Raw genomic sequence first — 57,671 nt, forward strand, 5'->3', positions numbered from 1 at the left:
TTCTTGACACACCGATTCCGTAACAGCCCATCAGCATTGGCTGCGCGCGTCCGTTTTCATCTAAATATGTCGCATTCATCGCTTCTGAATAGCGTGTTCCGAGCTTAAAGACTTGTCCGACTTCGATTCCCTCAGCAAAACGGATCGTTCCCTTGCCGTCTGGTGAAGGATCACCTTCTTTAATAAAACGAAGATCAGCAAATTCTTTAATTTGCGCGTCACGATTCACATTGACATTTTTATAATGATGATCTCCTTCATTTGCCCCGGCAACAGCATTAACCATTGCTTTCACAGCTTGATCGGCATATACTTCCACATCCTGATGAATACCGACAGGGCCTACAAAGCCTGGCTCTGTTCCGAGCTGCTGAATGACCTCTTCATGTGTAGCAAGCTCTACAACTTCTGCATGAAGCAAGTTTTTCACTTTAATATCGTTAACTTCATGATCCCCTCTTACAAGCACTAAGACAAAACGGTCATCAGCTTTAAACAATACTGACTTAATGCACGCTTCAGCCGAAACCTGTAAGAACGCAGTCAGTTCTTCGATTGTTTTCACGTTAGGCGTATGAACCTTCTCTAGAGCTTTAGGCTCTTCATCTGAAGGAACTTCCTGGTGAAGAACTTCAGCCATCTCGATATTAGCCGCGTACTGTGATTCATCAGAATACGCAATCGTATCCTCTCCGATCGCAGAAAGTGCCATAAATTCGTGCGTATCCTTTCCTCCCATTGCGCCTGAATCAGCGATAACAGGTCTTACATTAATGCCGCAGCGGGCAAAAATATTAGAATAGGCCTCGTACATTTTTTGATACGTTTCATCCAGGCTCTCTGCAGATGCATGGAAAGAGTACGCATCCTTCATAATAAATTCGCGGCCTCTTAACAAACCGAAGCGAGGACGTTTTTCATCTCTGAACTTAGACTGAATTTGATAAAGAGTCAGAGGGAGACGCTTATAAGATTTAACCTCATCGCGAACAAGCGAAGTGATAACCTCTTCATGCGTTGCCCCTAAAGCAAATTCACGGCCATGACGGTCTTTTAGTCTCATCAGTTCGGGACCATACGTATACCATCTGCCTGATTCCTGCCATGTCTCTGCCTGCTGCAATGCGGGCATGAGCATTTCTACGGCATCAATTTTCTCCATTTCCTCTCGAACAATCTGCTGAATGTTTTGAATCACCTTATACGCAAGAGGCATATAGCTGTATACCCCGCTCGTATTCTGTCTGATAAATCCTGCTCTCAGAAGAAGCTGATGACTTTTTGCTTCGGCATCAGCTGGAACTTCACGGAGCGTAGGAATAAGCGTCAAGCTTTGTCTCATTTCTTCGCACCTCTGATTGATTTACTTTTCGTTTACAAAAACAGCCGCTGGATATCGTTCCATGTGACAACCAGCATAAGAAGCATTAAGAAAGCTACTCCGATAAACACAACAAATGCTTCTTTTTCCCTGTTAATCGGTTTGCCCCGAATCGCTTCAATAAATAGAAACAACAGTCTTCCTCCGTCAAGTGCCGGAATCGGAAGCAGGTTGACAATCCCAAGATTAATGCTTAAAAACGCCGCAAACTGAAATAAATTCACGATCCCTGTTTTCGCCACTTGGTCTGTCATGTCATATATGCCGACAGGACCTGACAGCATATCGAGTTTAAATTGGCCTGTTACTAATTTGCTCAGATTGGTTAAAATGGCTTTGGTGACATCAACTGTTGATGTCGCGCCGTAAGCAACCGCTGAGAGTACGCCTTTTTCAGTCGGCGCATAGGAACCGAAACGTCCGATTGTTTTTTTGTTCTCATCTTTAACAGCTTCCGGAGTCACCGAAATATGAAGCGTTTTGTTATCTCTTTTTACTGCAACGTCCATTTCTTTCTCCGGGTTTTCTTTTACAGCGGAGACAATGTCAGTCCAAGACCTCATTTTCTCTCCGTTAATGCTTTGGATATAATCCCCTTCTTTTAGCCCTGCTTCAGCTGCCCGTCCATTGTCTGTCAGCTGCCCGAGCATAGGTTCATTTGACGGTACGCCTTGAATCAGCCCAAGCATCACTAAAATGACGTAAGCTAAAATAAAGTTCATAATCGGCCCTGCAGCAATTGCTTTAATCCGCTGCCACACAGGTTTGGAACCAAATTGGCGATTATACGGCGCAATCTGCACTTCTTCTCCGTCTACAATAAAAAAGGATGTTTCGCTGACAGTAAAGCTGGAAAGTTCGTCCTCTTTCCCCTGTTCATAACCGGTGATCTTCATGTCATGCTCTAAATCCGCTGTTTCCACTTCAATGACTAAAGCATCCGGATATTTTTCCTTTTGATTGATGATGACTTTCTCAACTTGATCTTCCTTATTAAACAGAAGCCCGACCGTGTATCCGGGTTTCACCTCAATCATTTCCGGATCTTCGCCGGCCATACGAACAAATCCGCCGACCGGAAGCAGCCTGATCGTATAAACTGTTTCATTTTTTTTGAAAGAAAAAATCTTTGGACCGAAGCCGATCGCAAATTCACGGCAGAGAATTCCCGCTCTTTGGGCTAGCAATAAATGGCCCAGTTCATGGAAGAAAACGAGCGTTCCGAAAATAATGATAAACGCTATAACTGTATTCACGAACATACCACCTTATGTGAGTATTGAATTGACGTATCCCCGGGTATCTTTGTCCACTTCTTGAATGTCCGCCAGGCTCGGTTTTTTCAGTAATTGATGGCGGGTTAGTGCCTTTTCGATACAGTCTTCAATAGCCAAAAACGGTATCTTGCCAGCTAAAAAGGCAGCGACAGCTACTTCATTTGCCGCATTTAGCACTGTCGGCATTGTTCCTCCTATTTTACCTGATTCAAAAGCAAATTGTAAGCATCGGAACCTGTCAAAATCAGCTTTCTCAAAATGAAGGCTGCCGATTTCCCATAATTCAAGCCTTTTCGCATCTGGTAATGGCAATCGGTCAGGATAAGTGAGCGCATATTGAATGGGGACTCTCATATCCGGAGTTCCGAGCTGTGCGATCACACTTTTATCATGGAACTCAACCATTGAATGGATGATGCTCTCCTTATGTAAAACCACATCAATTTGTTCATAAGGTACATCGAAAAGCCAGTGTGCCTCGATCACCTCTAATCCCTTATTCATCATTGTAGCCGAATCAATTGTAATTTTTGCACCCATTGACCAGTTTGGATGTTTTAATGCATCTTCAACAGTTACTGATTCGAGCTCCTCCCGCGTCTTGTCCCGAAAACTTCCGCCGGATGCCGTAATGATGAGGCGTTCAATGTTTTTAACCTGTTCGCCTTGAAGAGCTTGAAAAATGGCTGAATGCTCACTGTCAACAGGCAGCAGCGGAACATCATATTTCTTAGCATGTTCTTTTACTATATGCCCTGCAGTGACAAGAGTTTCCTTATTTGCAAGCGCAATTGTTTTTTTCTGTTCAATCGCCTTTAACGTCGGGATAAGACCGACGCTTCCAAGCAAAGCGTTGACAACAATGTCAACCTCCTCCATCACTGCTGCTTCTATCAGTCCTTCTTCTCCCAACCCGATTTGGCATTCAAAAGAAAAAGACATTTGTTTTAATTTATGATATGTATCCAGATCACCGACAGAGACAAACTTCGGCTGAAAGACCTCAATCATTGGAACGGCCTTATCAATATTTCTGCCAAACGACATAGATACCAGCTGAAATTGATCTTGATGTGCACGCAGTACATCAAGAGTCTGTTCGCCGATTGATCCTGTTGCTCCTAAAAGACAAATATTTTTCAAAGTTGCCACTACTCCTATTCTTATTGCTGCATGATCAGTCTCATATTCATATTAGACTTTTTTATGAAAAAAGGGCAAGCAGAAAGTACAAGAAAGGCATGACAAACAAGAAACTGTCAAAACGGTCTAATATACCGCCATGCCCGGGAAGAATTTTCCCAGAATCCTTTACATCGTAATGTCTTTTCAAGGCGGATTCCACTAAATCTCCAAGTTGTCCGAAAACAGACAAAAACAGCGTGATCAACAGCAGATAGATATACGGGATCGGAAGTTGTGCAACAAGCTGAAAAATCGTCGCCAATACAAGTGCGATGACAATTCCGCCTGCAAACCCTTCCACTGTTTTATTCGGACTGATTTCAGGCCACAGTTTCCGCTTCCCAAGCGATTTACCGACAAAATAGGCACCGGAATCGGTGGACCAAATGACAACACACGCATAAAAAATGTATGTTAATCCGTATTGGTCAAGATTTCTGATTTCGATAAAATAATGAAAACACATTCCGATGTAAATTGCTGCAAGCGTAATAAACCCGACTTCATCAAAAGTAAAGGTGTTCTTGACCAACACTGTGTAAGTCAGCAATAGCAGTACCGCAAATAAAGCGATTTCCATTTTGGAAATTCCGTCCGCTTCAAAAAACGAATACTGGCTTGGCAATAAGAACATCCACAATAATAAAAGACCGATCAAACCCGGCAGTGAAACCAGCTTCAGCTTTTTCATCCGTAAAAGTTCAAAAAGCGCCACACTGCCCATAGCATAAATTAATATGGTGAACGGCAATTTCCCGACAATAACCAAAAATAAAAATACAATTGCTGCCAGAACACCTGTCAAAATTCTTTGTTTCATGTCCACCATCCTCTAAATTCCGCCAAACCTCCGGCCTCTCTGCTGAAACTCTCCTAACGCCTGCAAGAAGTGATCTTCTTTAAAGTCAGGCCACAAGACGTCAGTAAAGACAAATTCACTGTAGGCAACCTGCCATAGCATAAAATTACTCAGCCTTATCTCGCCGCTCGTTCGAATTAAAAGTTCAGGATCCTGCAAAGATTCAGTCATCAAATAAGTAGAAAAAAGCGATTCATCAATGTCTTCAATATTCAAAGAGCCTTCCTTCACTTTTTCCGCGAGTGATTTTGCAGCACTGACAATTTCAGTACGGCCTCCATAGTTAAGAGCAAAATTAAGGATCATTCCGTCGTTTTGCGCCGTGTCCTGTACAGCTTTTTCAATCGCACGTAATGTGTGCGCCGGCAAAGCCGTTTCATCCCCAATGATCCGAACCTGTACATTTTCCTCAACAAGCTCTGGAAGATACGTATTCAAAAATTCTTCCGGAAGCTTCATTAAAAAATCGACTTCCATTTTCGGTCTTTTCCAGTTTTCTGTTGAAAATGCATACAATGTCAGTACTTTGACACCTAATTCGTTTGCGAGCTTCGTGGTCCTTTTTACCACCTTCATCCCTTCATGGTGGCCTGCAATTCTGGGAAGAGAGCGTTTTTTAGCCCAACGGCCATTTCCATCCATGATAATGGCGATGTGTTCGGGAATTTCTCCCTTAAGTATGTCTTCTTTTGTATAACGTTCTAAGTTGGAAGCCGCAGTTTGCTGATTCTTCCAATTTTTGAGTATGTTGAGCATGAGATTCCTCCGTCACCCAAAAAGGTTACATTCCCTGCTGATAATCAATGTAATCAACAGTATTAACAAAAAAACCCCCTGTAAACATGAGAGGGTCTTTTCACTATTATCTATTGTACATAGTTTTTCATTAAACTTCCATGATTTCTTTTTCTTTGTCTTTTGTGACACTGTCAATTTTTGACACATATTCATCTGTCAGTTTTTGAACGTCTTCAGTGGAAGCACGCAGTTCATCCTCAGTAATGTCTCCGTTTTTCTCAAGTTTTTTGAGATCATCGTTAGCATCACGGCGAACGTTACGAACAGCTACTTTTGCTTCTTCAGCGTATTTTTTTACAACTTTCACTAATTCTTTCCGTCTCTCTTCTGTTAGTGCCGGAATTGCAATTCGAATCATATTGCCGTCACTTGTTGGTGTAAGACCTAAATCAGCTTTTAAAATCGCTTTTTCGATATCGCCGATTGCTGTTTTGTCGTATGGTGTGATAACGAGCATACGAGCTTCAGGCACGTTAATAGAAGACAACTGATTTAAAGGTGTCTGCGCTCCGTAATATTCAACCGTTACTTTATCTAATAATGATGGATTTGCACGGCCTGCGCGTACAGTAGCCAATTCGCGCTGATAAGCAGCAATTGCTTTTTCCATTTTTTCTTTTGTTTGAGTTAATACTTCTTTTGACACGTTATTTCCCCCTCACGATCGTTCCGATTGATTCACCGATAACGGCACGTTTGATATTTCCTTCTTCCATAATAGAAAAGACGATAAGCGGAATGTCATTGTCCATGCATAAAGAGGAAGCTGTTGAATCCATGACTTCCAGGCCGTCTTTAAGAACGTCAAGATAAGAAAGTGATTCATACTTAACAGCTGATTCATCTTTTCTAGGATCAGCATTATACACACCGTCAACGTTATTTTTAGCCATCAAAATAACGTCTGCCTCAATTTCAGCAGCCCGCAGTGCAGCTGTCGTATCAGTTGAGAAATATGGGTTTCCTGTGCCCGCAGCGAAAATAACGACACGTTTTTTCTCTAAGTGGCGTATCGCTTTTCTTCTTATGTACGGTTCAGCAACTTGTCTCATTTCAATGGATGTTTGCACTCTGGACTGGATTCCGAGTGTTTCCAAGCTGTCTTGAAGAGCAAGCGAATTCATTACTGTCGCCAGCATTCCCATATAGTCAGCAGTCGCGCGGTCCATGCCCAGGTCACTTCCTGTTTTTCCGCGCCATAAGTTGCCGCCGCCTACTACAACAGCCACTTCGACTTCAAGCTCAGCGATTTCCTTCACTTGCTTTGCAATGGATTGAATGACAGTCGGGTTAATTCCATTTCCCTGTTCTCCTGCCAATGCTTCCCCGCTAAGCTTTAATACGATACGTTTGTATTTTGGTTTTTCCATGATAACCTCCAAGTGTAAACATTGCCGTTTTCTATTATGCAAGAGAAAAAAAGGTTTGTAAATATAGTTTTAAAAATAGGGAACACAAAATGTGTCCCCTATACTGCCTGAAAAGACGCGACTTAGCCGCGAAATCTTTTCACCATTATTTTTTCACTTGGTTCATTACTTCTTCAGCAAAGTTTTCTTGACGTTTTTCGATGCCTTCTCCAACTTCATAGCGGACAAAAGTTTGAACAGTAGCGTTTTTCGCTGCAATAACTTGTTTCACTTTTTCATCTGGGTTTTTAACGAACGCTTGGTCTAATAGACAAATTTCTTCGAAGAATTTGTTCAGACGGCCTTCAACCATTTTCGCTACGATGTTTTCAGGTTTGCCTTCTTGGAGGGCTTGCTGAGTTAAGATTTGACGCTCATGATTTGTTTCTTCTTCAGATACTTGATCACGAGAAATGTAACGAGGGTTAACCGCAGCAACGTGCATTGCGATATCTTTCGCAGTTTCTTCATCAGTTGTACCGTTGAGAACAGTTAATACACCGATGCGGCCGCCCATGTGAAGGTAAGCACCGAATGCAGAGCTGTCGTCTTTTGTAAGAACTGTAAAGCGGCGAAGAGTGATTTTCTCACCGATTTTAGCAACTGCGCTTGTGATGTACTCTTCAACAGTTGAGCCATTTTCCATTTTTTGGCCCATTGCTTCTTCAACATCAGCTGGCGTGTTTGCAAGAAGGTGGTCAGCTAAAGTGTTAAGAAGCTCTTTAAAACCTTCGTTTTTCGCAACGAAATCAGTTTCAGAGTTTACTTCTAGGATAACGCCTTTGTTGCCGTCAGTTTTAATAAGAGTAGAACCTTCTGCTGCGATACGGTCAGCTTTTTTCGCTGCTTTTGCAATCCCTTTTTCTCTTAAAAGGTCAATTGCTTTGTCCATATCTCCGTCAGTTTCAGTTAACGCTTTTTTACAATCCATCATGCCCGCGCCAGTTTTTTCACGCAGTTCTTTTACTTGCTGTGCAGTAATTGCCATTTGTATTCCTCCTTATATGTTTAAACAAGAGTATGTATATTACACATTTTTCTTGAAAAAAGGTGATAAAAGGCAGTCCCTCTTATCACCTTTTGAATAGGTTACGCAGTTGTTGTTTCTGTTTCTGGTGCAGTTTCTTCAGCAACTTCCGCTTCTTCTTCGCCTTGCTTCGCTTCTAAGATTGCATCTGCCATTTTAGAAGTTAGAAGTTTAACAGCGCGGATAGCGTCATCGTTCGCTGGGATAACAACATCGATTTCATCTGGATCACAGTTAGTATCTACGATACCGATGATAGGGATGTTTAATTTGCGAGCTTCCGCAACAGCGATGCGCTCTTTGCGAGGATCGATGATGAATAATGCATCAGGAAGATCCTTCATATCTTTAATTCCGCCTAGGAATTTTTCAAGACGCTCTAATTCTTTTTTCAATTGAACAACTTCTTTTTTAGGAAGTACATCAAACGTACCGTTTTCTTGCATTTTTTCAATGTCTTTAAGACGTTTAATACGTTTTTGGATTGTTTCGAAGTTTGTTAATGTACCGCCCAACCAGCGTTGGTTGACATAGTACATGCCAGAGCGTTGAGCTTCTTCTTTAACAGAATCTTGAGCTTGTTTTTTTGTTCCGACGAAAAGGATTTTTCCGCCTTCAGCAGCAAGATTTTTAGTGAAGTTGTAAGCTTCCTCTACTTTTTTGACTGTTTTTTGAAGGTCAATGATGTAGATTCCGTTACGCTCCGTGAAAATGTAACGCTTCATTTTTGGGTTCCAACGGCGTGTTTGGTGACCGAAGTGAACACCAGCTTCAAGCAATTGCTTCATAGAAATGACTGACATGTTATTTCCTCCTAATATAATGGTTTTTTTCCTCCGCTTAGGTCATTTTTGTGCAGAACTGCCGCCTGCAGCACCCTCTGCATAAATCGTTAAGCGTGTGTATTTAACACCAAGACATAATATAACACAGCTTTATCCGACAATCAAGAATCCTTTACACCTTTGGAGCGAAATTTTAAAAATAGCTCGATTTCTGTCTTTCCGCTCTTCATTTTCTGGGCAATTTGACTTGCCGAATATCCCTGTTCATATAATTCTATGACCTGGTCTTCAAATGATTGGACCTCACTGTTTACGAGCTCTTCCCGACGGTCAACCTCTGTAATCAGACCTTCAATATGTTCAGGAAGATTCTCTGCCTCTTGGACTGGATCCCGCTCTTGATATGTTTCAGAGGTCTGAAGGCCTGACTTTTGGGATTCTTCATCTGATTGACTTGCAGATGAAGCTTTATTTTCTATCAGTTTCTCATTTTCTTCTTTTAATTCAAGCAGAAATGCCGCCAAGGTGTTTTCCGTCTCTTCAAGTATCTGTTTTTGCTGTTTTTCTGTTTCTTTCACTGCAGCGAGCCTCGTATACAGGATAATGACAGCGTACAGAAGAACGCCGTGGAGCGTAAAGCTTAAAAGCCATAATAGTGTTGACATGTTTTTCACTCGCTAACCATGAAATTCATTATTGTATCACTTTTTCCAGCAGATTCTTTAATTTAAATAATGCCTTTGAATGGATCTGAGATATGCGGGACGTAGAAAGATTTAATACTTGTCCGATTTCTGTCAGTGTCAACTCCTCTTTGTAGAACAAACTGACAACCAGCTGTTCTTTTTCAGAGAGTTCGTGAATTTTTTCCGCAAGCTGTGCAATCAGTTCATCCTTCATAATCTTTTCTTCAGGCGGAACATTTTTGTCATCTCTGATCATGACTTGAATGTTTTCCCCATCATCTTGATCATGGAGCTTTTCATCAATTGACAGCAGATTTGCAAAAAAACCTTCATTCATTGTTGACACGACATCCTGTACCGTCATTCCGAGTTCCTCTGCAATTTCCGCGGGCGATACATTCCGAAGATACCGCTGTTCAAGCTTTTCAATTGCTGCTTCAACCTTTTTTGTTTTTTCGCGCGAGGTTCTGGGCAGCCAATCTTCTTTACGAAGCCCGTCTATGATTGCGCCGCGAATTCTAAACGAGGCGTAGGTATCAAATTTTAAGTCCCGGCTGGGGTCAAATTTTTCAAGGGCATCATATAAACCAAGCATACCAAGGCTCATAAGATCGTCTTTATGCACTGATTTCGGCAGCCCGACAGAAATTCTGCCTACATGATATGTGACAAGCGGCATGTAACGGCGCATTAAGTCGTCACCGGCTTTAGGATCTTTCCACTCTTTCCAGCGCGTCCAAAGCACCTGATCTTCATAATTCAAGGATTGCATTGTTATCCCCCTAATACCTTAATTAAATCGTTTTTTCACCTTGTTTAACAGTTCGAATATGCAGCATGCAGGACTTCGGTTCAAATTCTATCGTCCGGCCGCTTGAGCCGCCCGTATCTTCACTAATAATAGGAATATTAAATAAAGACAGCTGTTCTTTTATCGCTAATACATTTCTCGGTCCGATCTTCATCAAATCATTTGTCGATTTAAATTTAAACATCTCTGATCCGCCGGCCAGCTTTGCTTTTAATGCAAATTTCCGGCATCCCGCTTCTATCAGCATATCAATCGTGGTCTGTACGGCGGTGTCAGCGTACTTAGCCCGGTTGAGCTCGGCAGTTTTCGATAACGTCGAATCCGGAAGCATGACATGAACAAGACCCGCCGTTTGCTTTTCTTTATCATAAAGCACCAGCCCCACACATGAGCCCAAACCAGAGGTCCGGATGGTATCCGGGAAGCGGGCGATCTTCACGTCAGCAATCCCAACCTTTATAACAACAGCCTCAGTTGTACTCATAATGATGCACCTAAGGCGACAAAGAGCTTTTCAAATGAATCATAGTCCGGCAGCATAAACATATGCGCTTTCAGCTCCTGCTGATGGCTTTGGTCAAAAATTGACGTGTCGACAACAATGGCGTGTTCTCCAACCTGACTGAGCTCCATCAGCCCTTCGCTGATCACTGCTCCGAACATGTCCAAAGAGACTTCAGGAACACTTGGATAGAGCTGGAGTTTCGTCAAATCCGCCAAAGCTGTTAAATATGACCCCGCTAAAATATTGCCCAGTTCATGCAAAGCGGATGAGCTCATGTGGTCTTCACCTAAGTCCTCTATGTCAAAATCGGGGTTTCCAATCAGCTCTCTGATAAACTGCTCCGCCTGAAAAAAAAGGCATTATAAAGAACATTGAACCCGTTAAATCGCCTTCCATTCTTAAAAAGATGCTGGCAACCGGGACATCGGCGCCGCCGAAAAAATCAACAAGCTCATCAAAAGACAGCAGCTTTGCAAATGGGACTTCCATATCTATCTTTCTATTTAACAGCTGGGCCATTGCAGAGGCGGAGTGGCCGGCGCCTATATTGCCGACTTCCCGCAAAATGTCCATCTGCTCTTCTTTGATTCCATTAAAAATACTCATGTCATAACCCCTTTAAGATTAAGCTTGATCGGGCACAGCGGACTGAGATGATTCTTTATCCAAAACCGCGTTCGCATCAATAATATTTAAGAGTCTGTTCTCTTGTTTCACAATCTGTTCGATCGACACATCCGTATCTTTCTGAACGCCTTCTGGAGCAGATTCTATTTCACTTTCGTGTACGGTAATCACATCGTTCGCTTCATCCACAATCCAGCCGACTTCAATATCACGATAAGCAATAATGATAATTCGTGTTTCATCGGTAATTTCATACTCTGGCAAATTCAGGCGTTTTCTTAAATCAATAACCGGAGTCACCACCCCGCGTAAATTGATTACCCCGCAAATATATGGTTCGACGCCAGGTACCCTCGTTGGCTTTTGCCATTTTTCAATTGATTTCACCTGAGTGACGGAAATGGCATATTCTTTGCCATTTACCATAAAGACTATCATTTTTTCGCCTGTTTTAATTTCTGCAGTCATGTGAGACACCTCCTCGAATGGTTAAATAATCAGTGCATTACAATCAATAATGAGCGCTACTTCTCCGTCTCCTAAAATAGTAGCTCCGGAAATTGCAAAGACGTTTGTTAAATAATCTCCGAGTGATTTCAGCACAACTTCCTGCTGGCCAATAAAGGAGTCCACCACAAATGCAGTAGGTTTGTCGCCTTTTTTCACGACAATGATATGGAGCTGTTCCGCATCTTTTCTTGTATCTTCTATTTTAAACTCTTCTTTTAAATAAACGACAGGGACAATATGCCCTCTAAAGTCAATCACTTCACGGTCATGCGTTTGCAAAATGTCTTTTCTGTCAATAACTGCTGTCTCAATGATTGAAGAAATCGGAATGGCAAATATCTCTTCTTCCAACTTAATCAGCAGAACTGAAATAATAGACAAGGTAAGCGGCAGCTGGATGCTGAATAGAGAGCCTTGACCCTCGGCTGATTTCACACTGACTGAACCGCCAAGAGACTCCAGTTTGTTTTTTACAACGTCAAGTCCTACACCGCGGCCGGAAATATCAGAAATTTGGTCAGCAGTTGAGAACCCCGGAGCAAAAATCAATTCGTAAATTTGGTTGTCTTCTAAGGTTTCAGCTTCTTTTTCCGTTATGACCCCGCGCTCAAGCGCTTTTTCCAGAATTTTTTTGCGATTAAGGCCTGCGCCGTCATCCTCTACTTCGATAAAGACATGGTTGCCGCTGTGATAAGCTTTAAGCACAACTTTTCCTGATTCCGGTTTTCCCTTTTGCAAACGTGTTTCCGGCGCCTCGATACCATGGTCAATACTGTTTCTGATCAAGTGAACGAGTGGATCTCCGATTTCATCAATTACTGTACGATCCAGTTCAGTTTCCGCACCGATGATCGAGAGTTCAATTTTTTTATTCAGCTCTTTCTGAAGCTGGCGAATCATTCTCGGGAATCTGTTAAAAACAGTTTCAACCGGGACCATTCTCATATTCAGAATAATCGATTGCAAATCTCCGGAAATTCTCGTCATTCGTTCAACCGTTTCAGTCAGTTCATTGTGCTCAAGCTCTTTCGCAATCTGCTCGAGACGCCCGCGGTCAATGACAAGCTCTTCAAATAAGTTCATTAAAGAATCAAGCCTGTCAATGTTGACACGAATTGTTTTAGATCCGCCGGCTGAATGCTTCGCCTGCTCATCGTTTTTAGCAGGCTGTTTTTGTTTCTCCTGCTTCGCAGGTACAGCTGCTGCTGGTGAATCTTCTTGCTTAGATTCTTCAGGCTTTTCGGCTGATGTTAAAGGAGCCCCTTGAATGACTTCAACATGCTCAATTTCCGACACGCCATTGATTAATTGTTCAATGTCTTCCGCTGATTGATGTGTTAAGAAACAAACTTGAAAATCAGTTCCAAAATCTTCCGTTTCAAGCACTTCAGCACTTGGAATTGTTTTGGCTACTTCTCCGACTTCATTTAGTTTTTCAAACACCATATAGACACGAACTGCTTTTAACATACAGTTTTCGTTCAGAGAAATCTTGATTTCATATCGTTTGAAGCCTTGCTCCTCCGCTTCTTGTATAACTGTACGTTCAAATTCATCATATTCCCAATCAGATGCTGAACTCTGTGCTTCTGCAAGTTCCGCGGAGGCAGCGGATTCAGCGTGCGCACCATTCACATCAAGCTTGGCACTCACTTCTGAGATATCTCTTTTACCATCCCCGCCATCAATAATAGACTGAACCATTGCTTCCAGGTGATCCAGAGCTTCAAACAAAATATCCAGCCAGTCTGAGGTGACTGCCATGTCTCCGTTTCGGAATGCATCCAGCACGTTTTCAAGCAGATGGGTTAGGTGTGCTAAATCCGTGTAGCCCATCGTTGCGCTCATTCCTTTTAATGTATGGGCAGCCCTGAATATATCATGTACGAGCTGAAGATCAGTCGGGTCTTTCTCTAAAAGAAGAAGCTTTTCATTACATGTTTGTAAATGTTCTTTACTCTCATCAATAAAGACATCTAAATACTGATTCATATCCATTTGAATCACACCCTCTCTTTTTTCACACAGCTTGTGATGGATGCTGCGATATCTTCCACATGTTTAATCTCATGAATGAGACCCGCTTTAACAGCAGCTTTTGGCATCCCGTATACGACACAAGATTCTTCAGACTCCGCAATGGCTTTCACATTGCCGGCTGTTAGCATGTCCTTTAGCCCAGCAGTGCCGTCACTGCCCATTCCGGTCATGATAACCGCTACTTTTTCATAATCTGTCAGTTTCCCGACAGAACGGAATAAATAATCAGCAGATGGTTTATGACGGCTTGGGGTGTCATGGTTATCAAGCACAACCTGGAGTCCTTCGCTGTTTTTAATAACGGATATGTTTTTTCCGCCCGGTGCTATGTAAACACAGCCGTTAAGAGCTGCTTCACCATCTTTTGCTTCTTTTACCTGAATGTCAGATAAATGATTCAGCCGATCAGCCAAAGAAGCAGTAAACCCTTCAGGCATGTGCTGAACGACAACCACTGGTGCGTTCAAATCTTTAGGGAGCTTCGGTATCACCTTTTGTAACGCTCGTGGACCGCCTGTTGATGTGCCGATACACACAATTTGTCTGCCCGTGCCAGGTTTCGGTTTGCTTAATTCAGGCTTAACGACAGCACGCACAATAGGTTCGGGCCGAACTGTCTGGGAAACAGGACGTTTCCGCTTGCCGGAAAGTCCTGCCGCGACGACACGCTCAACTAATTGTTCTTTAATTTTGTATAGATCCAGAGATATTGAACCTGATGGCTTTGTGATAAAGTCAAAGGCACCGATCTCCAAACAATTAATTGTGCATTCTTTACCTTTCTCGGTCTGGCTAGACACCATAATGACCGGCAAGTTATAAATCTCAATAATTTTGCGGAGCGTATCTGTCCCATTCATGACCGGCATTTCAACATCAAGAGTAATAACATCCGGTTTTAATAATTCAATCTTCTTAAGCGCTTCTTCTCCGTTTCTCGCAGTTCCGATTACTTCTATCTGCTTTTCCTCGGTCAGAAAATCACTTATCATTTTTCTCATAAAAGCTGAATCATCAACTACAAGCACACGAATCAAATTAAGCCCTCCTCATTAAAAAAGAAGATAATTTCTCAATAAATGTCTGTTTGTCTTCTTTGTGTCTCGTTTCTTCTCTTCCAAACAAGGCGTCCGCTAAAATACGGACTGACCGGCTGGCTTTTGCCTGAGGGCTTTTTATGAAAAAAGGAACCTGTTCGACAACCGCTTTGCTCACGATCACATCGTCAGAAACGGAACCGGCAAACTGAACCTGAACATCCAAAAACATATGAATTGTACGGGAGAGGCGGGCAAAAGCGTCAAGCCCTTCCTTTTGGTCACGGCACCGATTGACAGCCACCTTCATTGAAAGCTTATTTTCTGTCAAAACCAAGTGCTTGACAGCGCTGTATGCGTCCAAAATGGCCGTCGGCTCGGGAGTTGTTATAATCAAAATATCTTCTGCTGATAAAATAAAAGGCAGTTGATCTTTTGATAAACCCGCTCCCATATCAAACAGCACATAATCGAACTGGCTTAATGCATGAGAAAGTTCATTGGCAAAAAACGTCCATTTTCTCTGATCGAGCTGAAACATCACATCAAGACCGGTTCCCCCTGATATATACCGCAAACCCTTTGGGCCAATGGATAATGACTGGAGCAAAGGCTTACGATCGGTTAAAACATCAATTATCGTGGCAGACGATGAATTTCCTATTAATATATCAATGTTCCCCATCCCGATATCAAGGTCGATGAGCAGCACCTTCTTACCTTTATCCTGGAGCGCAAGTGCCATATTTAAGGTAATATTGGATTTTCCGACACCGCCCTTGCCGCTGATGACAGCAAGTGTCTTCGCTTTTTGTGAATAAACCATTGGCAGAACGCGCTCACGTTTTTCCATTTTCGCCCGTAAAGTTGCTGCTTGGTCATATCTGTTCATCTGCACAGCATCCTCACAAAACCAAGTGGAGATACAGTCTGTATATCCTCAGGCACATTCTGTCCGTTTGTCATAAACCCGACACCTATTTTTGATTCTGCCAGTATATTAAATACAGAACCTAAGGAAGTCGTTTCATCTATTTTCGTAAAAATATACTGATTGACAGGGACGGATGAAAACCGTTTGACAATATGCTTCATATCTTCATATTTTGCAGTCGCGGATAAAACAAGAAATGACTGAATGCTGCTCTCAAAAGGAATCGTTTCTTTCAGTTCATCAATGTATTGCGGGTCCTTGAAGTTTCTTCCGGCTGTATCAACAAACACATGATCATACTCAGAAAATAACTCCTTCGCCTGCTGAAATTCTTCTTTTGTATAGCAAACTTCCAGAGGAGCCTGCAGCAGTTCAGCGTATGTTTTCAACTGTTCAACAGCTGCAATACGATACGTATCTGTTGTAATAAAAGCGATTTTTTTATGTTTTTCAAGCATAGATATGGCTGCGAGTTTAGCCAGTGTAGTTGTTTTACCAGCCCCTGTTGAACCAAAGAGAACGATATATTTTGAATGAATTGGCTCCTGCCACTTGTCTGCTGCGGGCAGCGTATCGCATAGTATTTCCTGAAGTTTGCCGACAACATTTTCTTCAGTCAAGCCGCCTGCTTCAACAGAGAAGCGAAGCAATTTTTTCAGAGTGTTCGTTTTCGTAGACTCTTTGATCCCTGTTTCTTGCAAAAGCTTTTCTGCTTTTCGCAGCGGCTCAGGAAGTACAGATTGATATGCTGAAAAATCACCTAGCTCCTGTTGCGCCGGAATTTGAGGGGGATATGTTCTCTCCTCTATTTTCGGACTGCTGACCGGAGTTTTTAATGTTTGTTTCGGTTCAGCTGCCTTCTGAGGCGTTTTTTTCTCAAGAAAGTCCTGATCCAATACGGCGATTACTTCAACAGCAGGCTTGTTGATGAGGCCAAACCATTTTCGCTTTTTAATTTTTTTTGAATTTAATATGACCGCTTCATTACCTAACTCTTTTCTGATGAGAAGTGCAGCTTCTTGCATTGAAGCAGCAGTAAATTTTTTTATTTTCATTAAATATCCACCACTCCAATGCTTTGTACCTCAACATTCGCCTCAAGTTCGTTATAAGAGAGTACCGGAAGATCAGGGAAGTACCGTTCCAGAAGCTGCTTCACATACATTCTGACAGGCGGCGAGCAAAGAAGAATCGCGGTTTCCTGACGTAATGAGAGCTGTTCAGCTTCTTTAGCGACAGAGCGCACTATACTTTCTGAAATATCTGGTTCAAGTGATAAATAGTTCCCGTGTTCCGTCTGCTGCACACCGTCTGCTATTGCCTTTTCTACACGGCCCGAACAAGTAACAACCTTCAACACTTCATTTTCTTTGGCAAACTGTGCTGTAATTTGTTTAGCAAGCGCTTGTCTTGTATACTCTGTCAAAAGATCAGAATCTGTTGTTAATTTCCCATAGTCAGCAAGCGTTTCAAAAATCGTTACTAAGTTTCGAATTGAAACTTTTTCTTTTAAAAGCTTAGCAAGCACTTTCTGAATATCACCGACAGACAATGGATTCGGCGTAACCTCTTCAACCAGGACTGGATACGATTCTTTCAAGTGATCGATCAGCTGTTTTGTCTCCTGCCTTCCGATCAATTCGTGGGCATGCTGCTTAATTTTCTCCGTAATATGCGTTGAAACGACTGATGCAGGATCAACTACTGTATAACCAAGCATGTCGGCTTCATCCTTTACCGCTTCGCTAATCCATTTAGCCGGCAGACCGAATGAAGGCTCCACTGTTTCAATCCCTTCAATGAGATCGTCCTCAGGAGTAGGCGACATCGCTAAATAATGATCAAGCAACAGCTCGCCTTTTGCTACTTCGTTTCCTTTAATTTTCAATCGGTATTCATTAGGCTGCAACGCTATATTATCTCTGATTCGCACGACAGGAATGACAAGCCCGAGTTCCAAAGCCAACTGACGGCGTATCATAACAATTCGGTCTAATAAATCACCGCCTTGATTGGCATCAGCAAGCGGTATCAGGCCATATCCAAACTCAAATTCTATCGGATCTATATGCAGAAGCTGAACGACACTTTCAGGGCTTTTAAGCTCGTCCACCTCAGCCTCTTCCTCAAGAATCTCATCCACTTCTTCTTTTTCCTTACCTGATATAGATAGTGTATATGCGCCAAAAGCAAGCAATCCCGCAAGCGGCCCCGTCAGAAGGATGCCGATCGGAGTGAAAATACCTAAAAGCATGATCGTAGCTGCTGCGACGTATAAAAGCTTTGGATACGCAAACAGCTGGCCTGTAATGTCATGCCCTAAGTTTCCTTCAGATGCAGCTCTTGTGACCACAATACCCGTAGCCGTAGAAATTAACAGTGCCGGGATTTGCGAAACAATTCCATCCCCTACAGTCAGCATCGTAAAGTGTGAAGCAGCCTCTTGAATGGACATGCCCTGCTGAAGCATTCCGATCACGATTCCGAAAATAATATTGATCATCACAATGATGATTCCGGCAATGGCGTCACCTTTTACAAATTTACTGGCACCGTCCATTGCTCCATAAAAGTCTGCTTCTCTTGCCACTTTTTCGCGGCGATGCTTCGCTTCCTGTTCGGTAATCATCCCTGCGTTTAAATCAGCATCAATACTCATCTGCTTCCCCGGCATTGCGTCCAGCGTAAACCTTGCTGCAACCTCGGAAACACGTTCAGCACCTTTTGTAATGACGATAAACTGAATAATAATAAGGATGATAAATACAACGAGTCCAACTAATACATTTCCGCCGACAACGAAATTTCCGAAAGTCTCGACGACTTTCCCTCCTTCACCGTGTGAAAGAATTGAACGGGTAGTTGAGACGTTCAAGCCCAAACGAAATAGGGTCAAAAGCAGCAACAGTGACGGAAAAATCGAAAACTGAAGCGCTTCCTGCATATTCATTGTGGTGAGAAGCACGATCAACGCAAGAGAAATATTAATAATGATCAAAATACTTAACAGCCATGGAGGAAATGGAATCACCAGCATCGCCACAATGAGGACAACACTTATTAAAACGGATAAATCTCTTGTTGACATGCTGTTTTTTCTCTCCTTTTAAATCGAAAAATTCAATATACTTTTTGTTTTGTTTTATATACGTAAGCCAGAATTTCTGCTAAAACTTTAAAAAATTCTTCCGGCACTGCCTGGTCAATTTCCACCTGATCATATAACGCACGGGCAAGCGGTCTGTTTTCTACCATCATGACATCATGCTCTTTAGCAATTTTCCTGATTTTTAACGCAAGGTGGTCGACACCTTTTGCAACAATATAAGGAGCGTCCATTTTTTCTTCATCATATTTCAAAGCAATCGCATAGTGAGTCGGGTTTGTGATAATGACATCTGCTTTTGGAACTTCCTGCATCATCCGCCTCATCGCCATTTCCCGCTGTCTTTGTTTAATTTTAGACTTAATAATCGGGTCACCTTCAGATTTTTTGTACTCGTCTTTTATATCTTGTTTTGACATTTTGATGTTTTTCTCATAATCAAATCTCTGATATAAATAGTCAAGACCAGCAAGAATTAATAAAGCGCCTGCACCGCTTAGTCCCATCCACAAAGTGAGTTTTGAAACGAAAGATAGTGCCTCTTCGGGTGTCAGGAGAGGAAGCCGGAGAATTTCTCCATAATGCAGCCAAAGCACAGCAAAAGCCGCAAAACCGACGACTACGATTTTCAAAATTGATTTAATCAGCTCTACAATCGCCCTCATACTGTATATTCGTTTAAAGCCTTTGATCGGATCCAGTTTTTCAAGCTTAGGCTGTATCACTTCAGCAGAAAATAAGAACCCAACCTGCATATAGTTGCTTACGACTCCTGCAACAAGAGCAACAAGCAAAATCGGTGCGAGTATTATGCCCATATCCTTTAATAAGCTGACAAACAATGTATGCACATTTGATTCTGAGAGCTTCATTGTGAGCGATTCGGTATAAAATGTTTCTATGAATGACAGCAGCCTGTCTCTCATATACGGACCAATTGCAATAAGCGAAAGGAATATTACCAGTAAAGAAACGGCGGTATTGACATCCGAGCTTTTGGCTACCTGCCCTTTTTTTCGCGTATCCTTCCGTTTTTTCGGAGTTGCTTTTTCTGTCTTCTCTCCCGCAAAAAACTGCAGGTCAACTCTAAGCTTCATTAAGAAACACCGACCAATGCTAAAAGATTCCGCATCGTTTCAATCGTTAAACTGAAAACATTCCGGACAACGACGAAGATAACGGACATACATACAATGAGCATGATGAAACTGACAGCGATCTTTAAAGGGAGACCGACCACAAATACATTTAACTGCGGAACAGTTCGAGCCACGATGCCTAATGCTAAATCAACTAGAAACAAGCTGGCCACAACCGGCGCTGACATTTGAAAAGCGATAATAAACATTGCATTAAAGCTTTTCGCAATAAAATAGGCAAACTTTTCATCGCCGAAATTCGGAAATGCCTGATCAACTGAAATATACTGAAAGCTGTAGTAAATACCATCCAGCAACAAATGGTGGGCATTGACACTCAGCATAAACAAAAGTGCCATCGTATAGATAAACTGGCCAATCAACGGACTTTGTGCACCGGTTTGCGGATCAATAACGTTTGCTATTGAAAATCCCATTTGAAAATCAATAAACGAGCCGGCAATCTGCACTGCGGCAATCATCATATAAGCAATTAAACCCAGACATAGGCCGACCAAAGCTTCTTTAAACGCCAAAAGCATATAGTGCTCATCTATCTCCAAAGAGGGCGGTTTATCAATGGTGCTGAAACAAATGACCGCAAGAAAAAAAGCAAAACCTATGCGATGAACAGCTGGCACATTTCGATGTCCAAATAGCGGAATTGTTACAAAAAAAGCAGAGATTCTAATAAAAACCAATAAAAAGCAGGAAATAAGTCAATAATTGAATTCATCTCTACATTACCCTGCAAAACGATTTAAATTAGAAAACAGCTCTGTTGTAAATGAAAGAATCGTCGACAGCATCCACGGACCAAAAAAAATGAGAGCCAGGAGAACCGCCACGATTTTCGGAATAAACGCCAAAGTCTGTTCCTGGATTTGAGTTGTCGCCTGAAATATGCTGACAATTAAACCGACCAGTAAAGCAATAGCCAATAATGGCCCGCTGATCATCAGCGTTACGTATACGGCTTTTTCCGCCATAGAAATTACAAATTCTGAACTCACGTTTAGCACCTACCCTAAAAGCTCTGAAGCAAAGATTTCACAATTAAATACCAGCCGTCTACCAAAACAAAAAGTAATATTTTAAAGGGCAGAGAAATCATAACTGGAGGCAGCATCATCATTCCCATTGACATCAAGACGCTCGCCACTACCATATCTATAATTAAAAAAGGGATAAAAATCATAAAACCTATTTGAAATGCTGTTTTAAGCTCCGATATGGCAAAAGCCGGAACCATTGTTGTTAACGGAATATCCTTTAATGATTCAGGTTTATCCATTTTCGCGTAATTCATAAACAGCGCCAGATCCTTCTGCCTTGTGTGTTTACTCATAAATTCTTTAATCGGTTCCTCAGCTTTCGTATACGCTTCATCCAAGCTGATTTTGTTGTCCATTAATGGGGTCAGCGCTTCTTTATTAATTTCTGAAAAAGTAGGAGCCATGATAAAAAATGTTAAAAACAGCGCAAGCCCGATAAGAACCTGGTTTGGGGGCATAGATTGCGTCGCAAGTGAAGTTCTGACAAATGACAGAACAATGACGATGCGAGTAAAACAAGTCATAAGAATCAATATTCCAGGCGCCACTGAAAATACAGTTAACAATAATAGTAATTTAACAGTCGAACTTACGTTTTCCGGATCGCTTGAACTGAAAATATTTATAAACTCATTCATGATGACGTGGGCCTTTCTTCTTTCCTTCAGAACGGTTTTGTTTTAACTCTTCAAGTTGCTCTTTTAATGCTTTTGAAAATGAAGGCAGTTTTTGCTGCGGCTGATGTTCAGAACTCTTAAGCGGCTTCACAAACTTTTGCCACTCTATTTTGCTTGACATTGCCTCTTCATGCTGACTGAGAATGACTTCAATCTCTTTTTCATCCTCAATTTCTTTCAGCAGCTGGATCGTCTCTCCTACACCGACGACGAGCACACTTTTCCCGACCTTGATCAATTGTATGGATCTGTTCTGGCCGACCGATGTGCCGCCAATATTTTCAACATATTGAAAAGGCTTTAGGAGCCGATTTCTTTTGTTCATGAGCTTAACCAGCCCGTAAATCAGCGCGATAACAAACAGTAAAGCGAAAATCATCTTTACAAAATCAAAAGCTGAGACAGAAGGAGCAGCCGCTCCCTCCGTCTCATCAGCAGTTTTTGTTGTTTTTTCTTTCTTTTGCTCTGATTGATCTGCAGTTTTTTCATCTTTCTTTTGAAACCATTCGTTTACAGTTGAATTATCAGAGTCTGCCGCGGCAGCAGCAATCGGATGTACACTGAATAAAACGAAAAAACAAATAAAAACGATAAAATATTGACTCTTTTTCAACAGTCGTACACCCTTTAACTTAATGTTTTGTTGATTGCTTCAAGCACACGGTCAGCTTGGAAAGGTTTCACAATGAAATCCTTAGCGCCGGCCTGAATGGCATCAATAACCATTGATTGCTGTCCCATAGCAGAACACATGATGATTCTTGCCTGCGCATCAATTTGTTTAATTTCTTTTAATGCTGTAATACCATCCATTTCTGGCATCGTGATATCCATAGTAACAAGGTCAGGTGAATGCTCTTTATATTTCTCTACCGCTTGTGCTCCATTTTCAGCTTCCGCCACAACTTCAAAACCATTTTTAACCAAAATATCTTTAATCATCATTCTCATAAATGCTGCGTCATCTACAATTAAAATTCTATGTGCCATAATCTATCTCTCTCCTTGTGTTTCGTTATTTTAAATTATTAATGCGCTCTGCCTGGCTTAAAATGTCAGTGACTCTTACTCCGAAGTTTTCTTCAATGACAACGACCTCGCCTTTGGCAACGATACGCTGATTAACTAAAATATCTACAGGCTCACCAGCTAATTTATCAAGCTCGATAATACTTCCGGCAGAAAGCTCTAAAATCTCTTTTACGCTTCTCTTCGTTCTGCCAAGCTCAACAGTAATCGAAAGCGGGATATCCAAAAGCATATCCAGATTATGAATAGGGGCTTGTACAGCTTCGTTTGGATCAAACGCGGAAAATTCCACCGGTGAAACCTGAACTGGCGCTGCTTTTTTTGCTGTTCCCTGCCTTTTTGGCGGCTGCTGCTGTTGCTTCGGTTCAATACGCGGCTCTGGCGTCACAGGCTCTTTCGGCTGTTCGTATGTAACTTCGGGCTGCACCGTTTCTTCTTCCTCTGCACTTTCTGAGTTCATAAGGCTTGAAATTAAATCTTTCGCAAATGTCAATGGGTAAAGCTGCATAATGCTGGAGTCTATTAATTCTCCCACCTTTAAGTTGAAAGAAACTTTCACCAGCATTTCATCATCAGGAATACGGTCTGTACCCTTTTCTTCAGTAACATCCAACAATTCAACCCGAGGAGGTGAAATATCAATTTTTTTACTGAATACAGTAGACATTGATGTGGCAGCCGATCCCATCATTTGGTTCATTGCTTCTTGAACCGCACTTAAATGGATTTCACCCAGTGAAGGGTCCGCACCTTTTCCGTCTCCCCCGATCATTAAGTCAGCAATGATCGCCGCGTCACTTTGTTCCACGACTAACAGGTTGCTTCCGCTGAAGCCCTCCGTATAATTCACTTCAATCGCTACATACGGTTCAGGAAATGCATCGCTGATTTTACTTCTTGGAATGACCGTTACGCTTGGAGTCGTAATATCGACCTTTTGATTTAAAAGCGTTGACAGTGCTGTCGCAGAACTGCCGAATGAAATATTACCGATTTCACCGATCGCATCACGCTCCATTTCCGATAAGTCATCTACTTCCGGAACCTCTGGCTCATCAAGCGTGCTGCCAGTACCGTTAAGAAGCGCGTCAATCTCATCTTGAGATAATCTATTATTCTCCATCTTGTTCACCTCTTATGTCGTGATCTAAAATTTGCACTGCCTGTTTTCGATTCACCCGGCCGGCTTGTCCTAAAAATTTCGGCTTATCTCCGACCAATACAGTAAGAGGATCCGTGACTGATTTGTCCAAAGTTATGCAGTCTCCGACTTCTAAACTTAAAAACTCTTCTATCGTCAGTTCAGATGTGCCGAGCTCGGCCACGACAGGTATTTGTGCTGTCATGATACGTTTTTCAAGCGACTTTGTTTCCTCAGGCTTTGGCTCATTTCGGTCTGATTGCATCCAATAGTGGACTGAAAGCTTCGGTATGAGCGGCTCGAGTACGATATGCGGGATACAGAGATTAATGACACCGCTGATTTCACCAATTTGAGTATTGAGCGAGATCACCACGACTGTTTCATTAGGAGATACCATCTGAACAAATTGCGGATTCACTTCAAACTCAGTCATTTCCGGTTCAATATCAGCAATTGACTGCCAAGCTTCTTTATAATTACCCAGTGCATTTTCAAATAAATTAGAAATGATTTTTGTTTCAATTTCTGTCAAACTGTCAACCTTGTTATGACTGATTCCAATCCCGCCCATGACCCGATCCATCATCGTATAAGCTATCGTGGGGTTGACCTCCATCATAATTCTGCCTTCCATCGGATGGACATCAAATAGATTCAGAATCGTCATGTTCGGGATCGATCTGATAAATTCCTCATACGGGACCTGGTCAACAGAACTGACAGATATGTGAATATAGGTTCTGAGCTGAGCAGAAAAATGAGTGGTAAGAAGTCTTGCAAAATTGTCATGAATTCTCGTTAAACTGCGGATCTGATCCTTAGAAAACCGCAGCGCACGTTTGAAATCATAAACCTTGACTTTCTTCTCTTTTTCTTCTTTTTTCAGCTCTTCAGCGTCCATTTCACCTGTTGATATTGCAGAAAGCAGTGCATCTATTTCATTTTGGGAGAGAACTTCTCCTGACATTTTCCTCACCTCCGTATTCTGTCAAATTATGCTTTATTGCAGATTAAAGGAGGTAATATACACTTTTTCTACTTTTCCTTCTTGGAGGTAGCTATTTATTTTATCTTTCAGTTCCTTCTTAAAGGTTTCTTTTCCCTTGTCTCCCTCAATCTGATCAGCATTCGTATCAGCAAGCAGTGATATAACAGCGTCTTTCACTTGGAAATCACGTTTCTCAAGTTCTTCTTTTGATTTATCAGAATCAGTTTCAAGCTTAATAGCAAGACGGATAATGTTATCAGACTTTAAATTTGTTGTGATCTCTTCTACATCAACAGAAGACGCAACGATTTCATCAATACTTTTTTTCGCTTCACTTTTTTCGGACTTTCCGCCTAAAACAAAATAAGCCGCCGCCCCGAGAGCACCAATTACGATAAGAATAATTAGTAATATGATCATTAACTTTTTCTTCATTCCGGTTCCTCTATTCCTTGATCCATTGCAAATATTTGTATTTTTCGGTAGAAAGCTGCGATCTTTTCCAGAACAGCTTCTTCATCTTCTTTTACTACAAACTTCTTACCATTTGACAGAGTAATTGTAGTATCCGGAAAACATTCAATCTGTTCAATAAATAGCGCATTCAGTGTAAAGGGCTGCCCGTTCAAACGGGTTACTTTAATCATAAAACAGCGGAGAAGCGATTACTCGCCTCCCCTCCCTCCTTAACGTTTAAGGTTAACCAGTTCTTGAAGGATTTCATCAGATGTTGTAATAATTTTTGAGTTTGATTGGAATCCGCGCTGGGCTACGATCATTTCAGTAAATTCGTCAGTTAAATCGACGTTAGACATTTCGAGAAATCCTGATTTAAGAGCACCAGTTCCGCCGTCACCAGGCTGGTTCGCTGCACTGGCCGTTCCAGAGTTTAAAGATTCACGGTATAGGTTTCTTCCGATTTTATCCAATCCATCACTGTTGGCAAAAGTAACAATCCCGATTTGTCCCCCGTCTTGTGTTTTCCCCTCAGCATCAACAATTGACACCTTTCCATCAGAACCAATGCTAAAGCTTTGAGCATCAGTAGGAATTTTAATTGTTCCCCCATTCATATTTAACACATGGTAGCCATCACCTGTAACCAGTGTTCCGGTATTATCTAAATAGAAGTTCCCTGCTCTTGTATAAGCTGTCCCGTCACCTGTATCAATTCGGAAGTAACCGTCGCCGTCAATTGCTAAATCAAGTGTTCTTCCTGTGCTTTGTGTCGCGCTTGTTGAATGAATTGTATCAATTGTGCCAGATGATGAACCTAAACCGATTTGCTTAGAGTTTGTTCCGCCGATTGTTGCACCAGCAGCAGAACCGCCGGCAATCGTTTGGCTTACCATATCTTTAAAGGTCACACGGCTCTTTTTGAATCCTACTGTATTTACGTTGGCAATGTTGTTACCGATTACGTCAAGCTTTGTTTGAAAGTTCTTCATACCGCTGATTCCAGAATAAAGTGAACGTAACATAATATATTCCCCCAGATGTTTTTATTTAGATGATTGTCCCACAGACATGACATTCGCAGGACTGATCTCGGTCCCATCATCAAGAACGAGATAATAATTTCCTTTAAAATGTTTAACAGAGCTTACTGTGCCTGTTTTATCTGTTGCACTTTTACCATCAGTCCAAGATACTTCTTTTCCCATCCAATCAACATACGTTGTAAACGGATCTTGGTTTTCAACGAATTGAGTCATTGTCGTATTCAGATTCATCATTTGCTCCAAGCTTGAAAAAGTCGCCATCTGGCTGATAAATTCTTTATCGTCAACCGGGTTAAGCGGATCTTGGTTTTGAACTTGAGTCATTAATATTTTTAAAAACTCGTCTTTCCCCAAGCTGCTGTTGTTCGTCGACACAGTGTTCGTTTTTTCAGGCAGTTTATATTCTGAACTTATAGAAGTCATTCTTCTTCCTCCATTTCAACCATCGACACTTCATCGAGCAGATCGCCAAAATCATTTGATTGCTTTTTCTGTCTTTGCTGTCTCTGCCCCTCTTGCTGCTGTTTCTGTTCATCAGCAAGCTGGCCGTATATCGGCTGATCCCCGCTTTGGACCGGAAGAGTAAAACGGTCAATTTGGACGGCCATATTCGGCAATGATTGCTTCAGCTGAGGAAGATGCTGTTCAAGCAATTCTTTTGCTGATTGGCTAGATGCTATGATTTTACTCTGAAACATTCCATTTTCATTTGTCAGCTTGATTGTGACAAATCCTAAATGTTCAGGGTTCAGCCGAATAGTGAAACTTCCCGTCGATCTGCCGAAAGGCGTATATTTCATCTGCTTCCACGCATTAATCACTTGATCAGCCACCGTTTTTGTTTCGGTATTTGGTATATCAGATGACATCTGCTGCAGATCAAGTGTTTGTACTCCTCCTATGCTCCGATAACCCGAAAACAGCATTTGGAGTCCTGATTTACTATCTACAGGCTGAATACTTCCAGAAACATCCGATGCATTTTTGCTGGATAAACTCTGCGAGAGCGGTGTGAGAACACGCTTCCCAAAGTCTTGTGATGATTCGGATGATTTCGATAACAAGAAGGCTTTCAGCTGGCTTTCAGCTAAACTCCATTCTTTGGTCCCTTTTTGAGGAAGCATAGACATTTGATCCATTAAGCTTTGAAAACTTTTCAGCTCTGACGCTGTCATCGAGTAAAGTTTTGAACTTGACTCAGCTTTAGTGAATATTTGCTGTTTAAGATCCTGAATTATTTGTTGAGATACACCCTTCTTTTCTAATGCAGAAAGGAATTGATCTCCATTTTGGTAAATGGCATGAGCTTCATTGCCATTCCCGCGATCAGTCAGATTATTCCCTTCTACGAGCTGGCTAATGAACATCTGGATATAGATAAGCTCTTTAGCAGGCTCGGATACTTCATTTTCATGATTTGATTGCTCTGTATCAGACTTCAGTGCTCCATTAATGTCAGAAGCAGAATCATTGGCACTCAGAGCCGTTTTAGCTTCTGAAAAGATTTTCTCCGTATCTGTGAGCAACTGATCCGTCCCGCCTGACATTTTTGATTTAACTGCTTGCAAAAGATTTTGCAACATTTGCAGAGCATTCGCATCCAATTGTTTCCCTGTCAGTTTGCTTAATGTTTGCAAAAGATTCGCATTTTGTTTGTCTTGATCTTCAGGACTTGCATTTAGCCATTCACCGATCTTTTTAAGCGCATCTGCTAAAAGCTGATCTTCGGAATTAGGAGTACCCTTTCCTTGTTCTGAGAGTTCCTTCAATCCAGCCTCAGACATAAGCCAGTTTTGAAAAACTCCTTGGCTACTTTTCATGTTTTTAGCGGCAGAACCCGTTGTGGTTTGCAGCAAAGGTCCCGCTAATTCAAGCAGCTTCACCTTTCATTCCCCCTATTCTTGGCTGGCAGCAATTTTTTCTGTATAGGTTGCTGCTTGCTCAGGAGTCATTTTCGCCAATATGTCAGCAAGCTGCTTTTTGCTTAGGCCATTCAATATTTTCAGTGCTTCTTGCTCCTTTAATTGGGCAATAATTTTAGCAGCCTTTCCGCTGTCCATGCTTTTGTACACACTGATCACTTTGTCATTTTCAGAAGAAGCTTTCGAGTCTGCTGATCCTTCAGTATGATCTTCTGATGACTTTTTTTGATCCTCAGCCGTCTTTTCAAGTGAACGGATCTTTTGATTGAGCCTATCGATTTCTGATTTACTTGTTTCTAAATCTTTATTCAATATACTGATTTCACTTTTTTGATCCTTAATGGTCTTTTCCAGAGCTGCCGTATTACTGCTATCCTTACTTGATGCTGCGCCTTTTTTATTTTCGGTTTCAGGGACCAATTCTTTAAGAACCGGCGTTTTTGCCGCAGCATCCTGTATCGGCTTTATGACATTGATACCAGCAGCCCAAAGAACAATCCCCCCTGCGATTAATAGAAACATCAGCGGGAGGATAATGATAAGCAAAACCGAACGGAACTTACCTGATTCTTTCTTTTTGCCGGACATTACATTCGCTCCTAATGGCCTTGAATCATAAACTGCTTAATCGAAATATCGTCCATTTCTTTCATTTCTGCAGCTTTATCTTCAAGAGCAAACATTTTAAACTGTTTTTCACGCATTTTTTCAAACTTTTTCACTTCAATGTTTTTCTCTGTCAAAATTTCTTGTTTTTGATTCATTTGATTTCTTTTCATAATGACAAGCTTTTGATAGTGATAGATCGTATTATCAAGATTTGAGACAAATTGTTGGTAGTGCCTCATTTCTTGTACACTCATGCCGCTTTTTAATTTCTTTTCCTTATTTTGTTCCAGCAATTCCTTTTTGCTCATATTCTCATATAATTTTTCAGCAACGTTTTCAAATTCAGAAACTGATTGCTGATACTCGGATAAGGATTGGTCTTTTTCATTTTCTTTTAGTTCCAGCAGCTTTTGGAATCTAAATTGATAAGCCACGTTTATTCCTCATTTCCTGTCAAACTAGTTAATACAGCAATGCTTTCTTCCAATAAAGCCGGTTCGTCTGTTCCCTGCTTTAAAAATTGAATAAGCTGCGGATAAAATTGTATCGCTTCATCAATTTCTCTGGATGATCCTCTTTTGTAAGCTCCGATATTAATGAGATCTTCCGAATTTTGATATGTCGATAAAAGTTCACGGAATTTATTTGCCGCATCCAGATGCTGTTTTGTTGAAATGTTTGACATCACCCTGCTGATGCTTTTTAGTACGTTAACTGCAGGAAACTGGCCTTTATTGGCAAGCGCCCTGTCCAACACAATATGTCCGTCTAAAATTCCGCGTACAGTATCGGCAATCGGCTCATTCATGTCATCCCCGTCTACCAACACTGTATAAAATGCCGTAATGGTTCCATGCTCGTTTGCACCTGTTCGTTCTAGTAAACGAGGTAAAATAGCGAACACTGAAGGTGTATAACCTTTTGTCGTCGGAGGCTCTCCTGCAGCCAGTCCAATCTCTCGCTGCGCCATTGCCACCCTTGTAACAGAATCCATCATAAACATGACATTTTGGCCTTTATCTCGGAAATACTCGGCAATGGCAGTCGCTGTATATGCCGCTTTCAATCTCATTAATGCTGGCTGGTCTGAGGTGGCAACGACTACAATCGATCGTTTCAGCCCCTCTTTCCCCAGATCTTTTTCAATAAACTCCCGAACCTCTCGTCCGCGTTCTCCGACAAGTGCAATGACGTTTAAGTCAGCCTCTGTCTGCTTGGCGATCATCCCCATTAAGGTGCTTTTTCCAACACCGCTTCCTGCAAAAATTCCAATCCGCTGGCCTTTACCGACTGTCAGCAAGCTGTCAATTGATCTGACTCCAACACCCATCTTTTCACGGATAGGCGGCCGTTTCATCGGGTTGGGCGGTGATTGCTCCGTTGATACAGGCGAAAGCCCTTTCGGCAGAAGCTTTCCGTCAAGCGGTTCTCCAAAAGCATCGATGACTTGTCCGATCAGTCCGGTCCCAACTTTAACCCGAAGTGATTCCCCAGTAGCTTCTACAATGCTGCCAGGTGCAATGCTCGCAGCCTCTAAATAAGGCATAAGCAAAATATTTTCTTCCTGGAAGCCGACTACCTCAGCTTTAATGACTTTCCCAGATTGTCCTTTTGCATAAATCAGGCACACGTCGCCAATTGAGCTTGCTGGCCCTTTTGATTCAATCATCAGGCCGATTACCCGCTTGACTTTTCCGTACCGTTTATACGAGTCTGTCATTTCTATACAATCTATCAGACTCTGTGTCTTCATTCAGCTGCACCTGCTTCCAGCGCTGTCAGAAGTTTATCTTTCAATTGCATCAATTGTGTGTCAACACTCGCATCTACCCTGCCAAAAGGAGTTTCAATATAACAGGTTCCTTTTTGAGCTTTTTCATCAGCATATATGCCAAGCCGGCATTCTTTATAAAGAAGCTGCTGGATTTCATCTTTTTGCTGAAAGATTGTCTCATAGTAATATGGATCAACATAAATTGATATATCGTCATATTCCTTCACTTCGTTTATAACCTGTTGTACAAGCAGGAGGAAAGCCTCTTTATCATCAGACTTTTGCTGCCAAACTTTTTTTGCTAGGGCAACGGCAAGCTCAACGATTTCTTCATTAGCGTCTTCAAGCTTGTCCTCAACAGCTTTTCTGGACATTTCAGTTATACTGTTCGCTTGGCCGATCAGTTCGGCATACTGTTGCAATGCCTCAGCTTTGCCCAACGCTACTCCTTGTTCAAAGCCCTCGGTTTTTGCTTCTTCAATAAGCTTCTGTTTTTCAGCCGCCCAATCGTTTTTCTCCTGCTCGATTTGACGGCGAATATTTTCTATATGACTGTTTGCCTGCTCAGAAATCCGGTCAGCTTCCTCTTTCACTCGGGCCATAAGCGCCTCCGAGTTCTCTTCAGCCTGCAAAAGGTGAGAATGATCAATACGCACCTCTTGTATAGAAAGTTTTCTTTTTTCCTTTTGTGGAGAAATAGATGATTCTTGTTTAATGATATTAGACAATAATATCATCCCCTCCGCCTCTTGCTATCACAATTTCACCGGCTTCTTCAAGCTTTCTGACGATGCTTACAATTCTCGATTGTGCTTCTTCTACATCTTTCAAGCGTACAGGGCCCATAAATTCCATTTCTTCTTTGAAGGTTTCAACCATACGCTGTGACATATTGTTGAACACAATTTCTTTGACTTCCTCGCTTGCAACCTTTAATGAAAGGAGCAAATCGTCGTTCTCAACATCGCGAATGACTCTCTGAATTGCACGGTTATCAAGTGTGACAATATCTTCGAAGACAAACATCCGCTTTTTAATCTCTTCAGCAAGATCGGGATCCTGAATTTCCAATGAATCCAAGATCGTCTTCTCTGTCCCTCTGTCTACCCCGTTTAACACTTCCACAACAGCTTCAATTCCGCCTGTTTGTGTATAATCCTGAGTAAATGCAGAAGATAATTTTTGTTCCAGAATCCGTTCTACCTCGTTAATTATTTCTGGAGACGTTCTATCCATGACCGCGATTCTTCTCGCAACCTCAGCCTGCACTTCAGGGTTCAGCTCGGATAAAATTTGCCCGGCCTGCACTGGATCTAAATAAGACAAGATTAACGCCATCGTCTGCGGATGCTCTTGCTGGATAAAATTCAAAATTTGTTCTGGCTCCGCTTTTCTGGCAAAATCAAATGGTTTAACCTGCAAAGAAGAAGTCAGCCTGTTTAGAATGTTCTCCGCCTTATCCTCTCCAAGCGCCTTTTCCAGAACTTGTCTTGCATAGCTTAAACCGCCTTGAGAAATATAATCTTGCGCAATGGCTATATTATGAAATTCTTCTATGATTTCATCCTTTTTTTGATGATCGACGCTTCGAACACCTGATATTTCCAGAGTAAGCCTTTCAATTTCTTCATCGGTTAAGTGCTTATAGACAGAAGCTGACACATCTAACCCCAAGGAAATCATGAGAATGGCTGCTTTTTGTTTTCCTGTAAGCTTATCTTGATCACGTCTCGCCATTTCTAATTCCTCCTAATCCTCGGCCAGCCAGCTTCTCAGCAGTTTTGCAAAATCTTCCGGCTTGTCTTTCGCCATCTTTTCAAGCTGTTTTCGTCTGACTGATTCCGCTGTTTCATTTTCCTCTTCGTTGATATCAGGCAAATTGATTGGTTCTTGAGGAACCTCATACTCATATTCCTCAAATTCATCCTCTTGCGCCCGTTTCTTTCTGATAAGCATAATGATCAGAACAATGATCGCTGCGATTAAAACACCGCCTACAATATATGCCCACAGCGGGATACCTGAGGATTTTTCCGTATTTGTATCCAAATTGACTTTGCCGTCGAATGGCTGAACGGAGACAACAATCTTATTATTGATATCAGCATCAGATAAATTCTGGTTTTGCGTTTCATCTTTATCCAAAGATGTTCTGACTACAGTTGAAAGGATTTTTTGTATTTCATCCTGTCTTTCAGTTGATAGCGACGCTGTGTTTTTGGCATCAGGCGGCTCTACCATTACTTGAATCCCTAAATCTCTGACCTTATAAGGACTTTCAGCGATTTCTTTATGAATTCGGTTAACCTCGTAATTGATTTTGTTGCTGTTTTTTTCGTAGTTTCCGCTTTCGGTATTTTCACCGTCAGCCTTATAATTTGTTACATCTTCCTCGCCGGTTCCGGCAGTTCCGCCGTTGGCTGCACCGTCGCCCTGATATGTTTCAGATACCTTTTCAGCGCTGACTGCAATGCCTTCCATGTTTTCTTTATCCACAGGTTCGACAATGTCTTCTGTCCGATTTTCTTTTGTGAAATCAATGTCTGCTGTAACGGAGACAACGACTTTATCTTGGCCCATCATCGTACCCAGCAGTGACTGTACATGTTTTTGAATGTCTTTTTCAACTTGAGACTTAATTCCTTGCTGAGAAGAATAACTATCCGCGTAGGACCCTGCATCGCTGTCTGATTTGTCGTAGTATGTAGAATTTTGGTCCATGATGACGATGTTATCTTCTTTTAGGTTTGGCACGCTTTTAGATACCAGATGATATAATCCGTTGATTTGGCTTTGATCAAGTGTATAACCCGGTTGAATCTGCAGAACGATTGATGCAGATGCTGCAGATTGCTCCTCACCGACAAACACAGCGTAATCATTACTTTTGAATTTTTAATACCGTCCATTTCATTGATCAAGTTTGACAGTTCTGTCTGTGTAGCTTTCACTTTCACCATATCAAACTCATTGTCTGTCAAACCAAAGCCGGCATTCTGTCCAAAAAACGAATAATCAATTGATCCCGTTTTAGGAAGTCCTTCTGCAGCCATCTGCACTTTCAAAGAATCAACCTGATCCTCCGGAACACTAATCACTGTACCGCCATTCGAAAGTTCGTTTGGAACTTTTTTTGCATCCAATTCTTTTTTGATTTGTCCTGCTTCTTCAGCAGACAAATCTTTGTACAGCGGCGCCATTTTAGAATTTGAAGCAAAAACACTAATAATAATTCCAATAATAATAATTGCCGCTAAAGCACTAACCATTAAAATCTTTTGTAGTTTAGATCTATTTTTCCAAAACTCACTCGTTTTGTTTTTCATTTGCATTAGAGTACGATTCATGTTAACCCCCGGTCATTCCACTCTTTCTCTAAATCGTCAGACCCCCTACATTTGCATTCTCATAATCTCCTGATAAGCTTCCACAGCTTTATTGCGGAACTCTGTTGCTGCAGTTAGAGAGATGCTAGCTTTTTGAGCAGCGATCATGACCTCATCAAGATTTACATCTTTTCCTGCAGCCAAGGCATTAGTCATGTTGTCAGAAGCTACTTGGGACTCATTTAACGAACTAATAGAGTTTTTTAAAAGCTCCGAAAAGCTTGTTTGATTTGAAGAATCTGTTTTTTGGCTATTGTTTACTTGATTTGTTGCATTTTGAGTGTTTTGAGTATTTTGAACCTGAAAAGGAGAAATTGCATTAATCACATTCATTCACCTACTTTCCGATTTCTAACGCCTTCATCAGCATTCCCTTTGTGGCATTCATCGCCGTGACATTCGCCTCATATGATCTGGTGCTGCTGACAAGATCAACCATTTCCTTTAATGGATCAACATTAGGCTTTTGTACATATCCATCAGCGTTTGCATCAGGGTCTGTCGGATCATAGACAAGATTAAAATCCGAATCATCCTCCGTAATTTTTGAAACCTTCACACCGTTTCCAGCATTCCCGCTTCCGCTCATTTGAGAATTGAGAATGGAAGAGAACGATTCACCTTTTGACTGAAGGGAGACCATTTTTCTTCTGTAAGGCACCCACTCTCCATTCACCTGCTTAGCTCTTGTCGTATCCATATTTGCTAAGTTAGATGATACAACGTCCATTCTGACTCGCTGAGCTGTTAAAGCCGATGCTGAAACATTTAAGCTATGAAAAGCTGTCATCATTTTCCTCCTGTTAATACGGTCTTCAGCGAATTAAATTTACCGTTCATTCTTTCAACCAAAGCTTGATAGTTGATTTGATTTTGCGCCAATTCTGTCATCTCTTTGTCAACATCAACATTGTTTCCGTTTTGCTGATACGATGTATCTCCGCTCGCAACAATTGAATAATTCGAATCAGCATCAGAAAAATCAACATGACGATAGTCTGTTTTTATCGCTTCAAGACGCGAAGATTCTTGATCTAATAAATTTTGGAAAGAGACTTTTTTTGCCTTATAGTTCGGTGTATCTATATTGGCGATATTATTAGTTATGACTTTTTGCTTAATATCCGCTCTACTCAAGGCATTTTCAAGATTTTGTATCGTTCCAGAAAATAAGCTCAAATCCACTTACCTCCATTTCAGTTTTTTTCACCCTCAATATCCTTGTCGAGAATTGTAAAACTATATGCTTATTGTAAGAAATAACAGGCATAAAGTCTATGAAGTTCGTGTAAAAAAATGTCCTCACAATTATCTATTTTACAACTAGGTATAAAGTCCTAGATTGTTAGAACTACATTTCTCACCTTGATATAAGCCTGAAAATAGCAGAATTTCTGTTTTTTCTCCTTTCTTTTCGGCATTTTTGAAACTTTTTGAAGAAAAATGCAAAATTTATTAAAATTATTACATAGAAAGACTTTCAACCCAGGAAATAAAGCTTATTGATTTCCTTTATTTGAAATAAAAAAAGAACCCTCAAAAAGGGTTCTTTTTGTGATTAATGAGATTTTAGATTTTCTAATTCAATTAAGAATTTGTTGTTTAGTACCTTGATATAAGTACCTTTCATTCCTAATGATCTAGACTCGATAACACCGGCGCTCTCCAGCTTTCTGAGTGCGTTCACAATAACAGAACGGGTAATGCCGACACGGTCAGCAATTTTACTTGCAACAAGAAGACCTTCATTTCCGTCAAGCTCCTCAAAAATGTGCTCAATTGCTTCAAGCTCACTGTAAGAAAGCGAGCTGATAGCCATTTGTACGACAGCTTTGCTTCTTGCTTCCTCTTCAATTTCTTCTGCTTTTTCTCTTAGGATTTCCATTCCGACAACTGTTGCGCCGTATTCAGCTAGAATTAAGTCATCGTCATTGAATTGATCTTGTAAACGCGAAAGAATAAGTGTTCCTAATCTTTCCCCGCCTCCGATGATCGGCACAATTGTTGTTAAACCAGCTTGAAACAGGTCTCTGTTCTCAACAGGGAAAGCAGTATATTCACTATTAATATCCAAGTTAGAAGATGTTTCAGGGACATTAAACAGATTTTTCGTATATTCTTCAGGGAATTGACGATCCTCAAGCATTTTTTTCATACGATCATTTTCAATTTGCTGGTTAATAGAATACCCAAGGAGTTTCCCTCTGCGGCTTACAACGAAAATATTGGAATCAATTACATCCCGCAGCGTCTCCGCCATTTCCTTGAAGTTTACCGGTTTCCCTGCCGCAGCTTGCAGCATGGAGTTAATAATTCTTGTTTTTTGTAATAAAGCCATGATAAATAATCCTCCTAAACATTCCTCATATTAAATTTTTCACAATATAAATTGACTTAAATCTTTGTTTTTGGCTATCGTTCCGAGCTTTTCTTCGACATACTGTGGTGTAATCGTTATTTTCTCCATCGTTACATCTGGAGCTTCAAACGACAAATCTTCTAATAGGCGTTCAAGTATTGTATGAAGGCGTCTCGCACCGATATTATCTGTGTCCTGGTTCACATGATAAGCAACTTCAGCAATCTTATGAATAGCTTCGTCAGAAAATTCAAGAGATATACCTTCTGTCTGCAATAATGCCTGATATTGTTTCAGCAGCGCATTATCCGGCTCAACCAAAATTCTCACGAAGTCGTCTACCGTGAGTTTGTTCAGTTCTACACGAATCGGGAAACGCCCCTGCAGCTCAGGAATCAAATCAGACGGTTTGGCCATATGAAACGCTCCTGCTGCAATAAATAATACATGGTCTGTTTTTACAGAACCATATTTTGTGACAACGGTTGAGCCCTCAACAATCGGCAGAATATCCCGCTGAACGCCTTCTCTTGAAACATCGGCAGAAGAAGATGCACCGCCGTTCTTTGCGATTTTATCAATCTCATCGATAAAGATAATCCCGCTCTCTTCTGCTCTCTGAACAGCTTCCTGGCTGACTTCATCCATATCGATGAGTTTGCTTGCTTCTTCATTCGTCAGGACTTTTCTGGCTTCTCTGACTGTCATTTTGCGCCGTTTCTTTTTCTTTGGCATTAATCCGCTCAGCGCATCCTGCATGTTCATACCCATCTGCTCCATACCCGAGCCCTGCAGCATGTCAAACATAGAAGGCTGCTGCTCTTCGACTTCTACTGTTACATAGTAGTCTTCGAGCTCTCCTAAAGCCAGCTGATGCGCCATTCGTTTTCTTTTTTCTTCGATGTTTGCTTCTTCCTGGCTCTCCGCCTCATCTTCACCATTCGGCTGGCTGCCTCCAAAAAACATTTCAAACGGATTTTTAACGCCAGATTGTTTTTTCTTCCCAGGAACTAACAGACGAACAATGCGTTTGTTTGCATTTTCTTCTGCCTGTTCCTTTACTTCATTCATTTTCTCTTCTTTGATAAGACGAACAGAAGTCTCCACAAGATCTCTGACCATTGATTCAACATCTCTGCCTACATAGCCGACTTCGGTAAATTTAGTAGCTTCAATTTTGATAAATGGCGCACCTGAAAGCTTAGCGATTCGTCTGGCAATTTCAGTTTTCCCGACGCCGGTAGGACCCATCATTAAAATGTTTTTCGGAACGACCTCGTCCTTCAGCTTTTCATCCAGAAGACTTCTTCTATAGCGGTTTCTTAATGCCACGGCGACAGCTTTTTTCGCATTTTGCTGACCGACAATATATTGGTCTAACCGATCTACAATCTGTCTAGGAGTTAACGGTTTTTTTTCCATGCGCCTCAAGTCCTTTCTATTCAAGCTCTTCCAGTATGATTTGATCGTTCGTGTAAACACAAATTTCGCCTGCTGTTTCTAACGCGGCTCTGGCAATCTCACTTGCAGACATGCTTTCACCGGCATGCTTTTTCAGTGCTCTTCCCGCTGCCAAAGCGTAATTGCCTCCTGATCCAATCGCGAGAATGCCGTCATCTGGTTCGATCACCTCGCCTGTTCCCGATACGAGAAGCAAAGTATCCTGATTCATAACAATCAGCATGGCTTCGAGCTTTCTTAGCACTTTATCACTGCGCCATTCCTTCGCAAGCTCAACAGCCGCCCGTTTTAAGTTGCCGTTATATTCTTCAAGCTTAGCTTCAAACTTTTCGAATAAAGTGAAAGCGTCTGCAACAGATCCCGCAAAGCCAGCAAGAACTTTGCCGTTAAACAGTTTTCTCACTTTCCGTGCCGTGTGTTTCATGACAACAGCCTGACCAAATGTTACTTGGCCGTCTCCGGACATAGCGCTTCGTCCTTTATGCTGTACGGCAAATATTGTGGTCGCATGAAAAGATGACATAAAGGGCCTCCTTTAATTTTTCTTAAATGCTCTTGGATGGTGAGACATATATGTGTTTCTCAACATTTCCTTCGAAACGTGCGTGTATATCTGTGTAGAAGACAGATTGGAATGCCCGAGCAGTTCTTGAACGCTTCTCAAATCCGCTCCTTCATTTAACAGATGCGTGGCGAACGTATGTCGAAGCATATGCGGATGGATATGTAAAGTGCTTGACGCTTTTTGAACAAGCCCGCTTAAAATATGTCTGATGCCACGGGCTGTAAGCGGTCCGCCTCTTTGATTTACGAATAATAGATCATGAGGTTCTTTTGCCTTCATCAGCAAGCACTGTCTTCCGCTATTCATGTATACCTTCAACGCTTCGCGGGCATAAGACCCAAAGGGGATATAGCGCTGCTTCTTGCCTTTACCGTGAACAAGCACAGTGTCCATAAATAAATCAACGTCGTTAATAGTTATGGAACAGCATTCACTGACCCTCATTCCGGTGGCATAGAGCAGCTCTAACAGCGCTTGATCCCTCATTCCGGCCGGCTGGCTTATATCTGAAACTTCAAACAGCTCCTCAAGCTCTTTTTGATATAGAAACTTCGGTATCCGTTTCTCCTGTTTTGGCAGATGAACAAGCTGAAACGGATTTTCTTCAATAAGCTTTTCCCGCATCAGAAACTTATAAAAGCTTCTTAATGCAGATATCTTTTTGCTTATTGTTCTTCTCGATAAACCTTTTTCATAGGCTTCTGTCAAAAAAATCCTAGTATCTTGATATGCAGCTTCTTCAAATCCATTTATACCTTGAACGCGCAGGAAAGTCTCGAATTCTTCAATTGAATCCACATAATTCACAATAGTATATTGTGAATTATTTTTTTCAATTTGTAAATATTCAACGAATAACTTTACGAAATTCTTAACATTCTCCATGCCTAATACCTCCCCAGGAAGGGCTTTTAAATGGTATCACAAATCGCGCTCAGGTTGCAATCAATACCTATATTGTTTTCGAAATTGTTTGAATTGTTTCAATCGCACGGTTCGCGTATTGTTCATTTCGTTCTTTTTTATTTTTAATTTTAACTGGCAATTCTTTCAAAAGCCCAAAGTTTGCATTCATCGGCTGGAAGTTCTTCTGGTTTGTTGTTGTAATATAATGTGCCATACTGCCAATTGCTGTTTCCTGAGGGAAGATCACAAGCTCTTCTCCCAATACAAGCTTCGCCGCATTAATGCCTGCTACAAGTCCTGAGGCAGCTGATTCCACATATCCTTCTACTCCCGTCATTTGGCCTGCAAAGAACAGATCACTGCGGTTTTTAAATTGATAAGTCGGCTTTAACAGGCTTGGAGAGTTAATAAATGTGTTTCTATGCATCACGCCATATCTGACGATTTCTACATTTTCAAGCCCTGGAATCAACTTGAGAACTTCCTTTTGGTCTCCCCATTTTAAATGAGTCTGGAATCCTACAATATTATAAAGTGTTCCCGCAGCATCATCCTGTCTGAGCTGAACGACGGCATAAGGGCGTTTTCCTGTAACAGGATGCTCTAGACCAACCGGTTTCATCGGACCGAAAAGCATTGTTTTCTTACCCCGTTTTGCCATGACTTCAATCGGCATGCAGCCTTCAAAGAAAATCTCTTTTTCAAATTCTTTTAACGGCACTGTTTCTGCTGATGTTAATGCTTCATGAAAACGGTCAAACTCTTCTTCTGTCATCGGGCAGTTCAAATATGCTGCTTCACCTTTATCATAACGGGATTTCAGATACACTTTATCCATATCAAGGCTGTCTTTTTCTACAATCGGCGCCGCTGCGTCATAAAAATATAAATAGTCCTCTCCAGTCAGCTCCTTCAGCTGGGCAGACAGCGATTCTGATGTTAACGGACCCGTTGCGATGATAGTGGGGCCTTCAGGAATTTCAGTCACTTCTTCATTAATAACGGTTACGTTTGGATGATTTTTCACCCGATTTGTCACACTTGCGGCAAATTCATGACGGTCTACTGCAAGAGCGCCCCCGGCAGGCACCGAACATTCGTCAGCCGCCGCGATAATGGCTGAATCAAGCGCACGCATTTCTTCCTTTAATACACCGACAGCGTTAGCAAGTGTATTAGAGCGAAGAGAGTTGCTGCAGACAAGCTCGGCAAATTTATCTGTATGGTGCGCAGGCGTTTGTTTAACTGGCCGCATTTCATACAATTTGACTTGAATCCCCCGTTTGGCAAGCTGCCATGCTGCTTCACTTCCTGCGAGTCCGGCTCCGATTACATTCACTGTTTGTTGGTTCATCTTTCACATCTCCTAGTTTATTATTCAAGGCCTTCTTTTAACACACAAAGAAGGTGAGCAAGACCCTGCTCACCGCTACTTCTGTGGTTCTTCCTTATAATCGCATTCCACGCATTGGACTTGTATGCCTTTTTTGAGTTTTTTCTCGACGAGCATTTTTCCGCATTTCGGGCATTTTCGTTCAATTGGTTTGTCCCATGATACGAATTCACAGTCCGGATAACGGTCACAGCCGTAAAACACCCGTTTCTTTTTCGATTTTCGCTCAACAATGTTTCCTTCTCCGCAGCTCGGGCACTTCACACCGATTTGTTTCACAATCGGTTTCGTGTTCCGGCAGTCAGGGAAGTTGGAGCAAGCTAAGAATTTACCGTACCGTCCCATTTTATATACCATTGGAGAACTGCACAATTCACAATCCTCTCCAGCATACTCTGGTTCAATCTCAACTTCCTTCATTTCCGATTCGGCTTTTTTGACGCGTTTTTCAAAATCGGTGTAGAAATTATCAATAATTTTGACCCATTCAGTATTGCCTTCTTCAACATGATCAAGATCTCTCTCCATTTTAGCTGTAAACTCAACGTTAATGATCTCAGGGAAAAACTCCATGATCAAGTCAAGAACGATCTGACCTAATTCAGTCGGAACGAAACGTTTATTATCCAATGCCACGTAGCCGCGACGCTGAATAGTATCAAGTGTCGGAGCATATGTGGATGGACGGCCGATACCGCGTTCTTCAAGGGTTTTAACGAGCCGGGCCTCAGTATATCGCGGAGGCGGCTGGGTAAAATGCTGCTCAGGTTCTATATCTTTTGATAATACCGTGTCGCCTTCTTGTAAGTCAGGCAGCATCCGGTCTTTTTCTTCCATTTGATCGTCTTTTCCTTCAACATACACCTTCATAAACCCGGAAAACTTGACTTTACTTCCATTTGCACGAAATGTCAAACCGTTGTTTGTCAGGTCGACACTCATTGTATCGAGAACAGCCGATGCCATTTGGCTGGCAACAAAACGCTCCCAAATTAATTTATACAGTCTCATTTGGTCTCTGCCGAGGACTGCTTTTAATTCACTTGGTTTTCTAAGAACTGATGTCGGCCGAATTGCTTCGTGGGCATCCTGGGCATTTTCATTCTTTTTCGCAGGCTTCCGTTTTCCGCCTAGGAACTCTTTTCCATATGTCTGATCAATAAATGCAGCTGCTTCATCAACAGCCGTATTTGAAATACGGGTTGAATCCGTTCTCATATACGTGATCAGACCAACCGTTCCTTCTCTTCCTAAATCAATTCCTTCATATAATTGCTGTGCAATCATCATCGTTTTCTTCGCTCTGAAATTGAGCTTGCGAGCCGCTTCCTGCTGCAGGGTAGAAGTGGTAAAAGGCAAAGCGGGATTACGTTTGCGTTCCTTTTTGGTTACTTTTTCAACTGTATATTGATTCCCTTTGAGCTGAGAAAGAATCTCTTTTACATCAGCTTCACTATTTAAAGGAAGTTTTTTGCCGTTTTTCCCGAAAAAGCTCGCTTCAAAGGTTTCTTGACCTTTTAAGAACGTACCGTCAATTGTCCAATATTCCTCGGGCTTAAAGTCGTTAATCTCTTTTTCACGGTCAATAATCAAACGGAGGGCAACGGATTGCACGCGTCCTGCGCTAAGCCCTTTTTTGACTTTTTTCCATAAGATTGGACTGATTTTATATCCGACAAGCCTGTCTAAAATACGTCTCGCTTGCTGTGCATCCACTAAATCCATATTGATCATGCGGGGATGCTTAAACGATTCCTTAATAGCGTCTTTTGTAATTTCGTTAAACACCACACGGCAGTCTGAGTTGAGATCTAAATCAAGACTGTGTGCCAAATGCCATGCAATCGCTTCCCCTTCTCTGTCGGGGTCGGCTGCGAGATACACTTTTTTGGCTTTTTTCGCTGCCGTTTTCAGCTCTTTTAATACCGGACCTTTACCTCGAATGGTAATATATTTCGGTTCAAAATTCTGTTCTATGTCAACTCCCATTTGACTTTTTGGAAGATCCCGGACATGTCCCATTGATGCTTTTACTTTATATTTTTTACCTAAGTAACGTTCAATCGTTTTCGCCTTAGCGGGCGATTCCACGATGACTAGATAATCAGACATTTTCATCCCCCTCAAGAGGTGTTCTCTCTCTTTTCAAGATATTTCAATTTTATTTTTGCAGCTGTCTTTATTTGGCTTTCAACATTTCATTCTTTATCATGAACGTCATTAATTAAATAGAAAACAATATGCAACTTTAAATCCTCACTATTATTAAATATTACAATACCGTTTGTCAAACGATAATTCAAAAGGGTTCCGTATATTGAACGTTTCTCTCAGGAAGTTCCTCGAAAATATCCTCTGCTGACCATATGGCTTTAGCCCCCTGCTGGATCAGTTTTATAGGACCTCCGGCGTAAGGGTCAAACAATGAACCGGGTACGGCAAATACCTCTCTCCCTTGTTCCAATGCTTGATAGGCAGTAATCAGCGAACCGCTTTTTTCTTTGCCCTGAACGACAATAACGCCTTCACTTAGTCCGCTGATAATACGGTTTCTCATAGGGAAATGCCATTTTTGGGGTTTCGTTTCAGGTGGGTGCTCTGACAGCAGGATATGGTGTTTAGCCATGTGATCTGCTAACTGAAGGTTTTCTCGGGGATAAATGTGTTGAAATCCGCCTGCAATGACGCCAATTGTCCGCCCCTTCGCCTTAATACTTGCAGCATGGGACATTCCGTCTATCCCAGACGCCAGTCCGCTGACAATCACCCAACCTTTACGACAGATCTCTTTTGTAAGATGATTGACAACTTGTTTCCCATAAGCTGTTGGATTTCTTGTCCCTACAATTCCAATTTTTCTCCCTTTCGAAAGAAGAGTCATATCACCTTTTGCAAACAGTACGGCAGGGGGATCATAAATGCTTTTAAGCCAGAAAGGATATTGCTTTGAAGAAATAGGGATGGTGTTAATGCCTTGCTCACGATAAGCAGCAAGTACACGCGGGAGCTTTGGATAAAATTGTTCTATTTCGTTTTTTAATGCAGCTGCTTTTATTTGATCACGAGTAACCGTTTGTAACACAGGTGATGTCAGCGACATAGACGGATCGGCTTTCCACCATTTTAATAGAAGGGATGGGGATAATAATTGATTGATTCTGCAAATCGTTAGGCAGGCAGCGGCCTGATCCAATAGATTGACCTCCTTTTGTTAGAAAAAGCAGGAACAGCCTTGACGGCTGTCCCTTTTTTATTAATGCGTTTTACAAGTTTCGAACAAGTTCTTCTCTTTCAGCACCTTGATTAAGGTTTCACCCATGACAGAAGGTGTCTCTGCAACTTCGATTCCGCATGCATTAAGGGTTTTGATTTTTTCATCAGCTGTCCCTTTTCCGCCGGAAATAATGGCGCCTGCATGCCCCATGCGCTTCCCAGGAGGTGCTGTTTTACCGCCGATAAAACCGACTACCGGTTTTGTCATGTTGGCTTTTACCCACTCTGCCGCTTCCTCTTCGGCCGTACCGCCGATTTCGCCAATCATGATGACTGCGTGTGTGTCAGGATCTTCGTTAAACGCTTTTAAAACGTCAATAAAGTTTGTTCCATTTACAGGGTCGCCGCCGATTCCAACAGCTGTAGATTGCCCTACACCCGCTTCTGAGAGCTGGTGCACCGCTTCGTATGTTAATGTCCCTGAACGTGATACAACGCCTACATGACCCTTTTTATGGATGTATCCGGGCATAATGCCGATTTTACATTCTTCAGGCGTAATGACACCAGGACAGTTCGGCCCTATCAGTCTCGTTTTCTTGCCTTCCATGAAGCGTTTGACCTTCACCATATCCAAAACCGGGATATGTTCTGTGATACAAATCACGAGATCAAGCTCCGCATCTACCGCTTCCATAATCGCATCAGCTGCAAACGGTGCGGGCACATATATAACAGACGCGTTAGCGCCGGTTGTTTGAACTGCTTCAGCCACTGTATTAAATACAGGAACACCTTCCGCTTCTGTTCCGCCTTTTCCAGGTGTTACACCGCCAACGATATTTGTGCCGTATTCAAGCATCTGCTTCGTATGAAATAAAGCGGTAGAACCTGTAATCCCTTGCACAATAACTCTTGTATCTTTATTAATGAAAACACTCATTATTTGGTCCCCTGCCTTTCATTCTTTCTTAAACTAAGGATACGATTTTCTGCGCGCCGTCAGCCATTGATTCCGCAGATGTAATGTTTAATCCTGATTCACTAAGGATTTTCTTCCCTAGATCCACGTTTGTGCCTTCAAGACGGACGACAAGCGGCAATGTCAAACCAACTTGTCTAGTCGCTTCAACAACCCCTTCTGCGATGACATCACATTTCATAATGCCGCCGAAAATGTTGACAAAAATCCCTTTAACGTTTTGATCAGAAAGAATGATTTTAAATGCTTCCGTGACTTTTTCAGCGGTTGCACCGCCGCCCACATCAAGGAAGTTGGCCGGTTCTCCTCCATAATGCTTGATAATATCCATCGTGGACATTGCAAGCCCCGCGCCGTTTACCATACAGCCGATATTTCCATCAAGGGAAATGTAGCTTAGATCATATTTGGACGCTTCAATTTCTTTCGGATCTTCTTCATCCAAATCTCTGTATTCCATAATGTCCTTTTGTCGGTACAACGCATTGCTGTCAAAATTCAATTTTGCATCAAGCGCCATCACATTTCCGTCGCCGGTAACAACAAGCGGATTGATTTCGGCGATTGAGCAGTCTTTCTCAACAAACGCTTTATATAGTCCAAGCATAAATTTAGCAGCTTTTCCCACGAGCTCTTTTGGAATATTAATAGCGAATGCAATTTCTCTGGCTTGATAGCCTTGAAGGCCAACAGCTGGATCAATGACAGCTTTTTTGATTTTTTCCGGTGTTTTCTCCGCAACTTCTTCAATTTCCGTTCCGCCTTCTTCAGAAGCCATCAAAACGATTCTTGAAGTGGCGCGGTCAAGCACTAGACCGATGTAATATTCTTTTTTAATATCGCAGCCTTCTTCAATAAGTAAGCGTTTTATTACTTGGCCGTCCGGACCCGTCTGATGTGTAACTAGGGTCTTCCCTAATAGTTCTTCGGCATACGCTTTTACTTCGTCTAATGATTTTGCTATTTTTACCCCACCAGCTTTGCCTCGACCGCCAGCATGAATTTGAGCCTTTACGACATAAACCGAGCTGGATAAGCTCTTTGCACTCTCAACTGCTTCTTCTGCTGTAAAAGCCACTTTACCTTCAGGAACAGATACCCCATATTTTCTGAGGACTTCTTTTCCCTGGTACTCATGGATATTCATTTCCCATCCTCCTAACTTATGTAACAAAACTAAAATAGACTGCGCTTTCATTCTATAATAATACTGGAAGAATTGTCTACAGTTCGATGCAAAATCTTTTAATCCTTCTAAACATTCAAACTTTTACTTTATTAAAAACATAAATTTCAAAGGAGGATGGGGAATATTTTAGCTATTTTTTGTTTTTTACGCTTTCGTCCAATTTGTAAATGAATGAAAAAATCTCGGCTACCGTTTCATAAAGAGCTTCAGGGATTTGATCATCTACCGTCAAATGGCGCATTAATTCGACAAGGGTCCGATCTTCTTGAATCGGGACCCCTGCTTTTTTCGCTTCTTTGATAATGTTGTCAGCTACATGGCCCTTCCCTGTGGCAATCACTCTCGGCGCCTTGTCTTTTTGTTCGTCATAATGGAGAGCAACAGCTTTTCTGATCGGTGTCTGCTCTTTCATATTTTCACATCCACTTCCTGATCACTGATACTTGTTATATATTGATCGATTGAAGCCTTTTCTTCGGTGTGAACCCTTTTTTTAGCGTTTACCCCTGAAAGGCTGTACCCCATTTCCTTTAGCCCCTGTTTAAGCGCGGGCACCATCGGATCGATCGCAGCCTGCAGCTCGAAATCAGTCTCTATTGTAATGGTCATGACTTTTTGTTGTACCAAGCAATCAACGACGGTTTCTTTTAGTGTATCAAGCTGCAGCAAAAACAAAAGGCGGCAATGGGAAGGATCAAGCTTTCCATCCGCTTCTTTCTTTCCTTTAAACAGAACAGTCATGTCCTGAACCCCTGACTTCGAAAACATCGGAAATGACATTACAATTTGGCTGTATGATGGATGGTCCTGCTGCATGAAAAGCTGGCCATTTAATTTATGAAAAAGCTGATCGGCTTCTTGTTTGACTGGTTCGGCTACCTCATGCGATGCTCTTAAGGCAGAAAGAGCCAGCTTGATGGATTGCATTTCGCCAGATGTGACTGCGCTTCCTTGTTCAAACGCTTTAATGAACGCAACCTCGTCCCTTGCGCCGATTGCCGTTTTCACTTTGGATAAGAAAGAAAGAACATCTGCCTTATCCGCCAAATGGGGTGCTGTCTGCTGAACAGCCTTTAAAAAGACTTCGGCTTCCTGGTCTGTGACTTGTGCCGCTTGTAAAACAGCTGAAGCTGCAAGTGACTTACTATCACCCGATGAAGCAGCCGCTTTAATCCAATTTGCTGCTTCTTTCACAATTTGGAGACTGTTTTTTTCAGCAGATTCCGTCAGCTTCACCAGCAGCTGGCGGGCTTCTTTAATTGGAATGTCTGCTGCTGTTTTAACAAGCTCTTCTTGTATGCTTCCCTGTTCTGCTGTGTGATTTGCAATCGGCAGGCTGGCTTTTCCGGGGGAGCCAGCTGGTGTGCTAAGCTCCCTGCTTCCAGCTGTATTCGCCGGAGAAGGTGCTTTCGTATTGTCGGTTAAAGAAATAAGCTTATCAATTAGCCGTTCTGCATGGACATCGATTTCACTATTTAAAAGCACCGTAACTGCTTCCTTTAGCTTTGACATCATTTGGCTCTGCTGAGGGTTTTGGTCGATTGCCTGTAGCAGCTGGGATACGTGCTGATGCAACGGAACAGGCGATTTCACAGCGTGAACACCATTCAAAATCTCGGAGTGAATGGGAAGATCACGCTTTAAAGCGAAGAGAACCGTTTCAACTGCTTTTTTTGTGTCTTGCGAAGGCAGCGTGTCCATCCAGCGGACAGCTGTTTTGATATCATTTTCTGTTACGGGTGTTTTGCTCTTCAGCATCGCTCCTGTCATCATGAGAGCTGCGTTTGACGTCTTCACTGACATGGCATTTAAAAGCTTGCCAGCTGCATCCTGAATGGTTTTAGGATTTTGATCAAAGCTTTGAACGACCTGAAGACGGCCTGTTTGCTCTGCCGTTTTTTTTTCGTAGGAAAACCAATAGTATGCCTGAGGACGAAGCTGGGTTTCAAGTTTTCCCTGAACAGTTTGATTGCCGACTTGGATCAGGGCATGCTGATCTCCTAGTAAACGAAGCACTTTTCCTAAGAGGAGACGCTTCTCCCCGTTTAGCGCTTCGTTTACTTTTGATGTTTCCTGCGGGACGGCTGTACGCCCGAAAAGGTGCTGCAGCGCCTTTTGCACATCATTTCGTATGTTCATTTTAAATAGGTGCCTCCTTGTCCATGGTGATTTATCTGAAAGATTGAACAGGAGCGAAAGTTTTGCGGTGCAATTCAGTTGGGCCGTATGCAGCGAGAGCTTCCAAATGTTCTTTTGTCCCATAGCCTTTATTTTTTTCAAAGCCGTACATGGGATACGTTTCGGCATAAGCGCTCATCATTCGGTCCCTCGTCACTTTTGCGATACACGCACCTGCCGCAATAGACACGCTTTTGGCATCGCCTTTTATAATTGACGCCTGAGCCGTGTCGAGGGGAAGTGTCATTGCGTCAACAAGCAAATAATCAGGTGTACCCGACAAATCTTGTATCGCTTTCACCATTGCCATTTTTGAAGCTTCATATATATTGATCTCATCAATCACAGTAGCTTCTACAATTCCTATCCCGACCGCCAGTGCTTCCTTCATAATAAGCTCGTAATATTCCTCGCGTTTTTTCTCTGAAAGCTTTTTGGAGTCTGTCAGCCCAAGTATTTCACATTCCTCTGGAAGGATGACTGCGCTGGCGACAACTGGTCCTGCCAATGGCCCCCGGCCGACCTCGTCAACACCTGCAATCAAGCGAAATCCCTTGTTTCTTGCCAGCCTTTCATAGGAAGTCATATTCACCCATTGTTCTTTCAGCGCTTTTTCTTTCGCTTGCTTTTTAAGCCATTGCTCTACAAGCGTTTGAACGCTTTTTCTCGGGTCGTTTTCGCATTGGGCAATAAATGGGTCTTGTGCATCCTTCACTTCCTGCAAACGGTCTTTAATGTCCTTTACGGTTAATGTATTCACTTTCTCTTCTCCCTTACTGTATGTATCGGTTCAGCCAAGAAAAAATAAAGACCCGCATTTCTGCGCGCCTTTACATCGTCGGCTGTTCAAATGACAGCCTGCCGAACTTTTCAGTGCGAATATCGCGAATGATGACTTCAGTCGTCTTATCGTAGTTGATGAGCCCACCGCTCATGAGACAGCCCCGCTTTTCACCTATTGCATCAAACAGCTCGGCAATGTCCTCTGGGATCTCATCAAGGCCATAACGCTCTTTAAGCCGTTCTGGGTAATGTTCTTCGAGAAAACGAAGACCAAACACGGCCACGTCCTGCAAATTAATAATCGAGTCTTTAATAGCCCCGGTGACTGCCAGTCTCAAACCGACAAGCTCATCCTCAAATTTAGGCCACAAAATTCCCGGTGTATCTAATAGCTCTAATTCTTTCCCAACTTTGACCCACTGTTGAGAGGTCGTAATACCAGGTCTGTCTCCCGTTTTTGCTATGTTTTTCTTTGCAAGCCGGTTGATGAGCGTTGATTTTCCGACGTTTGGAATGCCGATAATCAAAGCGCGAATCGCTCTCGGCTTCACACCTTTCGCACGCATCCGGTCAAATTTTTCTTGGAGGATCTCTTTTGATGCAGGCACAATTTGATTTAACCCTTGTCCATTTACAGAATTAATAGACAGAGAGCGGATCCCCTGCTTCTCAAAGTGCTCTTTCCACCGCTGTGTAACTGCCGCATCTGCTTTGTCAGCCTTGTTTAACAGCATAATTCGCGGCTTGTTTTTTAGAATATCTTCAATCATTGGGTTTCTTGATGACATTGGAATTCTGGCATCTACCAATTCATATACGATATCGATTAATTTTAATTTTTCGGTTACTTCCCTTCTTGCTTTTGCCATATGGCCCGGGAACCATTGAATTGTCATGTGACACGAACACCGCCTTTATCTTCAGTATGCATGATTCATTGTTGTCCTTTATGTATTTTACGATGCCTGTCCGGCATTTTCAAATTCTGTATAAAAAAAGAGCTTGTTACAGGTAACAAGCTCTTTTCGTTCGTTATCATTATCGTCTGATCTCTTTAATACGAGCCGCTTTTCCGCGAAGTTCACGCAGGTAGTAAAGTTTAGCACGGCGTACTTTACCGTAACGTACAACTTCGATTTTCGCGATTTTTGGTGTGTGTACTGGGAAAGTACGTTCAACGCCAACACCGTAAGAAATCTTACGAACTGTGAACGTTTCGCTGATTCCACCACCACGACGCTTAATCACAACACCTTCAAAGATCTGGATACGCTCACGGTTACCCTCAACAACTTTAACGTGTACACGTAAAGTGTCACCAGGACGGAACGCAGGAAGATCAGTACGAAGCTGTTCTTTTGTGATATCTTCAATTAGTTTTTGCATCGTTTTCAACTCCTTCCAACAGATGCTCTTGGCCACAAAAACCGGCACAGCGGAACATCGTTTTCAAGCTTGCAGCGGATAAGCCCGCTTAAGCCACAAGTAGTATCTTATCACAATTTCATAGCCTATGCAATAAAATCTATTCTTTTTCCCATTCAGAAATCCACTTTCTTTGCTGCTCTGTAAGCGGGTAGTCTTTCAACAGATCCGGACGTCTTAGGTAGGTCCTTCTGATCGATTCTTTATTCCGCCATTCTTCAATTTTTGCATGGTTTCCTGACAAGAGTGTTTCAGGCACTTTTAAACCTTTGTAATCTGCCGGTCTTGTATAATGCGGGTGCTCTAAAAGTCCGGTGCTGAAGGAATCCTCAATATGGGAAGCCTCTTTACCCAGTACACCCGGAAGCAGTCTGACCACACTGTCTGCGATCATCATTGCAGGGAGCTCACCGCCCGTCAGAACAAAATCGCCAATTGATATTTCATCCGTTACCAAGTGCTCGCGAATGCGTTCATCATAGCCTTCATAGTGGCCGCAAATGAACAGCAAATGCTCTTCCTTTGCTAATTGCTCGGCTTTTTTTTGGGTAAAACGCTCACCTTGCGGGCATACGAGGATAATACGCGGAGCAGCGGCTGCCTTTGATGTCAGGTCCTCGACCGCGTCAAAAACAGGCTGAGGCTTGAGAACCATGCCTGCCCCGCCGCCATAAGGATAATCATCAACAGTATTGTGCTTGTTATCAGAGTACTCCCGGAAATTTACGACTTGAAACTGCACCGCATCTTTTTCCTGGGCTTTTTGAAGAATTGATGAGCCGAGCACGCCTTCAAACATTTCGGGAAACAGCGTCAAAAAGTCGATTTTCATTCGTCTATTAACCCTTCCATGAGTTCAATCTCAATTTTCTTTTCCCTGACATCGATATGTTTGACCACTGATTCAATGTAAGGAATGAGTGCGTCTTTTTTTCCTTTTCGTCCGATGACCCAAACGTCATTGGCTCCAGGCGTCAAAATTTCTTTGACCTTTCCGATGAGTTCGCCTTCTTCAGTAAATACTTCACACCCAATAATTTCGTGGAAATAAAATTCACCCTCATTCAGCTCTCCTAATTCTTCTTCAGGAACTTTAATGATTGCGTTTTTCAGCTCTTCTACTTCATTTAGGTTTTGTCTTTCTTTAAACTGCAGGAGATGAAATTGCTTATGCAGTCTATGTGTGTTTACCGTTACCTCCACTGGTTCGTTACGGCCGTCCATAAACAAATACAGCGTGTTTCCCGGCTTGTATCGTTCTTCGGCAAAATCTGTTTTTGAAATCACCCGCACTTCGCCTTTGATTCCGTGGGTATTTACGATTTTGCCTACGTTAAACCATCGCTTTGTCATATGATCACCTCTGGCGAATTTCAATTACTTTTCCGTCTTTTATGACGATGGTGTTCGCTGCTGTTTTCTCATGCCAGTCATCCCCGGCTTCAATCGTCAGCAGCGCATCGACTTCCTTTTCTTTCAACTCACTGCCAAGCGGCAATGTATGTACTTGAGCAATTTGAAAATCGATGATTTTTATATCATCTTTTCGCTTTTCTATTGCCTTTTTAAATTGTTCAATCATATCAGGATTTTGCTGTTCTTTCTCATGTTTTCTAAGCTGAAAATAGAGCTGGCTGCATTCTCGTTCAAGCATTTGTTTCTTTTCGGCAAAAGAAGCTAAAAGCTTTTCTTTGCTGCGCTCGGTTAAGACTTGCATAACGGCTACACGGTGAATAATTTGCATCGCACCAAGCTCCCCGCTTTTAAAACTTTTACTCGCCCAGGCTTTTCTATTTTGCCTAAGCTTCTATCAGTTTACCCTTTTTTTGCGTGTAAAAAAAGGGGAGGTGCCGGCCCTCTCCCTTTTAGTCAAATATTTCAAATTGAACTTTCTTAGAAGACTGTGCGCCAGCTGCAAATACAGCTGTTCGAATCGCTTTTGCAGTCCGGCCTTGCTTTCCGATAACTTTACCGGTATCTGACTTATGGACAGATAAGCGCAGCGCAATCTTTTGATCGGTTTCTTCTCTTATGACGCGAATGTCATCTGGATGATCAACAAGCGGCGTCACAATGTGGACAATCAAATCTTCCAAGTGTTGATCAGTCATTACTTGCCTTGTTTAGCGTTGTGGAATTTTTCCATGATTCCTTGGCTAGAGAACAAGTTGCGAACTGTATCAGATGGTTTCGCTCCAGTTTGAAGCCATTTAAGAGCAAGCTCTTCGTCAATTTTTACTTCCGCTGGTTTTGCAACCGGGTTGTAAGTTCCGACTGTTTCGATGAAACGGCCGTCACGTGGTGAACGAGAATCTGCTACAACAATACGATAGAAAGGAGATTTTTTTGCTCCCATACGTTTTAAACGAATTTTTACTGCCATTTTACTAGCACCTCCGAAAATATTTCAACAAGATAGTATATTAACAATGATAAAAGTGTTTGTAAAGTGTTTTTTCTTAACAACGGTTTTATCATGTATAACCGATTACATAAAAGGTAGCTTAAACCCTTTTTTCTTGCCTTTTGACATGTTTGTCATCTGCTTCATCATTTTTTTCATTTCATCAAACTGCTTAAGCAGACGGTTGACTTCCTGTACGGATGTCCCGCTTCCTTTTGCAATCCGTTTCCGCCGGCTGGCATTGATGATATCCGGCTGTTCTTTTTCAAGAACAGTCATTGATTTAATGATTGCTTCCACATGATTCAGCTGTTTTTCATCAACTTGGATGTTTTTCAGGCCTTTCATTTTACCTGCACCCGGCATCATTTGCAGAAGCTCATCAAGCGGCCCCATGTTTCTGACTTGCCCGAGCTGCTCCAGAAAATCGTCCAATGTGAAGCTCATCGTTCTCATTTTTTGTTCCAGCTCTTTGGCTTTGTCTTCATCAACGCTGGCCTGTGCTTTTTCAATCAATGTCAGCACGTCGCCCATGCCGAGAATCCTTGATGCCATGCGTTCAGGATGGAACGGCTCTAACGCATCAAGCTTTTCGCCCAAACCTGCGAACTTAATTGGCGTGTTTGTAACAGCGCGAATAGAAAGCGCAGCCCCGCCGCGTGTGTCTCCATCCAGCTTAGTTAACACAACACCGGTTAAACCGAGCTGTTCATTAAAGCTTTTGGCAACATTCACAGCGTCCTGACCGGTCATTGAATCGACAACCAGGAAAATTTCTTCCGGATTCGCGATTTCTTTGACGTTGGTCAGTTCATCCATCAGTTCATGGTCGATATGCAAGCGCCCTGCCGTATCCAAAATGACGTAGTCATAATGTTCTTCCTTGGCTTTCTCAATAGCCTGTTTAGCTATTTCTACAGGACTGACCTGATCGCCAAGAGAGAAAACAGGCATATCAAGCTGTTTGCCGAGTGTTTCCAGCTGCTTAATTGCGGCTGGGCGGTAAATATCGGCAGCAACCAGCATCGGTTTGCGATTATGCTTTTTGCGCAGCAGATTCGCAAGCTTACCGCTTGTTGTCGTTTTACCGGCACCTTGGAGACCGACCATCATAATAACAGTCGGCGGCCTTTTTGCGACGGCGATTTTGCTCTCTTCGCCGCCCATCAGCTCAGTCAGTTCCTCTTGAACAACTTTAATGACCTGCTGGCCGGGCGTCAGACTTTTCATGACGTCTTGGCCTACAGCGCGTTCACTTACTTTTTTGACAAAATCTTTGACTACTTTAAAGTTAACGTCAGCCTCAAGCAGCGCAAGGCGAACCTCACGCATCATATCTTTTACATCTTGTTCGCTGACTTTCCCTTTTCCGCGGATTTTAGAAATCGTCTGCTGCAGTCGGTCGGCTAATCCTTCAAATGCCATAGTTTGCCGCCTCCTAATCTAATTTCTCAAGCGCTTCAATCAGAGCTGTAATTTCTTCCTCTTCTTTTGAACCGGAAGCAAGCTCCTTCAGCTTATTAAACATCTCTTTACGCTCCTGAAACTTTTTCAAAAGGAGCAGCTTTTCTTCATATTGTTCAAGCATTGCTTCTGTTCGTTTGATGTTATCATAAACAGCTTGTCTTGAAACCTCATATTCTTCGGCTATTTCGCCTAGGGAGAAATCGTCCAAATAATAAAGCGACATATAGCTCTTCTGTTTTGACGTCAACAACGACTGATAAAAATCAAACAGATAATTCATTCTCGTTGTCTTTTCGAGTGACATTTGAGCTCTCCCCTTTGTTAAGTCAAATCCCTTTACGATAACTTAGTTTACACGGTTTTATTGACACTGTCAAGTTTTTATCTTGTCAAAGCGGTGATTAACTTTTTCCAAAATACGCTAAATATCATCCAATTTATTCCGATATTGTATATGAACCCTATTTAAAGGAGGATTTTTATGAAAAAAATCGGTTTATTGTTTATGTTATGTCTGGCAGCCCTGTTTACAATAGGTTTTCCGGCACAGCAAGCAGACGCTGCTGAGGCACCTTATAAGGCTTCGATCACAAATATCAGCACAGATGGAGGGGTTTACGGTAAAATCAATTACGGACAAGGTCAATATTGGCGAGTCAAGTACAATATTACAGTAAGCGGCAAATTACTCGACCAAAACGGACAGCCAGTGCCAAACGCGCCCGTAAGATTTGAAGCGGACACGAAGGTCGGAAACACAACACAAACTGCTTCAGGAACAACTGATGCAAACGGAACATTTGAGGTTCCAATGTATTTGGGGCCAGCTGCTGGTTACTATACGTATTACACATCTGTTTCCGTTCATTACTATGACATCATCCCATTCAGAGTTTTTTCTGGTGAGTCAAGACTGGTATCCACTGATAACAGCCTTTATCATTTCGCCTATCAAGTAAGAAGATAAAAAAGAAAAGGCCCCAAGATGTTGGGGCCATTTTCTTAATCGTCGGCTTTTTCCACTAAATCTGAAAAGAGTCCGTACACATAGGATTCTGGATCAAATTCCTGAAGATCATCAACTTTTTCTCCTAAACCGACTAGTTTAACCGGGATGTGAAGCTCGTTGCGAATCGCAAGGACGATACCGCCCTTTGCCGTACCGTCAAGCTTCGTTAAAGCAATGCCGGTAACATTTGTTGCTTTAGAGAACTCTTTTGCCTGAGCCATTGCATTTTGGCCGGTCGTGGCATCAAGGGCAAGCAGCACCTCATGCGGAGCTTCAGGAACTTCTCTTTCGATAACACGTTTTACTTTTTCAAGCTCTTTCATGAGATTTACTTTGTTTTGGAGACGACCTGCCGTATCACAAATTAATACATCGGCATTTCTTGCTTTCGCAGCATGAACAGCATCGTAGATGACAGCCGCCGGATCGCTTCCAGCCGTCTGCTTAATGACAGGCACTCCTGTACGCTCTCCCCATACTTCCAGTTGTTCAATGGCTCCCGCTCTGAAAGTGTCTCCGGCGGCAAGTACGACAGATTTTCCTTCTTGTTTCATTTTATGGGCAAGCTTTCCGATCGTTGTTGTTTTCCCGACGCCGTTTACACCTACCAGAAGGATTACGTTTAAACGCCCATCCTGGATGTTCAGTTCTGAAATTTGCTCATCTCCGCTGTTATAAATCTCGACCAGTTTCTCAGAAATCACTGACTGGACTTCCTTTGGATCTTGAATATTTCTGCGTTTGACTTCTTTTTTCAGTTCATCTATTAATTCCATAACGGTTGTAAAACCGACATCCGCGCTGATAAGAACCTCTTCAAGCTCTTCGAAGAAATCCTCATCCACTTTACGGTAACGGGATACAAGATCATTCACTTTGTTTTGAAAGGAGTTTCTTGTTTTTTCAAGGCCATCCTTAAACTTTTCAGATACGGAATCTGTCTGTTTTGTGATTTTCTCTTTTAATTTTTTAAAAAAGCTCATCTTTTAACCTCTTTCCTCGTTACTGAACGAATTCTTTTGTTTCTTCCAGCTTAACGGAGATTACCTTGGAAACACCGGATTCCTGCATGGTTACGCCATAAAGCACATCCGCTTCCTCCATCGTTCCTTTTCTGTGGGTAATCACAATAAACTGGGTATCACTGCTGTATTTTTTTAAATACTGCGCAAATCGGAACACATTCGCTTCGTCGAGCGCAGCCTCTACTTCGTCAAGGACGCAAAACGGCACTGGACGAACCTTTAGGATTGAGAATAAGAGCGCTATAGCAGTAAGCGCACGCTCTCCGCCTGACAGGAGGTTTAAGTTTTGCAGCTTTTTCCCCGGCGGCTGAGCGATAATCTCGACTCCTGAATGAAGCAGATCGTTAGGATCGGTGAGCCTCAGTTCAGCTCGCCCTCCTCCGAATAAGGAGCGGAAAACTTGATCAAAGTGTGAGCGGATTTGGACGAATGTGTCGTTAAAGCGCTTCGTCATTTCTTCATCCATTTCTTCAATCACTTGGAACAAGGTATTTTTCGCTTCTGTTAAATCTTCTTTTTGTTCCGACAGAAACTTGTACCGTTCGTTGACCCTCTCAAACTCATCTATGCTTCCGAGGTTCACGGTACCCAGCTCTTCAATTGCGAGTTTAATCAGCTTCACGCGCTTTCTGGCTTCCTCTGGATCAGTTTCAAGCTGATATTTCTCTTTTGCCCCCTCAAAGGACAAGCTGTATTCCTCCCGTAAGTATTGGAGTAAATTATCAAGCTCGACTTCCATCCGTCCGAGTTTGACTTCTTCGTCTTTTAAGAGCGTTGTTTTTTGTTTATACAGACGTTTCATTTCTTTCAGCTCACGCTCATACGTATCAAGCCCATGCTGAAGCTTGATGCGCTGATCGCGCCTTAATGCAATCAGTTCGATCGTTTTCGTTTTGTCATTCAATTTATGTTTTGCTGCCTCTTCCAGCTTTTCTTCGCCGCTGGTGCTAGATGACATCTCTGACGTTAAGAAGCTTAAGTCTTCTTTTGCTTCTTTTAACGCAAGCTCTGTTTCAGTGAGCTCTTTCTTTAATCTGGCAAGGTTGTCCTCTTCCCCCTTGCAAGCCTGCTCTTTTTTGGCCGCAGCGATCTTCAGCTCAGTCAGCTCGT

At 42.2% G+C, this 57,671-nt stretch carries 62 protein-coding genes and 3 pseudogenes (2 of these 65 running past the window's edge); 1 reads left to right on the top strand and 64 read right to left on the bottom strand.

All coding sequences use genetic code 11. From position 1 onward, the window contains the following. From proS to PUN35_RS06035, 62 genes and pseudogenes are all read right to left on the bottom strand, one after another. Window positions 1-1,342, bottom strand: the 5' portion of a protein-coding gene (gene proS / locus PUN35_RS05730) for a proline--tRNA ligase (protein WP_003231918.1). The gene continues 353 nt to the left of window position 1, outside the view; the window shows 1,342 of its 1,695 coding nt (coding positions 1-1,342); its start codon is at window positions 1,340-1,342; the stop codon falls past the left edge of the window. Window positions 1,343-1,374: 32 nt separating this feature from the next. Next, window positions 1,375-2,643, bottom strand: coding sequence for an RIP metalloprotease RseP (rseP, locus tag PUN35_RS05735; protein WP_010886508.1), 1,269 nt, complete (start codon window positions 2,641-2,643; stop codon window positions 1,375-1,377). 6 nt (window positions 2,644-2,649) lie between these two features. Then, window positions 2,650-3,801 (bottom strand): 1-deoxy-D-xylulose-5-phosphate reductoisomerase, encoded by a 1,152-nt coding sequence (gene dxr, locus PUN35_RS05740; RefSeq protein ID WP_014479799.1) that lies wholly within the window; start codon window positions 3,799-3,801, stop codon window positions 2,650-2,652. 61 nt (window positions 3,802-3,862) lie between these two features. Continuing rightward, window positions 3,863-4,672, bottom strand: coding sequence for a phosphatidate cytidylyltransferase (gene cdsA, locus PUN35_RS05745; protein WP_031600506.1), 810 nt, complete (start codon window positions 4,670-4,672; stop codon window positions 3,863-3,865). Between the two features lie 3 nt (window positions 4,673-4,675). Then, window positions 4,676-5,458, bottom strand: coding sequence for an undecaprenyl pyrophosphate synthase (locus tag PUN35_RS05750; RefSeq protein ID WP_003231925.1), 783 nt, complete (start codon window positions 5,456-5,458; stop codon window positions 4,676-4,678). A gap of 130 nt (window positions 5,459-5,588) precedes the next feature. After that, complete coding sequence (gene frr / locus PUN35_RS05755; RefSeq protein WP_003231927.1) at window positions 5,589-6,146, bottom strand: ribosome recycling factor; 558 nt, start codon at window positions 6,144-6,146, stop codon at window positions 5,589-5,591. Between the two features lies 1 nt (window position 6,147). Next, window positions 6,148-6,870 (bottom strand): UMP kinase, encoded by a 723-nt coding sequence (pyrH, locus tag PUN35_RS05760; protein ID WP_003220923.1) that lies wholly within the window; start codon window positions 6,868-6,870, stop codon window positions 6,148-6,150. A 145-nt stretch (window positions 6,871-7,015) separates the two neighbouring features. Beyond that, window positions 7,016-7,897, bottom strand: coding sequence for a translation elongation factor Ts (tsf, locus tag PUN35_RS05765; protein WP_003231929.1), 882 nt, complete (start codon window positions 7,895-7,897; stop codon window positions 7,016-7,018). Between the two features lie 101 nt (window positions 7,898-7,998). Further along, entirely contained in the window at window positions 7,999-8,739 is a 741-nt protein-coding gene (rpsB, locus tag PUN35_RS05770) for a 30S ribosomal protein S2 (protein ID WP_003220918.1), read from the bottom strand. A 143-nt stretch (window positions 8,740-8,882) separates the two neighbouring features. Continuing rightward, entirely contained in the window at window positions 8,883-9,386 is a 504-nt protein-coding gene (gene swrB, locus PUN35_RS05775; RefSeq protein ID WP_033881672.1) for a swarming motility protein SwrB, read from the bottom strand. 28 nt (window positions 9,387-9,414) lie between these two features. Next, window positions 9,415-10,179 (bottom strand): RNA polymerase sigma-28 factor SigD, encoded by a 765-nt coding sequence (gene sigD, locus PUN35_RS05780; RefSeq protein WP_003220911.1) that lies wholly within the window; start codon window positions 10,177-10,179, stop codon window positions 9,415-9,417. Between the two features lie 22 nt (window positions 10,180-10,201). Further along, window positions 10,202-10,702 (bottom strand): chemoreceptor glutamine deamidase CheD, encoded by a 501-nt coding sequence (cheD, locus tag PUN35_RS05785; protein WP_003244852.1) that lies wholly within the window; start codon window positions 10,700-10,702, stop codon window positions 10,202-10,204. After that, window positions 10,699-11,329: pseudogene (gene cheC / locus PUN35_RS05790) on the bottom strand (CheY-P phosphatase CheC). Before cheC ends, cheD begins: the two are co-directional and overlap by 4 nt. An 18-nt stretch (window positions 11,330-11,347) precedes the next feature. After that, window positions 11,348-11,818, bottom strand: coding sequence for a chemotaxis protein CheW (gene cheW, locus PUN35_RS05795; protein ID WP_003231938.1), 471 nt, complete (start codon window positions 11,816-11,818; stop codon window positions 11,348-11,350). Window positions 11,819-11,839: 21 nt separating this feature from the next. Then, the gene (cheA, locus tag PUN35_RS05800; RefSeq protein WP_014479794.1) at window positions 11,840-13,858 is read right to left on the bottom strand and encodes a chemotaxis protein CheA; all 2,019 of its coding nucleotides are present in this window, start codon (window positions 13,856-13,858) and stop codon (window positions 11,840-11,842) included. 5 nt (window positions 13,859-13,863) lie between these two features. Further along, window positions 13,864-14,937, bottom strand: a complete 1,074-nt coding sequence (cheB, locus tag PUN35_RS05805; protein ID WP_003245823.1) for a protein-glutamate O-methylesterase CheB — start codon at window positions 14,935-14,937, stop codon at window positions 13,864-13,866. Window position 14,938: 1 nt separating this feature from the next. After that, the gene (flhG, locus tag PUN35_RS05810; RefSeq protein WP_072592533.1) at window positions 14,939-15,835 is read right to left on the bottom strand and encodes a flagellum location/number ATPase FlhG; all 897 of its coding nucleotides are present in this window, start codon (window positions 15,833-15,835) and stop codon (window positions 14,939-14,941) included. After that, window positions 15,826-16,926 (bottom strand): flagellar biosynthesis GTPase FlhF, encoded by a 1,101-nt coding sequence (gene flhF, locus PUN35_RS05815; protein WP_014479792.1) that lies wholly within the window; start codon window positions 16,924-16,926, stop codon window positions 15,826-15,828. The genes flhG and flhF overlap by 10 nt, the downstream gene beginning before the upstream one ends. Beyond that, entirely contained in the window at window positions 16,926-18,959 is a 2,034-nt protein-coding gene (gene flhA, locus PUN35_RS05820) for a flagellar biosynthesis protein FlhA (protein WP_014479791.1), read from the bottom strand. Before flhA ends, flhF begins: the two co-directional genes overlap by 1 nt. Window positions 18,960-18,991: 32 nt before the next feature. Continuing rightward, window positions 18,992-20,074 (bottom strand): flagellar biosynthesis protein FlhB, encoded by a 1,083-nt coding sequence (gene flhB / locus PUN35_RS05825; RefSeq protein ID WP_014479790.1) that lies wholly within the window; start codon window positions 20,072-20,074, stop codon window positions 18,992-18,994. Further along, a pseudogene (fliR, locus tag PUN35_RS05830) lies at window positions 20,074-20,852 on the bottom strand (flagellar biosynthetic protein FliR). Before fliR ends, flhB begins: the two are co-directional and overlap by 1 nt. A gap of 7 nt (window positions 20,853-20,859) precedes the next feature. Then, window positions 20,860-21,129, bottom strand: coding sequence for a flagellar biosynthesis protein FliQ (gene fliQ / locus PUN35_RS05835; protein ID WP_003220888.1), 270 nt, complete (start codon window positions 21,127-21,129; stop codon window positions 20,860-20,862). 14 nt (window positions 21,130-21,143) lie between these two features. Beyond that, complete coding sequence (gene fliP, locus PUN35_RS05840) at window positions 21,144-21,809, bottom strand: flagellar type III secretion system pore protein FliP (protein WP_003245692.1); 666 nt, start codon at window positions 21,807-21,809, stop codon at window positions 21,144-21,146. Beyond that, window positions 21,802-22,461 carry a flagella biosynthesis regulatory protein FliZ gene (gene fliZ, locus PUN35_RS05845; RefSeq protein ID WP_014479789.1) on the bottom strand — a complete coding sequence of 220 codons (660 nt, stop codon included), beginning with the start codon at window positions 22,459-22,461 and terminating at the stop codon, window positions 21,802-21,804. Before fliZ ends, fliP begins: the two co-directional genes overlap by 8 nt. Window positions 22,462-22,475: 14 nt before the next feature. Then, a complete protein-coding gene (gene cheY, locus PUN35_RS05850) occupies window positions 22,476-22,838 on the bottom strand; it encodes a chemotaxis protein CheY (protein ID WP_014476812.1) in 363 nt (120 codons plus the stop codon). Between the two features lie 25 nt (window positions 22,839-22,863). Further along, window positions 22,864-24,000, bottom strand: a complete 1,137-nt coding sequence (fliY, locus tag PUN35_RS05855; protein ID WP_014479788.1) for a flagellar motor switch phosphatase FliY — start codon at window positions 23,998-24,000, stop codon at window positions 22,864-22,866. Next, window positions 23,990-24,988, bottom strand: a complete 999-nt coding sequence (gene fliM, locus PUN35_RS05860) for a flagellar motor switch protein FliM (protein WP_003220879.1) — start codon at window positions 24,986-24,988, stop codon at window positions 23,990-23,992. The genes fliY and fliM overlap by 11 nt, the downstream gene beginning before the upstream one ends. Window positions 24,989-25,021: 33 nt before the next feature. Continuing rightward, window positions 25,022-25,444 (bottom strand): flagellar basal body-associated protein FliL, encoded by a 423-nt coding sequence (gene fliL, locus PUN35_RS05865; RefSeq protein WP_003231964.1) that lies wholly within the window; start codon window positions 25,442-25,444, stop codon window positions 25,022-25,024. Beyond that, complete coding sequence (gene swrD, locus PUN35_RS05870; protein WP_003231966.1) at window positions 25,441-25,656, bottom strand: swarming motility protein SwrD; 216 nt, start codon at window positions 25,654-25,656, stop codon at window positions 25,441-25,443. The genes fliL and swrD overlap by 4 nt, the downstream gene beginning before the upstream one ends. 39 nt (window positions 25,657-25,695) lie before the next feature. Then, window positions 25,696-26,490, bottom strand: coding sequence for a flagellar basal body rod protein FlgG (flgG, locus tag PUN35_RS05875; RefSeq protein ID WP_014479787.1), 795 nt, complete (start codon window positions 26,488-26,490; stop codon window positions 25,696-25,698). 21 nt (window positions 26,491-26,511) lie between these two features. Further along, window positions 26,512-26,934, bottom strand: a complete 423-nt coding sequence (gene flgD / locus PUN35_RS05880) for a flagellar hook assembly protein FlgD (RefSeq protein WP_014479786.1) — start codon at window positions 26,932-26,934, stop codon at window positions 26,512-26,514. Then, window positions 26,931-28,394, bottom strand: coding sequence for a flagellar hook-length control protein FliK (locus PUN35_RS05885; protein ID WP_014479785.1), 1,464 nt, complete (start codon window positions 28,392-28,394; stop codon window positions 26,931-26,933). Before PUN35_RS05885 ends, flgD begins: the two co-directional genes overlap by 4 nt. 12 nt (window positions 28,395-28,406) lie before the next feature. Beyond that, a complete protein-coding gene (locus tag PUN35_RS05890) occupies window positions 28,407-29,021 on the bottom strand; it encodes a MotE family protein (protein ID WP_014479784.1) in 615 nt (204 codons plus the stop codon). 11 nt (window positions 29,022-29,032) lie between these two features. Beyond that, a complete protein-coding gene (fliJ, locus tag PUN35_RS05895) occupies window positions 29,033-29,476 on the bottom strand; it encodes a flagellar export protein FliJ (protein WP_003231977.1) in 444 nt (147 codons plus the stop codon). A gap of 2 nt (window positions 29,477-29,478) precedes the next feature. Then, window positions 29,479-30,795, bottom strand: coding sequence for a flagellar protein export ATPase FliI (fliI, locus tag PUN35_RS05900; RefSeq protein WP_014479783.1), 1,317 nt, complete (start codon window positions 30,793-30,795; stop codon window positions 29,479-29,481). Further along, complete coding sequence (gene fliH, locus PUN35_RS05905; RefSeq protein WP_014479782.1) at window positions 30,792-31,544, bottom strand: flagellar assembly protein FliH; 753 nt, start codon at window positions 31,542-31,544, stop codon at window positions 30,792-30,794. The genes fliI and fliH overlap by 4 nt, the downstream gene beginning before the upstream one ends. Beyond that, window positions 31,537-32,553: a flagellar motor switch protein FliG gene (gene fliG, locus PUN35_RS05910; protein WP_003231981.1), complete on the bottom strand. Its 1,017-nt coding sequence runs from the start codon at window positions 32,551-32,553 to the stop codon at window positions 31,537-31,539. The genes fliH and fliG overlap by 8 nt, the downstream gene beginning before the upstream one ends. A gap of 12 nt (window positions 32,554-32,565) precedes the next feature. Further along, window positions 32,566-34,163: pseudogene (gene fliF / locus PUN35_RS05915) on the bottom strand (flagellar basal-body MS-ring/collar protein FliF). A gap of 45 nt (window positions 34,164-34,208) precedes the next feature. Continuing rightward, the gene (fliE, locus tag PUN35_RS05920; RefSeq protein WP_003238544.1) at window positions 34,209-34,529 is read right to left on the bottom strand and encodes a flagellar hook-basal body complex protein FliE; all 321 of its coding nucleotides are present in this window, start codon (window positions 34,527-34,529) and stop codon (window positions 34,209-34,211) included. A gap of 10 nt (window positions 34,530-34,539) precedes the next feature. After that, complete coding sequence (flgC, locus tag PUN35_RS05925; protein WP_014479779.1) at window positions 34,540-34,992, bottom strand: flagellar basal body rod protein FlgC; 453 nt, start codon at window positions 34,990-34,992, stop codon at window positions 34,540-34,542. Continuing rightward, window positions 34,992-35,381: a flagellar basal body rod protein FlgB gene (flgB, locus tag PUN35_RS05930; protein WP_014479778.1), complete on the bottom strand. Its 390-nt coding sequence runs from the start codon at window positions 35,379-35,381 to the stop codon at window positions 34,992-34,994. The genes flgC and flgB overlap by 1 nt, the downstream gene beginning before the upstream one ends. Window positions 35,382-35,760: 379 nt before the next feature. Next, window positions 35,761-36,540, bottom strand: coding sequence for a GTP-sensing pleiotropic transcriptional regulator CodY (gene codY / locus PUN35_RS05935; protein ID WP_003220850.1), 780 nt, complete (start codon window positions 36,538-36,540; stop codon window positions 35,761-35,763). Window positions 36,541-36,579: 39 nt separating this feature from the next. Next, window positions 36,580-37,983 carry an ATP-dependent protease ATPase subunit HslU gene (gene hslU, locus PUN35_RS05940; RefSeq protein ID WP_014476801.1) on the bottom strand — a complete coding sequence of 468 codons (1,404 nt, stop codon included), beginning with the start codon at window positions 37,981-37,983 and terminating at the stop codon, window positions 36,580-36,582. 16 nt (window positions 37,984-37,999) lie between these two features. Next, entirely contained in the window at window positions 38,000-38,545 is a 546-nt protein-coding gene (clpQ, locus tag PUN35_RS05945) for an ATP-dependent protease subunit ClpQ (protein ID WP_003238555.1), read from the bottom strand. 12 nt (window positions 38,546-38,557) lie between these two features. Then, entirely contained in the window at window positions 38,558-39,472 is a 915-nt protein-coding gene (gene xerC, locus PUN35_RS05950; RefSeq protein ID WP_014479777.1) for a tyrosine recombinase XerC, read from the bottom strand. A gap of 67 nt (window positions 39,473-39,539) precedes the next feature. Then, window positions 39,540-40,847, bottom strand: coding sequence for an FADH(2)-oxidizing methylenetetrahydrofolate--tRNA-(uracil(54)-C(5))-methyltransferase TrmFO (gene trmFO, locus PUN35_RS05955; protein ID WP_003244725.1), 1,308 nt, complete (start codon window positions 40,845-40,847; stop codon window positions 39,540-39,542). Between the two features lie 75 nt (window positions 40,848-40,922). Then, window positions 40,923-42,998: a type I DNA topoisomerase gene (gene topA / locus PUN35_RS05960; protein WP_014479776.1), complete on the bottom strand. Its 2,076-nt coding sequence runs from the start codon at window positions 42,996-42,998 to the stop codon at window positions 40,923-40,925. 187 nt (window positions 42,999-43,185) lie between these two features. Beyond that, the gene (gene dprA / locus PUN35_RS05965) at window positions 43,186-44,079 is read right to left on the bottom strand and encodes a DNA-processing protein DprA (protein ID WP_014479775.1); all 894 of its coding nucleotides are present in this window, start codon (window positions 44,077-44,079) and stop codon (window positions 43,186-43,188) included. 60 nt (window positions 44,080-44,139) lie between these two features. Next, window positions 44,140-45,042 (bottom strand): succinate--CoA ligase subunit alpha, encoded by a 903-nt coding sequence (sucD, locus tag PUN35_RS05970; RefSeq protein ID WP_003238566.1) that lies wholly within the window; start codon window positions 45,040-45,042, stop codon window positions 44,140-44,142. A gap of 28 nt (window positions 45,043-45,070) precedes the next feature. After that, on the bottom strand, window positions 45,071-46,228 hold the full coding sequence (sucC, locus tag PUN35_RS05975) for an ADP-forming succinate--CoA ligase subunit beta (RefSeq protein ID WP_003244732.1): 1,158 nt from the start codon (window positions 46,226-46,228) through the stop codon (window positions 45,071-45,073). Between the two features lie 172 nt (window positions 46,229-46,400). Next, a complete protein-coding gene (locus PUN35_RS05980) occupies window positions 46,401-46,682 on the bottom strand; it encodes a FlhB-like flagellar biosynthesis protein (protein ID WP_003232001.1) in 282 nt (93 codons plus the stop codon). Beyond that, entirely contained in the window at window positions 46,679-48,409 is a 1,731-nt protein-coding gene (locus PUN35_RS05985) for a hypothetical protein (protein ID WP_014479774.1), read from the bottom strand. Before PUN35_RS05985 ends, PUN35_RS05980 begins: the two co-directional genes overlap by 4 nt. Before the next feature lie 31 nt (window positions 48,410-48,440). Next, complete coding sequence (gene rnhB / locus PUN35_RS05990) at window positions 48,441-49,208, bottom strand: ribonuclease HII (RefSeq protein WP_014479773.1); 768 nt, start codon at window positions 49,206-49,208, stop codon at window positions 48,441-48,443. 70 nt (window positions 49,209-49,278) lie between these two features. Next, window positions 49,279-50,127, bottom strand: coding sequence for a ribosome biogenesis GTPase YlqF (gene ylqF / locus PUN35_RS05995; RefSeq protein WP_014479772.1), 849 nt, complete (start codon window positions 50,125-50,127; stop codon window positions 49,279-49,281). Between the two features lie 142 nt (window positions 50,128-50,269). Continuing rightward, complete coding sequence (gene rplS / locus PUN35_RS06000) at window positions 50,270-50,617, bottom strand: 50S ribosomal protein L19 (protein WP_003220825.1); 348 nt, start codon at window positions 50,615-50,617, stop codon at window positions 50,270-50,272. Window positions 50,618-50,756: 139 nt separating this feature from the next. Beyond that, window positions 50,757-51,488 (bottom strand): tRNA (guanosine(37)-N1)-methyltransferase TrmD, encoded by a 732-nt coding sequence (gene trmD / locus PUN35_RS06005; protein ID WP_003232011.1) that lies wholly within the window; start codon window positions 51,486-51,488, stop codon window positions 50,757-50,759. Beyond that, window positions 51,485-52,009, bottom strand: coding sequence for a ribosome maturation factor RimM (gene rimM / locus PUN35_RS06010; RefSeq protein WP_003232013.1), 525 nt, complete (start codon window positions 52,007-52,009; stop codon window positions 51,485-51,487). Before rimM ends, trmD begins: the two co-directional genes overlap by 4 nt. Before the next feature lie 4 nt (window positions 52,010-52,013). Continuing rightward, complete coding sequence (locus tag PUN35_RS06015; RefSeq protein ID WP_014476793.1) at window positions 52,014-52,400, bottom strand: YlqD family protein; 387 nt, start codon at window positions 52,398-52,400, stop codon at window positions 52,014-52,016. A gap of 121 nt (window positions 52,401-52,521) precedes the next feature. Beyond that, window positions 52,522-52,767 carry a KH domain-containing protein gene (locus PUN35_RS06020; protein ID WP_014476792.1) on the bottom strand — a complete coding sequence of 82 codons (246 nt, stop codon included), beginning with the start codon at window positions 52,765-52,767 and terminating at the stop codon, window positions 52,522-52,524. Then, a complete protein-coding gene (rpsP, locus tag PUN35_RS06025; protein ID WP_003220815.1) occupies window positions 52,767-53,039 on the bottom strand; it encodes a 30S ribosomal protein S16 in 273 nt (90 codons plus the stop codon). The genes PUN35_RS06020 and rpsP overlap by 1 nt, the downstream gene beginning before the upstream one ends. 105 nt (window positions 53,040-53,144) lie before the next feature. Further along, window positions 53,145-54,485, bottom strand: a complete 1,341-nt coding sequence (gene ffh / locus PUN35_RS06030) for a signal recognition particle protein (protein ID WP_014479771.1) — start codon at window positions 54,483-54,485, stop codon at window positions 53,145-53,147. A gap of 13 nt (window positions 54,486-54,498) precedes the next feature. Further along, window positions 54,499-54,831: a putative DNA-binding protein gene (locus PUN35_RS06035; protein WP_003238590.1), complete on the bottom strand. Its 333-nt coding sequence runs from the start codon at window positions 54,829-54,831 to the stop codon at window positions 54,499-54,501. 177 nt (window positions 54,832-55,008) lie between these two features. On the opposite strand from PUN35_RS06035, the gene PUN35_RS06040 reads away from it, so the two are divergent. After that, on the top strand, window positions 55,009-55,494 hold the full coding sequence (locus PUN35_RS06040) for an Ig-like domain-containing protein (RefSeq protein WP_003245834.1): 486 nt from the start codon (window positions 55,009-55,011) through the stop codon (window positions 55,492-55,494). A 35-nt stretch (window positions 55,495-55,529) separates the two neighbouring features. Here PUN35_RS06040 and ftsY read toward each other — a convergent pair whose 3' ends face one another. Both ftsY and smc read right to left on the bottom strand, forming a co-directional pair. Then, window positions 55,530-56,519, bottom strand: a complete 990-nt coding sequence (ftsY, locus tag PUN35_RS06045) for a signal recognition particle-docking protein FtsY (protein ID WP_003232026.1) — start codon at window positions 56,517-56,519, stop codon at window positions 55,530-55,532. A 19-nt stretch (window positions 56,520-56,538) separates the two neighbouring features. Then, window positions 56,539-57,671: the end of a chromosome segregation protein SMC gene (smc, locus tag PUN35_RS06050; protein WP_014479770.1), read on the bottom strand. The gene runs 2,428 nt beyond the window's last position; the window shows 1,133 of its 3,561 coding nt (coding positions 2,429-3,561); the start codon falls outside the window, past its right edge — the gene reads right to left on this strand; it ends in the stop codon at window positions 56,539-56,541.

This window comes from Bacillus sp. N3378-2at (assembly GCF_033412715.1).
Lineage (GTDB): Bacteria > Bacillota > Bacilli > Bacillales > Bacillaceae > Bacillus > Bacillus subtilis.

Bases quoted from the DNA above. Each gene is read 5' to 3' on its own strand.
- rseP (WP_010886508.1), bottom strand. From the start codon at position 2,643: ATGTTCGTGAATACAGTTATAGCGTTTATCATTATTTTCGGAACGCTC.
- cdsA (WP_031600506.1), bottom strand. From the start codon at position 4,672: ATGGTGGACATGAAACAAAGAATTTTGACAGGTGTTCTGGCAGCAATT.
- PUN35_RS05750 (WP_003231925.1), bottom strand. From the start codon at position 5,458: ATGCTCAACATACTCAAAAATTGGAAGAATCAGCAAACTGCGGCTTCC.
- pyrH (WP_003220923.1), bottom strand. From the start codon at position 6,870: ATGGAAAAACCAAAATACAAACGTATCGTATTAAAGCTTAGCGGGGAA.
- tsf (WP_003231929.1), bottom strand. From the start codon at position 7,897: ATGGCAATTACTGCACAGCAAGTAAAAGAACTGCGTGAAAAAACTGGC.
- rpsB (WP_003220918.1), bottom strand. From the start codon at position 8,739: ATGTCAGTCATTTCTATGAAGCAATTGCTTGAAGCTGGTGTTCACTTC.
- swrB (WP_033881672.1), bottom strand. From the start codon at position 9,386: ATGTCAACACTATTATGGCTTTTAAGCTTTACGCTCCACGGCGTTCTT.
- sigD (WP_003220911.1), bottom strand. From the start codon at position 10,179: ATGCAATCCTTGAATTATGAAGATCAGGTGCTTTGGACGCGCTGGAAA.
- cheD (WP_003244852.1), bottom strand. From the start codon at position 10,702: ATGAGTACAACTGAGGCTGTTGTTATAAAGGTTGGGATTGCTGACGTG.
- cheW (WP_003231938.1), bottom strand. From the start codon at position 11,818: ATGACTGCAGAAATTAAAACAGGCGAAAAAATGATAGTCTTTATGGTA.
- cheA (WP_014479794.1), bottom strand. From the start codon at position 13,858: ATGGATATGAATCAGTATTTAGATGTCTTTATTGATGAGAGTAAAGAA.
- flhF (WP_014479792.1), bottom strand. From the start codon at position 16,926: ATGAAAATAAAAAAATTTACTGCTGCTTCAATGCAAGAAGCTGCACTT.
- flhA (WP_014479791.1), bottom strand. From the start codon at position 18,959: ATGTCAACAAGAGATTTATCCGTTTTAATAAGTGTTGTCCTCATTGTG.
- flhB (WP_014479790.1), bottom strand. From the start codon at position 20,074: ATGAAGCTTAGAGTTGACCTGCAGTTTTTTGCGGGAGAGAAGACAGAA.
- fliP (WP_003245692.1), bottom strand. From the start codon at position 21,809: ATGAATGAGTTTATAAATATTTTCAGTTCAAGCGATCCGGAAAACGTA.
- cheY (WP_014476812.1), bottom strand. From the start codon at position 22,838: ATGGCACATAGAATTTTAATTGTAGATGACGCAGCATTTATGAGAATG.
- fliY (WP_014479788.1), bottom strand. From the start codon at position 24,000: ATGGAGAATAATAGATTATCTCAAGATGAGATTGACGCGCTTCTTAAC.
- fliM (WP_003220879.1), bottom strand. From the start codon at position 24,988: ATGTCAGGAGAAGTTCTCTCCCAAAATGAAATAGATGCACTGCTTTCT.
- fliL (WP_003231964.1), bottom strand. From the start codon at position 25,444: ATGAAGAAAAAGTTAATGATCATATTACTAATTATTCTTATCGTAATT.
- swrD (WP_003231966.1), bottom strand. From the start codon at position 25,656: ATGATTAAAGTAACCCGTTTGAACGGGCAGCCCTTTACACTGAATGCG.
- flgG (WP_014479787.1), bottom strand. From the start codon at position 26,490: ATGTTACGTTCACTTTATTCTGGAATCAGCGGTATGAAGAACTTTCAA.
- flgD (WP_014479786.1), bottom strand. From the start codon at position 26,934: ATGACTTCTATAAGTTCAGAATATAAACTGCCTGAAAAAACGAACACT.
- PUN35_RS05890 (WP_014479784.1), bottom strand. From the start codon at position 29,021: ATGTCCGGCAAAAAGAAAGAATCAGGTAAGTTCCGTTCGGTTTTGCTT.
- fliI (WP_014479783.1), bottom strand. From the start codon at position 30,795: ATGAAGACACAGAGTCTGATAGATTGTATAGAAATGACAGACTCGTAT.
- fliG (WP_003231981.1), bottom strand. From the start codon at position 32,553: ATGGCGAGACGTGATCAAGATAAGCTTACAGGAAAACAAAAAGCAGCC.
- flgC (WP_014479779.1), bottom strand. From the start codon at position 34,992: ATGACAGCTTTTCATAGCTTAAATGTTTCAGCATCGGCTTTAACAGCT.
- codY (WP_003220850.1), bottom strand. From the start codon at position 36,540: ATGGCTTTATTACAAAAAACAAGAATTATTAACTCCATGCTGCAAGCT.
- hslU (WP_014476801.1), bottom strand. From the start codon at position 37,983: ATGGAAAAAAAACCGTTAACTCCTAGACAGATTGTAGATCGGTTAGAC.
- clpQ (WP_003238555.1), bottom strand. From the start codon at position 38,545: ATGTCATCTTTTCATGCGACCACAATATTTGCCGTACAGCATAAAGGA.
- xerC (WP_014479777.1), bottom strand. From the start codon at position 39,472: ATGGAGAATGTTAAGAATTTCGTAAAGTTATTCGTTGAATATTTACAA.
- trmFO (WP_003244725.1), bottom strand. From the start codon at position 40,847: ATGAACCAACAAACAGTGAATGTAATCGGAGCCGGACTCGCAGGAAGT.
- topA (WP_014479776.1), bottom strand. From the start codon at position 42,998: ATGTCTGATTATCTAGTCATCGTGGAATCGCCCGCTAAGGCGAAAACG.
- sucD (WP_003238566.1), bottom strand. From the start codon at position 45,042: ATGAGTGTTTTCATTAATAAAGATACAAGAGTTATTGTGCAAGGGATT.
- sucC (WP_003244732.1), bottom strand. From the start codon at position 46,228: ATGAATATCCATGAGTACCAGGGAAAAGAAGTCCTCAGAAAATATGGG.
- PUN35_RS05980 (WP_003232001.1), bottom strand. From the start codon at position 46,682: ATGAAAGAGCAGACACCGATCAGAAAAGCTGTTGCTCTCCATTATGAC.
- PUN35_RS05985 (WP_014479774.1), bottom strand. From the start codon at position 48,409: ATGAACATACGAAATGATGTGCAAAAGGCGCTGCAGCACCTTTTCGGG.
- ylqF (WP_014479772.1), bottom strand. From the start codon at position 50,127: ATGACAATTCAATGGTTCCCGGGCCATATGGCAAAAGCAAGAAGGGAA.
- rplS (WP_003220825.1), bottom strand. From the start codon at position 50,617: ATGCAAAAACTAATTGAAGATATCACAAAAGAACAGCTTCGTACTGAT.
- trmD (WP_003232011.1), bottom strand. From the start codon at position 51,488: ATGAAAATCGACTTTTTGACGCTGTTTCCCGAAATGTTTGAAGGCGTG.
- rimM (WP_003232013.1), bottom strand. From the start codon at position 52,009: ATGACAAAGCGATGGTTTAACGTAGGCAAAATCGTAAATACCCACGGA.
- PUN35_RS06015 (WP_014476793.1), bottom strand. From the start codon at position 52,400: ATGCAAATTATTCACCGTGTAGCCGTTATGCAAGTCTTAACCGAGCGC.
- PUN35_RS06020 (WP_014476792.1), bottom strand. From the start codon at position 52,767: ATGACTGATCAACACTTGGAAGATTTGATTGTCCACATTGTGACGCCG.
- rpsP (WP_003220815.1), bottom strand. From the start codon at position 53,039: ATGGCAGTAAAAATTCGTTTAAAACGTATGGGAGCAAAAAAATCTCCT.
- ffh (WP_014479771.1), bottom strand. From the start codon at position 54,485: ATGGCATTTGAAGGATTAGCCGACCGACTGCAGCAGACGATTTCTAAA.
- PUN35_RS06035 (WP_003238590.1), bottom strand. From the start codon at position 54,831: ATGTCACTCGAAAAGACAACGAGAATGAATTATCTGTTTGATTTTTAT.
- PUN35_RS06040 (WP_003245834.1), top strand. From the start codon at position 55,009: ATGAAAAAAATCGGTTTATTGTTTATGTTATGTCTGGCAGCCCTGTTT.
- ftsY (WP_003232026.1), bottom strand. From the start codon at position 56,519: ATGAGCTTTTTTAAAAAATTAAAAGAGAAAATCACAAAACAGACAGAT.